Annotated in this window: 48 protein-coding genes and 1 rRNA gene (1 of these 49 running past the window's edge); 38 read left to right on the plus strand and 11 right to left on the minus strand. The window is 68.8% G+C overall.

Annotated features, from left to right (window positions below; all coding sequences use genetic code 11):
* The 38 genes from RN729_RS11965 to RN729_RS12150 all read left to right on the plus strand — a co-directional run.
* Positions 1–482: ribosomal RNA gene (locus RN729_RS11965) — 16S ribosomal RNA — on the plus strand; the annotation flags it as partial.
* Positions 483–596: 114 nt separating this feature from the next.
* Positions 597–1,493 (plus strand): GTPase Era, encoded by an 897-nt coding sequence (gene era / locus RN729_RS11970; protein WP_310785069.1) that lies wholly within the window; start codon positions 597–599, stop codon positions 1,491–1,493.
* The gene (locus RN729_RS11975; protein WP_310785071.1) at positions 1,493–1,666 is read left to right on the plus strand and encodes a Trm112 family protein; all 174 of its coding nucleotides are present in this window, start codon (positions 1,493–1,495) and stop codon (positions 1,664–1,666) included. The genes era and RN729_RS11975 overlap by 1 nt, the downstream gene beginning before the upstream one ends.
* Positions 1,597–3,663, plus strand: coding sequence for a ribonuclease R (gene rnr, locus RN729_RS11980; RefSeq protein WP_310785073.1), 2,067 nt, complete (start codon positions 1,597–1,599; stop codon positions 3,661–3,663). The genes RN729_RS11975 and rnr overlap by 70 nt, the downstream gene beginning before the upstream one ends.
* Before the next feature lie 106 nt (positions 3,664–3,769).
* Positions 3,770–4,883 (plus strand): peptide chain release factor 2 gene (gene prfB / locus RN729_RS11985; protein WP_343218929.1). Its coding sequence is split into 2 segments (ribosomal slippage): positions 3,770–3,844 and positions 3,846–4,883, totalling 1,113 coding nucleotides; the frame shifts between segments, so codons are not numbered across the junction.
* The gene (gene lysS / locus RN729_RS11990) at positions 4,880–6,511 is read left to right on the plus strand and encodes a lysine--tRNA ligase (protein ID WP_310785077.1); all 1,632 of its coding nucleotides are present in this window, start codon (positions 4,880–4,882) and stop codon (positions 6,509–6,511) included. The genes prfB and lysS overlap by 4 nt, the downstream gene beginning before the upstream one ends.
* Positions 6,508–7,860 (plus strand): ABC transporter permease, encoded by a 1,353-nt coding sequence (locus tag RN729_RS11995; protein ID WP_310785079.1) that lies wholly within the window; start codon positions 6,508–6,510, stop codon positions 7,858–7,860. Before lysS ends, RN729_RS11995 begins: the two co-directional genes overlap by 4 nt.
* The gene (locus RN729_RS12000) at positions 7,857–8,582 is read left to right on the plus strand and encodes an ABC transporter ATP-binding protein (protein WP_310785081.1); all 726 of its coding nucleotides are present in this window, start codon (positions 7,857–7,859) and stop codon (positions 8,580–8,582) included. The genes RN729_RS11995 and RN729_RS12000 overlap by 4 nt, the downstream gene beginning before the upstream one ends.
* Positions 8,583–8,594: 12 nt before the next feature.
* Positions 8,595–9,089, plus strand: a complete 495-nt coding sequence (locus tag RN729_RS12005; RefSeq protein ID WP_310785083.1) for a UvrB/UvrC motif-containing protein — start codon at positions 8,595–8,597, stop codon at positions 9,087–9,089.
* Positions 9,086–10,177 (plus strand): protein arginine kinase, encoded by a 1,092-nt coding sequence (locus tag RN729_RS12010; protein ID WP_310785085.1) that lies wholly within the window; start codon positions 9,086–9,088, stop codon positions 10,175–10,177. Before RN729_RS12005 ends, RN729_RS12010 begins: the two co-directional genes overlap by 4 nt.
* Before the next feature lie 42 nt (positions 10,178–10,219).
* Positions 10,220–12,709 carry an ATP-dependent Clp protease ATP-binding subunit gene (locus RN729_RS12015; RefSeq protein WP_310785087.1) on the plus strand — a complete coding sequence of 830 codons (2,490 nt, stop codon included), beginning with the start codon at positions 10,220–10,222 and terminating at the stop codon, positions 12,707–12,709.
* A 38-nt stretch (positions 12,710–12,747) separates the two neighbouring features.
* The gene (bamA, locus tag RN729_RS12020; protein WP_310785088.1) at positions 12,748–15,135 is read left to right on the plus strand and encodes an outer membrane protein assembly factor BamA; all 2,388 of its coding nucleotides are present in this window, start codon (positions 12,748–12,750) and stop codon (positions 15,133–15,135) included.
* Positions 15,136–15,152: 17 nt separating this feature from the next.
* Positions 15,153–15,761, plus strand: coding sequence for an OmpH family outer membrane protein (locus RN729_RS12025; RefSeq protein WP_310785089.1), 609 nt, complete (start codon positions 15,153–15,155; stop codon positions 15,759–15,761).
* Positions 15,762–15,798: 37 nt separating this feature from the next.
* Complete coding sequence (gene lpxD, locus RN729_RS12030) at positions 15,799–16,869, plus strand: UDP-3-O-(3-hydroxymyristoyl)glucosamine N-acyltransferase (protein WP_310785091.1); 1,071 nt, start codon at positions 15,799–15,801, stop codon at positions 16,867–16,869.
* On the plus strand, positions 16,866–17,717 hold the full coding sequence (lpxC, locus tag RN729_RS12035; protein WP_310785093.1) for a UDP-3-O-acyl-N-acetylglucosamine deacetylase: 852 nt from the start codon (positions 16,866–16,868) through the stop codon (positions 17,715–17,717). The genes lpxD and lpxC overlap by 4 nt, the downstream gene beginning before the upstream one ends.
* A gap of 29 nt (positions 17,718–17,746) precedes the next feature.
* Positions 17,747–18,175, plus strand: a complete 429-nt coding sequence (gene fabZ / locus RN729_RS12040) for a 3-hydroxyacyl-ACP dehydratase FabZ (RefSeq protein WP_310785094.1) — start codon at positions 17,747–17,749, stop codon at positions 18,173–18,175.
* The gene (gene lpxA / locus RN729_RS12045; RefSeq protein ID WP_310785096.1) at positions 18,172–19,026 is read left to right on the plus strand and encodes an acyl-ACP--UDP-N-acetylglucosamine O-acyltransferase; all 855 of its coding nucleotides are present in this window, start codon (positions 18,172–18,174) and stop codon (positions 19,024–19,026) included. The genes fabZ and lpxA overlap by 4 nt, the downstream gene beginning before the upstream one ends.
* A complete protein-coding gene (locus RN729_RS12050) occupies positions 19,023–19,997 on the plus strand; it encodes a Gfo/Idh/MocA family oxidoreductase (protein WP_310785097.1) in 975 nt (324 codons plus the stop codon). The genes lpxA and RN729_RS12050 overlap by 4 nt, the downstream gene beginning before the upstream one ends.
* A gap of 138 nt (positions 19,998–20,135) precedes the next feature.
* Positions 20,136–21,308, plus strand: coding sequence for a hypothetical protein (locus RN729_RS12055; protein ID WP_310785161.1), 1,173 nt, complete (start codon positions 20,136–20,138; stop codon positions 21,306–21,308).
* Positions 21,302–22,987, plus strand: coding sequence for a tetraacyldisaccharide 4'-kinase (locus RN729_RS12060; RefSeq protein ID WP_310785098.1), 1,686 nt, complete (start codon positions 21,302–21,304; stop codon positions 22,985–22,987). Before RN729_RS12055 ends, RN729_RS12060 begins: the two co-directional genes overlap by 7 nt.
* Positions 22,984–23,460, plus strand: coding sequence for a 23S rRNA (pseudouridine(1915)-N(3))-methyltransferase RlmH (locus RN729_RS12065; RefSeq protein WP_310785099.1), 477 nt, complete (start codon positions 22,984–22,986; stop codon positions 23,458–23,460). The genes RN729_RS12060 and RN729_RS12065 overlap by 4 nt, the downstream gene beginning before the upstream one ends.
* A 7-nt stretch (positions 23,461–23,467) precedes the next feature.
* Positions 23,468–24,220, plus strand: coding sequence for a class I SAM-dependent methyltransferase (locus RN729_RS12070; protein ID WP_310785101.1), 753 nt, complete (start codon positions 23,468–23,470; stop codon positions 24,218–24,220).
* The gene (gene bshC, locus RN729_RS12075) at positions 24,217–25,791 is read left to right on the plus strand and encodes a bacillithiol biosynthesis cysteine-adding enzyme BshC (protein ID WP_310785103.1); all 1,575 of its coding nucleotides are present in this window, start codon (positions 24,217–24,219) and stop codon (positions 25,789–25,791) included. The genes RN729_RS12070 and bshC overlap by 4 nt, the downstream gene beginning before the upstream one ends.
* A gap of 95 nt (positions 25,792–25,886) precedes the next feature.
* Positions 25,887–26,186, plus strand: a complete 300-nt coding sequence (locus tag RN729_RS12080; protein ID WP_310785105.1) for a hypothetical protein — start codon at positions 25,887–25,889, stop codon at positions 26,184–26,186.
* Complete coding sequence (gene murJ, locus RN729_RS12085; RefSeq protein WP_310785107.1) at positions 26,101–27,762, plus strand: murein biosynthesis integral membrane protein MurJ; 1,662 nt, start codon at positions 26,101–26,103, stop codon at positions 27,760–27,762. The genes RN729_RS12080 and murJ overlap by 86 nt, the downstream gene beginning before the upstream one ends.
* Positions 27,759–29,663: an excinuclease ABC subunit UvrC gene (uvrC, locus tag RN729_RS12090; protein ID WP_310785109.1), complete on the plus strand. Its 1,905-nt coding sequence runs from the start codon at positions 27,759–27,761 to the stop codon at positions 29,661–29,663. Before murJ ends, uvrC begins: the two co-directional genes overlap by 4 nt.
* A 181-nt stretch (positions 29,664–29,844) precedes the next feature.
* Positions 29,845–31,182 (plus strand): glutamate--tRNA ligase family protein, encoded by a 1,338-nt coding sequence (locus tag RN729_RS12095; protein ID WP_310785110.1) that lies wholly within the window; start codon positions 29,845–29,847, stop codon positions 31,180–31,182.
* Positions 31,179–32,318 (plus strand): threonine synthase, encoded by a 1,140-nt coding sequence (locus tag RN729_RS12100; protein WP_310785112.1) that lies wholly within the window; start codon positions 31,179–31,181, stop codon positions 32,316–32,318. Before RN729_RS12095 ends, RN729_RS12100 begins: the two co-directional genes overlap by 4 nt.
* Positions 32,319–32,411: 93 nt before the next feature.
* Positions 32,412–33,731, plus strand: a complete 1,320-nt coding sequence (locus RN729_RS12105) for a tetratricopeptide repeat protein (protein ID WP_310785114.1) — start codon at positions 32,412–32,414, stop codon at positions 33,729–33,731.
* A 93-nt stretch (positions 33,732–33,824) separates the two neighbouring features.
* Positions 33,825–35,102 (plus strand): DUF512 domain-containing protein, encoded by a 1,278-nt coding sequence (locus RN729_RS12110; protein WP_310785116.1) that lies wholly within the window; start codon positions 33,825–33,827, stop codon positions 35,100–35,102.
* Positions 35,103–35,113: 11 nt separating this feature from the next.
* Positions 35,114–36,433: a ribosome biogenesis GTPase Der gene (der, locus tag RN729_RS12115; protein ID WP_310785119.1), complete on the plus strand. Its 1,320-nt coding sequence runs from the start codon at positions 35,114–35,116 to the stop codon at positions 36,431–36,433.
* Positions 36,430–37,074 (plus strand): glycerol-3-phosphate 1-O-acyltransferase PlsY, encoded by a 645-nt coding sequence (gene plsY / locus RN729_RS12120; RefSeq protein WP_310785121.1) that lies wholly within the window; start codon positions 36,430–36,432, stop codon positions 37,072–37,074. The genes der and plsY overlap by 4 nt, the downstream gene beginning before the upstream one ends.
* Entirely contained in the window at positions 37,071–38,081 is a 1,011-nt protein-coding gene (locus tag RN729_RS12125; RefSeq protein ID WP_310785123.1) for an NAD(P)H-dependent glycerol-3-phosphate dehydrogenase, read from the plus strand. The genes plsY and RN729_RS12125 overlap by 4 nt, the downstream gene beginning before the upstream one ends.
* 41 nt (positions 38,082–38,122) lie before the next feature.
* Positions 38,123–38,485, plus strand: coding sequence for a MerR family transcriptional regulator (locus tag RN729_RS12130; RefSeq protein WP_310785125.1), 363 nt, complete (start codon positions 38,123–38,125; stop codon positions 38,483–38,485).
* Complete coding sequence (surE, locus tag RN729_RS12135; protein WP_310785127.1) at positions 38,482–39,249, plus strand: 5'/3'-nucleotidase SurE; 768 nt, start codon at positions 38,482–38,484, stop codon at positions 39,247–39,249. Before RN729_RS12130 ends, surE begins: the two co-directional genes overlap by 4 nt.
* Positions 39,231–39,911 carry a protein-L-isoaspartate(D-aspartate) O-methyltransferase gene (locus RN729_RS12140; protein WP_310785129.1) on the plus strand — a complete coding sequence of 227 codons (681 nt, stop codon included), beginning with the start codon at positions 39,231–39,233 and terminating at the stop codon, positions 39,909–39,911. The genes surE and RN729_RS12140 overlap by 19 nt, the downstream gene beginning before the upstream one ends.
* On the plus strand, positions 39,908–40,819 hold the full coding sequence (locus tag RN729_RS12145) for a DUF368 domain-containing protein (RefSeq protein ID WP_310785131.1): 912 nt from the start codon (positions 39,908–39,910) through the stop codon (positions 40,817–40,819). Before RN729_RS12140 ends, RN729_RS12145 begins: the two co-directional genes overlap by 4 nt.
* 90 nt (positions 40,820–40,909) lie before the next feature.
* Entirely contained in the window at positions 40,910–41,605 is a 696-nt protein-coding gene (locus tag RN729_RS12150) for a tetratricopeptide repeat protein (RefSeq protein WP_310785132.1), read from the plus strand.
* 176 nt (positions 41,606–41,781) lie between these two features.
* Here the strand turns inward: RN729_RS12150 and RN729_RS12155 are convergent, their stop codons facing one another.
* The 11 genes from RN729_RS12155 to RN729_RS12205 all read right to left on the minus strand — a co-directional run.
* Positions 41,782–44,046, minus strand: a complete 2,265-nt coding sequence (locus RN729_RS12155; RefSeq protein WP_310785133.1) for a DUF5916 domain-containing protein — start codon at positions 44,044–44,046, stop codon at positions 41,782–41,784.
* The gene (locus RN729_RS12160) at positions 44,040–46,280 is read right to left on the minus strand and encodes a DUF5916 domain-containing protein (RefSeq protein WP_310785135.1); all 2,241 of its coding nucleotides are present in this window, start codon (positions 46,278–46,280) and stop codon (positions 44,040–44,042) included. Before RN729_RS12160 ends, RN729_RS12155 begins: the two co-directional genes overlap by 7 nt.
* Before the next feature lie 50 nt (positions 46,281–46,330).
* The gene (locus tag RN729_RS12165; protein ID WP_310785137.1) at positions 46,331–48,643 is read right to left on the minus strand and encodes a DUF5916 domain-containing protein; all 2,313 of its coding nucleotides are present in this window, start codon (positions 48,641–48,643) and stop codon (positions 46,331–46,333) included.
* Between the two features lie 8 nt (positions 48,644–48,651).
* On the minus strand, positions 48,652–49,410 hold the full coding sequence (locus RN729_RS12170) for a class I SAM-dependent methyltransferase (RefSeq protein WP_310785139.1): 759 nt from the start codon (positions 49,408–49,410) through the stop codon (positions 48,652–48,654).
* Positions 49,407–50,321 (minus strand): ion transporter, encoded by a 915-nt coding sequence (locus RN729_RS12175; RefSeq protein WP_310785141.1) that lies wholly within the window; start codon positions 50,319–50,321, stop codon positions 49,407–49,409. The genes RN729_RS12170 and RN729_RS12175 overlap by 4 nt, the downstream gene beginning before the upstream one ends.
* Complete coding sequence (locus RN729_RS12180; protein WP_310785142.1) at positions 50,321–51,112, minus strand: polyprenol monophosphomannose synthase; 792 nt, start codon at positions 51,110–51,112, stop codon at positions 50,321–50,323. The genes RN729_RS12175 and RN729_RS12180 overlap by 1 nt, the downstream gene beginning before the upstream one ends.
* A 12-nt stretch (positions 51,113–51,124) precedes the next feature.
* Complete coding sequence (locus RN729_RS12185; RefSeq protein ID WP_310785144.1) at positions 51,125–52,129, minus strand: lysylphosphatidylglycerol synthase domain-containing protein; 1,005 nt, start codon at positions 52,127–52,129, stop codon at positions 51,125–51,127.
* Positions 52,126–54,528, minus strand: a complete 2,403-nt coding sequence (locus RN729_RS12190) for a hypothetical protein (RefSeq protein ID WP_310785146.1) — start codon at positions 54,526–54,528, stop codon at positions 52,126–52,128. The genes RN729_RS12185 and RN729_RS12190 overlap by 4 nt, the downstream gene beginning before the upstream one ends.
* A 356-nt stretch (positions 54,529–54,884) precedes the next feature.
* Positions 54,885–56,393 (minus strand): hypothetical protein, encoded by a 1,509-nt coding sequence (locus tag RN729_RS12195; RefSeq protein ID WP_310785148.1) that lies wholly within the window; start codon positions 56,391–56,393, stop codon positions 54,885–54,887.
* The gene (locus tag RN729_RS12200) at positions 56,390–57,637 is read right to left on the minus strand and encodes a glycosyltransferase family 4 protein (protein ID WP_310785150.1); all 1,248 of its coding nucleotides are present in this window, start codon (positions 57,635–57,637) and stop codon (positions 56,390–56,392) included. Before RN729_RS12200 ends, RN729_RS12195 begins: the two co-directional genes overlap by 4 nt.
* Positions 57,634–57,671 carry the end of a glycosyltransferase gene (locus RN729_RS12205; RefSeq protein ID WP_310785152.1) on the minus strand. 889 nt of this gene lie beyond the right edge of the window, so 38 of the gene's 927 nt are visible here — the last part of the coding sequence; the start codon falls outside the window, past its right edge; it ends in the stop codon at positions 57,634–57,636. Before RN729_RS12205 ends, RN729_RS12200 begins: the two co-directional genes overlap by 4 nt.

Below are 57,671 nucleotides of genomic sequence, written 5' to 3' on the forward strand. Positions count from 1 at the left end.
CGTCAGCTCGTGTCGTGAGATGTTGGGTTAAGTCCCGCAACGAGCGCAACCCTTGCCCTATGTTGCCAGCGGATAATGCCGGGGACTCATGGGGGACTGCCGGTGATAAACCGGAGGAAGGTGGGGATGACGTCAAGTCATCATGGCCCTTATGTCCAGGGCGACACACGTGCTACAATGGCCGACACAAAGGGCAGCAATACCGCGAGGTGGAGCGAATCCCAAAAAGTCGGTCCAAGTTCGGATTGGAGTCTGCAACCCGACTCCATGAAGCCGGAATCGCTAGTAATCGTAGGTCAGCCATACTACGGTGAATACGTTCCCGGGCCTTGTACACACCGCCCGTCAAGCGATGGAAGCTGGGGGTACCCGAAGCCGGTGGCCTAACCTTCGGGAGGGAGCCGTCGAAGGTAAACTCAGTGACTGGCGCTAAGTCGTAACAAGGTAGCCGTAGGGGAACCTGCGGCTGGATCACCTCCTTTCTAGGGAGATGTCCTTTCGATGAGAAAGGCACACCTGGACCTCCTGCAAGTCACTCACCTTCTTGTTCAACCTTCCGGCGCCAGCGCCGGCCTGCTCCAACCTGTGGTCCGTCCATGACGTTCAGGGCCGGTTTCGTCGCCATCGTCGGACTTCCGAATGTCGGAAAGTCCACGCTGCTCAACACCTTCCTGGGCGAGCGCCTCGCGGCCGTGACGCCGAGGGCCCAGACGACGCAGCGACGGCTGCTCGGGATCCATTCGGACGAAGCCTCCCAGGCCGTGTTCATCGACACGCCCGGCCTCCTCGAGCCTCGCTACACGCTGCATCGATCGATGAGGGAAGAGGCTCTCTCGGCGCTGGAAGACGCGGACCTCGTGCTCGCCGTGGCGGACGCGGGGTTCGAACCCAGCCTCGACTGGGCCGGCGAGTTCGCGCACTCGGTCCGTGTACCGAAGATCCTCTGCCTCAACAAGATCGACCGGGTGGAGATATCCGGTCGAGAGGCGCTTTGGGCCCGATTCGCAGGCGGCGGCTGGGACGGCGTATACGGGACGTTCGCGACGAAGGGCGAGGGGGTTCCCGAGTTGCTCGAAGCCCTGTCTGCGCGACTTCCGGAGTCGCCGCCGCTGTACCCCGTGGATGAACTGTCGGACGCGCCGGTCCGGCACTTCGTCGCCGAGATGATCCGGGAGACGTGCCTCGAGGAGCTGGCGGACGAGGTCCCCTACGCAGTGGCCATCCGGATCGAGGAGTTCCGGGTTCGGAAGGGAGGCAGGCCCACGTACATCGAGGCCCTGATCCACGTGGAGAAGGAATCCCAGAAGGGAATCGTCGTGGGAGCGGGCGGAAGGACCATCCGGAAGCTCGGAAGCCGCTCTCGCCGGAAGATCGAACGCTTCCTGGGCGGGCAGATCTACCTGCGGCTTCGCGTCAAGGTCCTCCCGAACTGGCGGAAGAAGACGCACCACCTTAGGGTGCTCGGATTCCGGGTTCCCGCGCGGGAGAGCTGATGCCCCTCGACGACCGACTGCTTGAGATCCTCGTCTGCCCGAAGTGCAAGGCGGAGCTGGAGTACCGCGTGGGGGAGGTAGAGGAAGCCCTGCTCTGTCACGCTTGCGGCCTGAAGTTCGAAGTCGACGAGGGGATCCCGATCATGCTCATCGACGAGGCGAAACCTCTCTGACCCGCGGCGGACGACCGCCGGGCCGCGGAGGGTCGCGGGGCCGGGGACGATCCCGGGGTCGCGGACGATCCCGGAGCCGACCCCGAGGTCGCCGGCCAATCAGCGGGCGGCTGCAACGGATCGAGAGCGGCGCGGCCTTCGTCATCCCCGACGAGGGCGATGAAGACATCTTCGTCCGCGCCCGCGATCTCGGCTCGGCCGTGGACGGCGACCGCGTCACCGTGCGGATCGACGACCGCGGGCGGCGCGGACCCAGGGGAATCGTCATCGAGATCCTCGAGCGGGCCCACTCTCGCGTCGTCGGCGTCTTCCACGGCGAGCGCGGGCACGGCTGGCTCGACGCGACCCGGCCGAAGCTCGGAATCGACGTGTTCATCCCCGCGCGCGGTCGCGGAGCGGCCGCGTCCGGCGACCTCGTCGTTGTCGAGGTCACGGACTGGGGGGAAGAGGGTCCGGGCCCGGCGGGCCGCGTCGAACGCGTGCTCGGGCCTTCCGGAGACTCCGCCGCGGCGGTGCTCGCGATACAGGTGGGATACGGGATCCCCGACGCGTTCCCGGAAGCCGTCGAGGAGGCGGCGACGGCCCTGGCCGCGCGGGGAATCCGGCCGGCGGACCTCCAAGGGCGCGAGGATTGTCGGCGTGACCGCGTGGTCACGATCGACCCCGCCGACGCCTGCGACCACGACGACGCGATCTCCATCGAACGGCTCTCGGGGGGCGCGGCACGGATCGGAATTCACATCGCGGACGTGTCGCACTACGTACGCGAGGGCGACCGGCTCGATGCGGAAGCCTGGGAGCGGGGCACGAGCGTGTACCTCGTCGACCGCGTGCTGCCGATGCTCCCGCACGCGCTGTCGAGCGACCTCTGCTCGCTCGTGCCCGGGGAAGACCGGCTGACGCTGGCCGCTTTCCTCACCGTCGATCGGCGGGGAACGCTTCGGGGGACGCGTTTCGCCCGCGCGGTCATCCGAAGCGCGCACCGCCTCTCCTATGAAGAGGCGCAGGAGGCGTTGGACGGCGAAACGACCCCGGCGACGGAGCGGGATCCGGGCCTGCGCGAGGACCTTCGGGCGCTGCTCGAGGTGAGCCGGGGGTTCTTTGATCGCCGCAGGGCTCGGGGCAGCCTGGACTTCGACCTGCCGGAGTCCAGGGTCGTGCTCGACGAAGAAGGGGCTCCCATCGACGTGCGGCGACGGGAGCGGCTCGATTCCCACCGGCTCATCGAGGACCTGATGATCGCCGCGAATGAAGCGGTGGCGAGCTGGGCGATCGAGGAGGGGGTGCCCGCGCTCTACCGGATCCACGAGGAGCCGAACCCCGAGAAGCTCGACACGCTGCGTCTCCTGGCGGGCGAATTCGGGCTCTCCTTCCCGCAACGGAACCCGCGCCCTCGCGACTTCCAGCGCCTGCTCGACGCGGTGAAGGGCAGGGTGGAGGAACCGATCATCTCCGTCCAGGTGCTGCGGAGCCTCGCCAAGGCCCGCTACGAGACGCGCAACGACGGCCATTTCGGGCTCGCATCGCCGGCGTACCTCCACTTCACGTCGCCCATCCGCCGGTACCCGGACCTCGTCGTCCACCGGCAACTCGCTCGCTGGCTGGCGGGGCCGGCCCGCTCTCGCGAGACCAGCGGGGAATGGCTCTCCGCGACAGCCCGGCACGCCTCGGCGCGCGAAGAGAACGCGGCCCGGGCCGAGCGCGATTCGGTGGAACTCAAGAAGGTCGAGTTCATGGAACGGCATGTCGGAGATCACTTCGACGGTACGATCAGCGCCACGACCCGCTTCGGCTTCTTCGTCCGACTCGACGCGGTCGACATCGAGGGGCTCGTCCATGTGAGCCGCCTCGCCGGGGACCATTATGTGCACGACCGGACGCAGCACGCGCTCCGGGGCCGTCGCACGCGGAGAAGCTACCGGCTCGGCGACGCCGTGGAGGTTCAGGTCGTCCGCGTGGATCGCGAGGCGCTGCGGGTCGATTTCGACCTGGTGTAGTGTCGTCCGGGAAAGTTCGCCTTCCGCGCGGTAACGTGGTCTATTTACGGTCGGCCAATACACCCCATGCGGACCCAACGCCTGCGCGGAGGGCCTGGAGCCGAGAATGACGGAGCTCGTGAGACAGAAAGAACGCGCCGAGGCGCTGCGCGGCCGGCTCGATGAGCTACGGGGGTATCTTTGAGATCTTCGAGAAGCTGACCCGCATCGACGAACTCGAGAAGAAAATGGCGGCCCCCGACTTCTGGAACGACCGCGAGGGCGCGAAAGAGGTCATCGGCGAGGCGAACCTTCTCAAGAGCTGGACCCGTCCATGGGCGGACTGCTCCGCCCGAGTGGACGATCTGTTCGAGATGACGCTTCTGTTGGAGGACGAGGACGACGCGGAGCTGGAGGCGGAACTCGAAGCGGGACTCGGGCGTACGGAGGCGGAGGCCGCCCGCCTGGAGTCGCGGAACATGCTGCGGGGCGAGGACGCCCACCGCAGCGCGCTCGTCACGATCAACCCGGGCGCCGGCGGCACGGAGTCGCAGGACTGGGCCCAGATGCTCATGCGCATGTACGTGCGCTGGGCGGAACAGCACGGCTACGACGTCGAGGTCATGGATCTCCTTCCGGCCGAGGAGGCGGGGATCAAGTCGGCCACGCTCGATGTGGATGGACAGTTCGCCTACGGGTATCTCTCGGCCGAACGGGGGGTCCACCGCCTCGTGCGCATCTCCCCCTTCGACTCGCAGCGACGCCGCCACACGTCGTTCGCGTCGGTCTTCGTCTATCCGGTCGTGGACGAGGACATTGAAGTCGCGGTCAACGAAGAGGAACTCCGGGTCGACACCTTCCGCGCATCCGGAGCGGGCGGCCAACACGTGAACAAGACGGACTCCGCCGTGCGGATCACGCATCTCCCGACGGGTATCGTCGTCTCGTGCCAACAGGAGCGCAGCCAGCACAAGAACAAGTCCAAGGCGATGAAGATGCTGCAGGCGGCCCTCTACCAGCGGGCCGTCGAAGAGCGGGAAGCGCGCCGGGCCGAACTGGAGGGGGCGAAGACGCGGATCGAATGGGGCCGGCAGATCCGGTCCTACGTCCTGCAGCCCTACAAGATGGTCAAGGACCACCGGACGAACCTCGAGGTCGGCAACGTCGACGCCGTGCTGGACGGCGAGATCGACGGTTTCATCCAGGCGTTTCTTCAGGAATCCGGCAAGACGAACGCATGAAGGGCCCTCCGCGCGACTCCGACTCCCCGGGATTCCGGGACGCCGCCCGCTGGTACGCGTCGAAGGATCGGCCGAAGCCCGTAAGGGACCGCTTCGCGAAGCTCGCCCGGCTGCGCGAACTCGGCGTGGAACCCTACGGCCACGCCTTCGACCGTTCCCACGACCTGCGCAGCGCCTTCGCGGCGTTCGAGGAGGCGGAGGCCGCGACCGACGGGGCGGCGGACGGGGCGACGGACGGGGCGACGGACGGTGGGGATCCCCGCGAACTCGGGGGCGTCCGCGTTGCGGGCCGCATCCTCTCCTATCGGGACCTGGGAGGGAGCGCCTTCGCGCATATCGGCGACCGCGACGGGCGGCTGCAGATCCACTTCCGGCGCAACGTCCTGGGCGATGAGGGCTCGGCGCTCATGGATCTGCTCGACCTCGGCGACTGGGTCGGCGTCGAGGGGACCGTCTTCCGCACCCGGCGCGGCGAAGTCACCGTTCGCGCGGAATCCCTCCACCTCCTGACGAAGACCCTCCGTCCGCTTCCGTTCGGGAAGGAGGAGGTCGCCGAGGATGGGCGGCGGGTCGTGCACAGCGGATTCAGGGATCCGGCTTCGCGCTACCGGCAGCGGTACGCGGACCTGGCGGTGAATCCGGAGGTCCGCGAGGTGTTCCGGATCCGGGCCAGGGTCGTCACGGAACTCCGCCGCTGGCTCGACGCGCGCGACTTCCTTGAGGTGGAGACGCCGATCCTGCAGCCGCTCTACGGGGGCGCGCTCGCCCGGCCGTTCTCCACGTACCACCATCGGCTCGACCGGAAGATGTTCCTGCGGATCGCGGACGAACTCTATCTGAAGCGGCTCATCGTCGGGAACCTCGACCGGGTGTACGAGATCGGGCACGACTTCCGGAACGAGGGGATCGACCGCACGCACAACCCCGAGTTCACGATGCTCGAGTTGTACTCCGCGTTCGCCGACTACGAGGACGTGATGGAGCTCACGGAGACGATGCTCGGCGACGTCGCCCGGGAGGTGATGGGGACGACGCGCTTCGAGTACGACGGGACGGTCGTCGACCTCGCCGCACCCTGGACCCGGGTCCGCTGGGATGAGGCGTTCTCGGAGGCCACGGGGCTCGATCCGCGGCGGGCCGAGGAGGAGGATCTCCGCGCCCTCGCGAAGGAGACCGGGCGCGCCGACGCGGACGACCTCTCGCGCGTCCAGCTCCTGGATACGCTGTTCTCGGACCGGGTCGAAGGCCGGATCACGGACCCGGTCTTCGTGTACGGTCACCCGATCGAGATGAGCCCGCTCGCGAAACCGATGCGGGGAGAGCCGGAGTTCGCGGAGCGGTTCGAGGTCATCGTGTGCGGTTTCGAGCTCGTGAACGCGTTCAGCGAACTCAACGACCCGGCGGATCAGTGGAACCGGTTCGCGGCGCAACAACGCCTGAGGGAAGCCGGCGACCAGGAGGCGATGGAGATCGACGAAGACTACGTGCGGGCGCTGGAATACGGGCTGCCGCCGACCGGCGGGTTCGGCCTCGGGGTCGACCGCCTCGTGATGCTGTTCACGGGGCAGACATCGATTCGCGACGTCGTTCTCTTCCCCATCCTGCGTCCCGAGGAAGGACGCTCATGAGCCGGGGACAGGGGCGTTTCGAGCGGTTCGTCGCCCGGCGTTATCTGCGCGGGACCGGGCGTCGCTCGTCGGTCTTCGGCGTATTCCGGGCCATCGGCCGCTTTCTCCGCCGGCCGTGGCGACCCCTCGCGGGGGCCGGCTCCGTGGACGAAAAAGACTCAAGGCTCGTCGCCTTCATCTCGAGTCTCGCCGTGGGGGGCGTCGCGGTCGGCGTGATGGCGCTCATCGTCGTGATCGGCGTCCTCAACGGCCTCCAGGAGAGCCTCAGGGACCGGATCCTGAGCGGCGGACCGCATGCGCACGTGATGGAACTCGACAACGGCTTCCAGATGGACGACTGGGAGACGGTGCTCGAGCGGGTCCGACAGGACGAGGATGTGATCGCGGCTTCCCCGTTCGCCTTCAACAAGGTCATCCTCACCCAGGAGGGCGACCGTTACAACGAATCCGTCGTGCTGCGCGGGATCCCGAACGACCCGGAGGGGATGCGGATCGCCGGGCTGATGGAGCACCTCATCATCGGGGAGCCGCCCTTCGGCCCGACGGAATCCGGAAACCCGGGCATCGTGGTGGGACGCGGCCTCGCGCAGAAGATGGGTCTTTACCAGGGGAAGGTCATCGTCGCGGCGTCCACCCGGGACGCGACGCTCTCGGCTGCGGGGCTCTCGGCCGCGCTCCGACGCTTCGAGGTCACGGGGATCTTCCAGACGGGGCTCTATCAGTACGACGACGAGCTCGCGATGGCCCCGCTCGCCGAGACGCAGACCCTGTTCGGACTCGGCGAGTCCGTGACCGGGATCGAGTTCGACGTCGGCGATCCGTGGGACGCGACGGAAGTATCCGCGCGGCTGGAGGAGGCGCTCGGCTGGCCCTACCGGGTGGAGGGCTGGCAGGAACTCAACCGGAGCCTCTTCTCCGCGCTGCGACTCGAGAAGCTCGGCATGGCCGTCGTCCTCATCCTCATCGTCCTCGTCGCTTCGTTCAACATCGTCTCGACGCTCGTGATGATGGTCGCCGACCGCACGCGCGAGATCGGCATCCTCCGCTCGATGGGGGTGACGTCGCGGGGCGTCGGCAAGGTCTTCACCAACATGGGGCTCTTCATCGGTGTCGTCGGCACCACGATCGGGGCCGGCCTCGGAGCCCTCCTCGCCTGGGCGCTGACCCGCTACGAGTTCATCACGCTCCCCAGCGATGTCTACTTCATCGACCGGCTGCCGATTTCGCTCGCGCCGCTCGATGTCACGCTGATCGTCCTCGGATCGCTGCTCATCTCCTACCTCGCCACGATCTACCCGGCGCGAAAGGCCGCGGCGCTCGCGCCGGTCGACGCCATCCGGCACGAATGACGGCGGATCGAGAGGTGGAGGCGCCGTCCGCGGTGCGGGCGACCGGGCTCGTCCGGACGTTTCCGAGTCCGGATGGCGGTCTCCTTCCGGTTCTGAAGGGGATCGATCTGACCGTGGACCCGGGAGACGCCCTCGCCATCGTGGGTCCGAGTGGGTCCGGGAAGTCCACGCTGCTACATTTGCTTGGCGCCCTCGACCGGCCGACGGCGGGAGACGTCTGGCTGGGGGGCGAACGGGTGTCGGAACTGGGGGGGGAACGGCTGGCCGAACTCAGGAACCGGTTCGTCGGCTTCGTCTTCCAGTTCCATCACCTGCTGCGCGACTTCACGGCGCTCGAGAACGTGATGCTGCCCCGGTTGATCGCCGGGGCCTCGCGGGAGGAGGCCCGGGACCGGGCCTCGGAACTGCTGGCTCAGGTCGGGCTGGCGGAACGCGCGAGCCACCGGCCGCGCCGGCTCTCCGGCGGCGAGCAGCAGCGGGTCGCGGTGGCGCGGGCGCTGGCGAACGCGCCGCCGCTCGTGCTGGCGGACGAGCCGTCCGGAAACCTGGACGCCGACGCGACGTTGCGCCTGCACGACCTCTTGTTCGAGCTCGTGGACGGGCACGGCGCGGCGCTGGTGGTCGTGACGCACAGCCGCGAACTGGCGGGACGCGCGAGTCGGGTGCTCCGCATCGAGAGCGGCGCACTCGTCACCGCGCCGGTGAACCGCCGGGCGACGTAACGGAGAGACGGGATGGACTGCGAGAACTGCGGGGAGCGCAAGGCGACGATCACGCTTACGGAGATCGAGAACAACGAGATGCGCACGCTCAATCTCTGTTCGACCTGCGCGACGTTGAAGGGCGTGGCGCCCGGCGGCGGATCCGCGCCCATGGCGGATCTGCTCGCGCACCTCGGCGGGAGCGCCGGGGAAAACCTGTTCGACGAGGCCGGCGAGGCCTGCGAGTACTGCGGCACCGGGGCCGGCGACTTCCGCAAATCGGGGAGGTTGGGCTGTCCGCAGTGCTACGCGCAGTTCCACCGCCAGCTCCGTGCGCTCCTCCGCCGGGTGCACGGCTCCTCGCAGCACATGGGCAAGGTGTACGTCAGCACGGCCCCGGACGCGGACCCCGAGCAGGTTCGCCTCTCCACCCTCAGGCGGCGGCTCGAGCGCGCCGTGGAGATCGAGGACTTCGAATCCGCGGCGGACCTCAGAGATGCGATCCACGCGCTGACGGAGGTCTCGTGACGGACGGGTCGGCGGCCGCACCGCTCATAGGAACGCACGGCCTCGACTGGCTGGATGAAGAGGGCCCCGACGGCGATATCGTCGTCTCGAGTCGCGTACGCCTCGCCCGCAACCTCCAGGGATATTCGTTCTCCGCGCACGCCACCGGAGAGGAGCGCGAAGCCCTGCTCGAGAAGGCGCGGGCCGCGACCGAGGCCGCGGGCGTGCTCGAAGAGGTCGATTTCTGGGAAATCTCCCGCCTCGACCCGGTGGACCGCCTCCTGCTGCTCGAACGGCGGCTCGTAAGCAAGGAACTCATCGGCGGACCCGAAACCGGGCCGCGCCGCGGCTCCGGTCTCGCCCTTTCCCGGACGCGCGCGCTCGGGATGATGGTGAACGAGGAGGATCACCTCCGGCTGCAGACGCTGCGCGGCGGCTTCCAGCTCGCGGCCGCCTGGCGCGACCTCGATCAGCTCGACGAGGAGATCGGCGCCCGTCTTCCGTACGCCTTCCACCAGGAGTTCGGCTTCCTGACCTCGTGTCCGACCAATGTCGGGACCGGGCTGCGGGCTTCCGTCTTCATCCACCTGCCCGGTCTCGTCCTCACCCGTCAGATCCGTAAGGTACTGGAAGGGATGGGGCAACTCGGCGTCACCTATCGGGGTCTATACGGAGAGGGTTCGAGGATCGTGGGGAACCTGTTCCAGATCTCGAACCAGACGACCCTGGGCAAGACCGAGGAGGATCTGATCGACCAGCTCGAACGCCTGGTCGGCCGCGTCATCGGATACGAGAAGCAGGCGCGCGCCGTCCTGCTGCGAGAGGCGCCGAACGTGCTCGAGGACAAGGTTTGGCGAGCCTACGGGATCCTGTGCCACGCAAGAAGCCTGCCCTTCGAGGAGATGATGAACCTCCTCTCCGGGGTCCGTCTCGGCATCTCGCTGAAACTTCTGAAAACACCCCGGGTAGATGTGATCAGCCGCATGATGATCCATGCCCAGACCGCACATCTCGCCCGCGCGGCGGGGCGCCGGCTCGACGAGGCGGATGCGGACGCGTTCCGCGCGAGCTACGTTCGAAGAGCCTTGAATGACGCGGGATCGCACTGAGTCGCGCTGCCGGCCGTTACGTCGACGCCACATGAGGCTCGGATGAACTACAACTTCACGGACCGTGTTCGAAAAGTGCTCGCCATGGCGCGTGAAGAGGCCATCCGCCTCAAGCACGACTACGTGGGCACGGAGCACATCCTTCTCGGCCTGATTCGTGAGGGCGAGGGCGTCGCCTCCGCGGTCCTGGCCAACCTGTCCGCCGACCTCGACGAGTTGAAGCGGCTGGTGGAGGGGAACATCCGGACGGGGAAGAGCAGTTCGTCGATCGGCGAGCTCCCCTACACGACGCAGGCGACGAACGTGCTCGAGCACGCGATGGCGGAGACGGAGGAACTCAACCACACCTACGTGGGGACGGAGCACCTGTTGCTCGGTCTCCTCCGCCAGGAGAAGGGGCTCGCGGCCAAGGTGCTCGGAGAGGCCGGAATCGGGCTCGACAGCGCGCGGGCCGAGACGCTGAAGCTGCTCGGGACGGACGTGCCCGCCGGCGGCACGCCCGCCGCGGCCTCCGTTTCCGATCCCGCAAGCGCATCGGGCACGAAGGGGGACAAGAAGTCGAAGACCCCGGCGCTGGACCATTTTTGCCGCGACCTCACGCAGCTCGCGAGCCAGGGGAAGCTCGATCCGACGATCGGACGGCTGGGCGAGATCGAGCGCATGATGGAGGTCCTCTCGCGCCGCAAGAAGAACAACCCCGTGCTCATCGGCGAGCCGGGCGTGGGCAAGACGGCGATCGTCGAGGGGCTCGCACAGGCTATCCAGCGGGGCGATGTGCCCGACAGCCTGAAGCGGCACCGCGTCCTCGCGCTCGACATGGCGGCGGTCATCGCCGGCACGAAGTACCGGGGCCAGTTCGAGGAGCGCCTCAAGGCGATCGTCAACGAGACCTCGCAGGCGAAAGGCGTCATCCTCTTCATCGATGAGCTGCACACGCTCGTCGGCGCGGGCGCGGCGGAAGGCGCGATCGACGCGTCGAACATGCTCAAGCCGGCCCTCTCCCGGGGGGAGCTGCAGTGCGTGGGAGCCTCCACGCTGAACGAGTACCGGAAGTACATCGAGAAGGATGGGGCGCTGGAACGTCGCTTCCAGACCGTGATCGTCGAAGCTCCGACCATCGATGAGACCGTCGAGATCCTCCAGGGTCTGCGGAAGTACTACGAGGATCATCACAACGTGGAGATCCCGGACACATCGCTCTCCGCCGCCGCCCGGCTGGCGGAACGATACATCACGGACCGCTTTCTCCCGGACAAAGCGATCGACGTGATCGACGAGGCCGGTGCGCGGTCGCGGCTCGCCGCGCAGGTGCCGCCCGCCGAGGTGCAGGAGTTCCACACGAAGCTCGAGGAACTCGCGGAGTGGAAGGACGCCGCGATCAGCGACCAGGACTTCGAGCGCGCGGCCTACCTGAGGGACCGCGAGAAGGAGGTCCAGGAGGAGATCAAGCGCCGCCGCGACGAATGGGAGCGGGCGCGGGCCGAGTTCCGCCCGACGGTCGACGAGGACGACATCGCCTTCATCGTGGGCCGCTGGACGGGGATTCCCGTCACGCGGCTGCGGGAGGCGGAAACGGACCGCCTGCTCCGCATGGAGGACGAACTGCACGAGAGCGTCGTCGGGCAGGACGAGGCGATCGAGGCGGTGAGCCGCGCGATCCGCCGCGGGCGGGCGGGCCTTAAGGATCCCGACCGCCCCATCGGGAGCTTCATCTTCTGTGGCCCGACCGGGGTGGGGAAGACCGAACTCGCGCGGGCCCTGGCGCGCTTCCTCTTCGCCGAGGAGAGCGCCCTCGTGCGCGTCGACATGTCGGAGTACATGGAGAAGTTCTCCGTGAGCCGTCTCATCGGCGCGCCGCCGGGCTACGTCGGCTACGAGGAGTCCGGCGCGCTCACGAAGGCCATCCGGCGAAGGCCGTACAGCGTCGTCCTGCTCGACGAGATCGAGAAGGCGCATCCCGACGTCTTCAACATCCTGCTCCAGGTCCTCGACGAAGGTCGGCTCACGGACAACTACGGTCGGGTCATCGACTTCAAGAACACCGTCGTCATCATGACATCGAACGTCGGGAGCCGTGACATCGGCAGCTCGACCCGCGTGGGCTTCACGGAAGAAGCGAGCGGGATCGATTACGACCGGATCCGGGAACGCGTCTCGGACGAGATCGACCGGGTGTTCACGCCCGAGTTCCTGAACCGGGTCGAGGAGACGATCGTCTTCCACCCGCTGTCGAAGGAGCAACTCGGCAAGATCGTGCACATCCAGCTCCGGGAGGTGCAGAAGCGGCTCGCGGAGGAGAGGCTCGAACTCGAGCTCACGGATGCGGCGATCCGTTTCCTGGTGGACCGCGGCTACGACGAGAAGTTCGGGGCGCGCCCGCTCAAGCGGACGATTCAGCGGCACGTCGAGGATGCGCTCTCCGAGCGGATCCTGATGGCCGATTTCGAGCCCGGCGATCAGATCCGAGTGGATATCGCCGAAGACGAGGACAGCCTGGTGTTCGCCACGCCCACGACTTCCTCGGCGAAATGAACCGCCGGCGGCCGCCTGCCGGCGCGGCGGGCGGACTGGTGCTGACGGGCCTGATCCTCGGGCTCGCCGCGGCGAAGCCTGCGGCGGCGCAGATCCAGCTCGACCAGTCATCCGTCCGCGTCGATTCGGTCGTGGTCGTAGGGAATCAGCGCCACTCCGCGAACATCATCATCACCCGCAGCGGCCTTCGCGCGGGCAACGTCGTGCGCCAGCCCCAGATCCAGGACGCGATCCGCCGCCTCTTCAGCTCCGGCGACTTCTCCGACGTCGAGATCGGCGTCGCGGAGTCGGACGATCCCGAGCGAGGCGTCTTCTACATCCGCGTGGAGGAACGGCCCTACATCACGCAGTACGCCTTCCGGGGCCTGGAACGGGTGGACGAAGACGTCATCCGCGACACCGTCGGCCTCGCAAACAACAGTCCGCTCGACCCCAACCGGATCGGGCGCGCGCGCGTCACGGTCCTCGAACTGCTGTCGAACGAAGGATTTCCGACCGCAAGCGTGGATACGCTCATCCGCCCGGACGCTGCGTTTCCCTCGGATTTTCTCGTCGTGTTCGACGTGGACGAAGGGCCGCGGCTCGGGGTTACGGCGATCACCTTCGACGGGAACGACGCGTTCTCGGACGCGGACCTCCGGGCGGCGATGGCGACGGACGAGGAGGGGTTCTTCTGGTTCGATTCGGGCGAACTCAAGAAGGATGAGTTCCGGCGCGACCTGACCGAGCGACTCCCGGACTTCTACCGCGCGAACGGCTTTCTGGACTTCGAGGTGCTCGGGGACACGGTCATATCGGACCGCCTCACGGGGAAGGGCCGGATCGAGATCCGCGTCGCGGAGGGCGACCAATACCTGCTCGAGGACCTTCGGATCACGGGGAACCGCGCCTTCCCGCTCGCGACGATCGAGCCGATCGTGCGCCGCGACCAGCACGAGCCCGAAGGGGACGAGGCGTATCCTCCCTTCAACTTCACCGCCTTCTACGCTTCGCCGGCGGAGCTCGGAGACCTCTACCGGAACAACGGATACCTCGCCTCCCGCGTCACGCCGGATGTGCGGCGCGTGGACGTCCCCGAGGGCGAGCCGCCCCGCGTCACGGCCCACCTCGTCATCCAGGAAGGCGTGCGGAGCTATATCCGCGAGATCGCGATCGAGGGGAACACGGCCACGCACGACCGCGTGATCCGGAACCGCCTGCTCATCTTCCCCGGAGACGTGTACTCGCAGGAACGCCTGATCCAGTCGTTCCAGAACATCCAGGGGCTGAACTTCTTCGAGCCGCTGCCGCCGGACGAGGCGATCGACATCCGCCCGCGCCCGGACGGGGACATCGACATTTCGTTGCGCGTGCAGGAGAAGCAGACGGGGACGATGAACTTCGGGATCACCGCGTCCGGCTATACCGGGCTCGCGGGGTTCATTGGCTATTCGCAGCCGAACCTCTTCGGACTCGCGAAGACGGGGAGCATCCGCTGGATCTTCGGCCGCCGGCAGCGGGACTTCGACCTCAGCTATTCCGATCCGGAACTCCTGGGAAGCCACTACTCCGCCAACGCCACGTTCCGGGCCTCGCGGGATCAGTTCACCGGCTTCAGCCTCGGGGACCGACGCCAGACGGGCGGGCTGACCGAGATCGGCATCCCCATCTTCGGGATACGAAACACGCGCGTCTTCCTGGGCTACTCGCTTTTCAACGACGACGTGCGGGGGCTGGACACGACGAACGCGATCGGGAGGCGGTTTTCGCTCTTCTCCGGTTTGCGGTCCACGCTCTCGGGGCGCCTGGTCCAGGACAGCCGGAACAATCCCCTGTTCGCGACGGCAGGCGCCCGGAACCAGCTTTCGTTCCGGCAGACCGGGGGCGTTCTCGCGGGCGACGGGAACTACCAGAAGCTCGATCTGACGAGCGAGTGGTTCGTACCGGTGGGCCGGCTCGGCGGGGGCCCCGGGAGCACGAGCCCGCCCATCGAACTCACCTTCGGACTCAGCTTCGAGGCGGGGCTCATCCTGGGCAGGAATCCGTTCTTCACCGAGCGCTACTACGCGGGGGGCACGCAGGCGGGAATCCAGCTGCGAGGATACGATGAAGCCTCGGTGACTCCGTCGGGGCACATCCCGGATGACGCCCCCTTCAGCGACCTCGACCGCGTGGGAGAATCGTTCTTCCGGACCGGGGTGACTTTCGGGATCAAGCTTACGAGCAGCATCTTCATGAGTGCCTTCATGGACGCCGGGAACGTCTGGCTGGACGCCAGCCAGCTCAACCCGACGGACCTTCTCGTGGGGGCGGGAATCGGCGCGAGTCTGGTGACGCCCTTCGGTCCACTGGGACTCGACTACGCATACGGATTCGATCGGCGGGATGTCCTGGGCAGGCCGGATCCGGGTTGGCAGTTGCACTTCAAGTTCGGACGTGTGTTCTGAACCGGAGAGATACCGACATGAACTGGATTCACGGGGGCGCAAGGCCGGCCGTGATGCGTCTGCTGGCGCTCGGCTCGCTGATCGCGGGCCCTCTGGCCGGTCAGGAGCTGCCGGGGGCGCCGGCGCCGCTGGAAGTGGTTCCGCTGCCCCCTGAGGGGACGCCGATCGTCTACGTTAACACGCAGGCCATCCTTCCCGTCGCACCCGGCGCGGATTCGGCGGGTGCCGCGTTTCAGCGCGTGTCCATCGAGTTCGAGGGCGAACTCGAGGCCTTCGCGGCGGAGATCGACTCTCTCATCGGGGCGTACCAGCAGCAGCAGTCGCTGCTCGACCCGGCGGGACGCCAGCAGAAGGAGCGGGAGATCCGCGACAAGCAGCAGGAGGCGGCGAACCGGCAGCAGGAATTGAACGTGGAACTCGATCGGCGTCGCGCGGAGTTGCTCGAACCGATCGTCGTGCGCGTGAACGAGGTGATCGAGGAGATCCGCGCGGAACGCAGCTACTCGATCGTGCTCGACATCGCCGCGGGCGTGGTGGCGGCGGACATCTCCCTCGACATCACCACCTCGGTGCTCGAGCGTCTCGGGGTGGACCTCGCCGACCTCTCGGCCCTGCCCGGCGGCTAGCGACCGACACGGGCACGGGGTCCGGCCCGTTCCGCGAATGACGACGTTCACGGTCTCCGATCTCGCTCGTCGCGTGGGCGCGGATGTACTGGGCGATCCCGACCGCCGATTGAGCGGAGTCGCCTCGCTCGACGTCGCCGGCCCCGGAGACCTCGCCTTCTTCGCCCGCGAAACGATGCGGGAGGCCGTCAGCGGGACGCGGGCGGGGGCCGTGCTGGCCCCGCGCAGCTTCGAACCGCGCGACGTCCGGTTCAGCGTCCTGAAGGTCGACGACCCTCATCTGTCCTTCGCCACGATCGTGCGGCTCTTTCATCCGGAGCCCCCGCCGCCGCCGGGCATCCACCCGGCCGCCCGGGTCGACGAGGGGGCGCGGATCGGGGAGACGGTGTCGCTGGGCCCGGGCGTAGTGGTGGAGGACGGTGCCCGGGTCGGGCGCGGGACGTGGGTGGGGCCGGGAACGCTGATCGGTCGTGGAGCGCGGATCGGCGTCGACTGCCGGCTCGGCCACGCCGTCTCCGTCCTCCACGGCGTCGAGCTGGGCGACCGGGTGCGGGTGCATGCCGGCGCCCGCATCGGGACGGACGGCTTCGGGTACGTGCCGGGGCCCGACGGTGCGCACAAGGTGCCGCAGATAGGCGGCTGCGTGATCGGAGCCGACGTCGAGATCGGAGCGAACTGCACGATCGACCGCGGCGCGCTCGACGACACTCGGATCGGGGACCGGACCAAGCTCGACAATCTCGTGCACGTGGGGCACAACGTGCGTATCGGGAGCGATTGCCTCATCGCGGCGCACGTCGGCATCGCGGGGAGCTGTGACATCGGGGCCGGAACACAGTTCGGTGGCCAGGCCGGCGTGGCCGGCCACCTGACGATCGGAGCCGGCGCGCGCATCGCGGGCCAGACGGGGGTGGTGCAGGATGTGCCCGCGGGAGCGGAGCTGGGAGGGACGCCGGCCCGGCCTCACCGGTCGTGGCTGAAGGAGGCCGCACAGCTGAGCAGGCTGCCGGACCTCTTCCATCGCGTCGCGCGCCTCGAGCGGGGATTGGGGGCCCACGAGGGCGATCGGCCCACCCGGCGGAACGAGTCGGACGAAGAAGGGGCTTGACGGCGAAACAGCGCACGATCGCGCGGGCCGTGGAGGTCCGCGGGTACGGGATACACACGGGCGAACCCTCCGTCGTCAGGCTTCGCCCCGCGCCCGAGGGCGGCGGTCTGCGCTTCCGCCGCACGGATCTTCCCGGCGCGCCGGAGATACCGGCCACGGTGGACTTCGTACATTCCACCGACCGCGAGACCGCGCTCCAACGGGGCGAAGCCGTGGTTCGCACCGCCGAACATGTGCTCGCCGCGGCGCACGGGTTGACGCTCGACAACCTCTGGATCGACGTCTCCGGGCCGGAACCTCCTGCCCTCGACGGGAGCGCCGGCGCGTGGTGCGAGCGGCTCCTGGAAGCCGGACCCGTCGCGCAGGAGGCAGAGGCGCCGTGCCTCCGGATCGACAACTCTCTGCGCCTCGCCATCGGAAGAACCCGGTACGATGTACTCCCCGCGGGATCCGGGCGGATCTCGGCGACGATCGATTTCGACCACCCGCTCATCGGGCGACAGTCCGCGAGCGCGCGGCTGGAACCCGTGGATTTCCTGCGGGAGATCGCGCCGGCCCGCACCTTCGGGCTGTCCGAATGGCGGGAGGCGCTGCGTGAACGGGGACTCGCCCTCGGAGCGACGCGGGACAACACGCTCGCCCTTTCCGCGGACGGGCTCGAAGCCGGGCAGAAGCTCCGCTTCCCGGACGAGTTCGTCCGGCACAAGATTCTCGACATCATCGGCGATCTCGCACTCGTGGGCGCGAGACTGCAATGTCATGTGGTCGCGGAACGACCGGGACATCACGGCAATCTGGAACTCGCCCGCCGGCTGGTGTCGTGCGGCACGACACGGGAAGCCGGATGACGGGAGAACGAGACGAACGAGGAAGGGTGATGGACGTCACCGAAATACTGAACATCCTCCCGCACCGGTATCCCATGCTTCTGGTGGACCGGGTGCTCGAGATCGAACCGGGGCAGCGGATCGTCGGCCTGAAGAACGTGAGCGCGAACGAACCGTTCTTCGCGGGGCACTTTCCGGGCCGTCCCGTGATGCCCGGGGTGCTCATCATCGAGGCGCTGGCCCAATGCGGGGGACTCCTGCTGATGGGCGGCCTCGAGAACTCCGAGGACAAGGTCATCTACTTCCTGTCGGTGGACGGCGTGAAGTTCCGGCGGCCCGTCATCCCCGGCGACCAGCTGATCCTCGAACTCGATCTCGTCCAGGGGCGGGCCAGGCGCGGGAAGCTGAAGGGCGTGGCCCGGGTCGACGGCAGGGTCGCGGCGGAGGCCACGATTCTGGGGCAGGTCATGGACCGGTGACGTCGGCGGGGGTTGCGCCGGGGCGGCATGCGACGGCCGTCGTCGATCCATCGGCGCGCATCGCAGCCAGCGCCTCCGTCGGCCCGTACACGGTGATCGGCCCCGACGTGGAGGTGGGCGAACGGGTACGCATCGGCCCGCACGTGCTCATCGAGAGGGATACGCGCGTGGCCGAGGACGTGCGCATCGCGAAGGGAGCCGTCCTGGGTTCGGACCCGCAGGACCTCAAATACGCGGGAGAACGCACCTTCCTCGAGATCGGGCCCCGAACCGTCGTGCGCGAGTTCACGACGCTGAACCGGGGGACGGCGGCGAACGGTCTGACGTCGGTCGGGGCGGACACGCTGGTGATGGCCTATGTGCACATCGCCCACGACTGCCTCATCGGGAATCACGTCGTACTCGCGAACGGCGTGACGATGGGGGGGCACGTCGAGATCGGAGACTGGGGCATCGTCGGAGGATTGACGGGCATCCACCAGTTCACGCGGATCGGCCGGCATGCGATGGTCGGAGGCGGCGCGCGCGTCTCGCGCGATGTCGCACCGTACACGCTCGTGGGGGGAGATCGGACCCGCACGTACGGCGTCAACCGCATCGGCCTCGAACGCCGGGGATTCGAGGCGGAGGCGATTCGCGCGCTGCAGGCCGCATACCGGACGATCTTCCGGTCGGGCGACCCGCTCCGGACAGGTCTCGACCGCGTCCGGCGGGGAGACATGACCTCCGAGGTGCGGGAACTCGTGGAGTTCATCCGCGATTCCCAACGCGGCGTGACCACGACCCGCGTCGGACCGGACGACGAGCTCCCGCCGGAGCCGCGCGAGGCGAAGACCCGGTCCGCCGTGTGAGCCGGATCCCGGCCGGCGTCGTCGGGGTCGGGAAGCTGGGCGCCGAGCACGCCCGACTCCTGGCGCAGAGCGACGCGTTCGAGTTGGAGGGGGTGCACGACCGGTCGACCGCGCGGGCGTGGGAGGTCGCGGACAGCTTGTCCGTGCCCGCCTTCGCGGAGGCGGAGGCGCTGCTCGACCGGGTCGAGGCCGTCGTCGTTGCGGTGCCCACCGAGGCGCACCGCGACGCTGCGGCCGCCGCGATCCGCGCGGGGTGCCACGCACTCGTCGAGAAACCGCTCGCGGCCAGCCTCGCGGAGGCGGACGACATCCTCGCGCTCGCGGAAGAGAAGGGCGTCGTTCTCGGGGTCGGACACGTCGAGCGCTTCAACGGCGTCCTCCTTGCCGCGGAACCGTGGCTCGATCGGCCGCGGTTCATCGAGTCTCTGCGGATGGCGCCGTTTCAGCCCCGCGGGGTGGACACGACCGTGATCCTGGATCTGATGATCCACGACATCGACCTCGTCCTTACGCTGACGGAGGCGCCGCTGGAGGATGTGCGCGCGGTGGGCGTACCCGTCATCTCCCCCCGGATCGACCTCGCCAACGCGCGCCTCTCCTTCGAGGACGGCACGGTGGCGAACATCACCGCGAGCCGTGTGGCGCTGAAAGCGCTGCGGAAGCTGAGGTTGTTCCAGCGCTCCGGGTACTTCAGCTTGGACCTGGCGGCCGGAACGGGACATCACTACAGACGGCGCGACCCGGGGACCGTGACCGAAATCACGGGAGTGGAAGCCCTGGTGGAGCATGTGCCGCTGGAGGCTCGTGGCGGCGAGGCGCTCGGCAGGGAACTCGAGGCCTTTGCCGATGCGATCGCGGGACGTCCGAGCCGCCTGGTATCGGGTCACGCGGGCAGGGACGCGCTGGAAGTCGCGATCCGGATCACCCGCGAAATCGAGGAGTTCGTACATGTCGTTGATCAAGATTCGTGAGGAGCGGAAGAAGCTCGGAGGCGCGGTCAAGAGGGGGCCCCGAACCCTGGTTCTCCTCATTCTCCTTGCACTTGTCCTCATGCTGATTGCCTACCTCGGCCGACTGTCCTGACCCCACGTCCACCGCCGGCGATTTTCATCTCCGCCGGCGAATCCTCGGGGGACCACCACGGCGCGGCGGTCGCAGGGGAGATCCGCCGGAAGCTGCCCGAGGCGAGGCTGTTCGGGATCGGGGGCCGCGAGATGGCGGCGGCCGGCGTGTCGAGGATCGCCGGGCTCGACGAGCTGTCGGTCATGGGGGGGACGGAGGTGCTGCGGCGTCTGCCGGGCTTCCTTCGACTCGAGCGCAGGATCCGGCGCCTCTTCGTGACGGAGGATGTCCGGCTGTTCCTTCCGATCGACTACCCGGGGCTGAACCTGCGGCTCGCCCGGAGCGCGCGGCGGCAGGGGCGGCGGGTCCTCTACTACATCGCGCCCCAGGTATGGGCCTGGCGGGAGGGCCGGGCCTCGAAACTGCGGCGCGATTGCGACCGCGTCCTCACCGTGCTCCCGTTCGAGGGGGCGCTGCTCGAACGACACGGCGTGCCAACGGACTTCGTCGGGCACCCTCTGCTCGACGCGACGCGCGCGACCGACGGCGGCGCGGGGGCTCGCCCGCCGACCGGGTCTCCCGCGGCGACCGGGACGCCCGGGACGGTGGAGGGCCGCACCTGCGGTGGAGGGAGGGTGATCGGCCTCTTTCCGGGATCGCGAGCGCAGGAGGTGCGGTGCATGCTTCCCGTCTTCGCGGAAGCCGCGCGGCAACTCGCGGGGCGGCACCCGGATCTCGACTTCATCATTGCGCGACCCCCGCATCTGCCGGAGTCGCTCTATGCGGGAGCGGGGTTCCCAACCGCGGGGGCGCGCGAGGCGACGGAGCGGTCCTGGGCCGCCCTCACGAAATCCGGCACGATCACGCTCGAACTCGCGCTCGCGGGGGTCCCGATGGTGGTGGGCTACCGCATGGGCACGGTGGAGTGGGCCATCGGTCGCCGGCTGGTGCGCGTTTCCTCCATCGTGCTCGTCAACCTCGTGGCGGAGGCCCCGGTCGTTCCGGAATTCCTCCAGGATCAGCTGACGGCCGAGCGCGCTGCGCAGGCGCTCGAGGCGCTCCTCCGTGATGAGGCGCCGGCGCGCCGGGAGATGCTCCGCGGCTTCGACATCGTTCGCGAGCGGCTCGGGAAGCCGGGCTGCGCGGCCCGCGTCGCGCGGCACGCGATCGAGCTCCTGGAGGGCCCCGACTCCGAGAGTCGTTCCGGCGCGCCGTGCTGAGCGCTCGCCGGGTCCCCCCGGGCCTCGCGGTCCGACTCGTGCGGGCCGCGCTTCCGGTCAGCCGGACGTGGCGCTTCCGGCACCCCGACGACCTCGACTGTCCGTACCGACCTCGACTGAAGCATGAAATCCATGCGTGCTGGCACGAACACCTCCTCCCGCTCACGTGCCTCTTCGCGGGGCAGGAACTCGCGACGCTCGCGAGCCGCGACCGCGACGGCGAGATCGTCTCGCGGGTCCTCCGACGCCTCGGCTATGACGTGGCCCGGGGCTCGAGCACCCGCGGGGGCTCGGCCGGCTTCCGCCAGTTGGCCCGCTCGTTCGCGTCGGGACGCGGCGTGATTCTCACGGGGGACGGACCGCGCGGCCCCCGGCGGTCGTTGAAGGAAGGCACGGCGCGCATCGGGGCGTTGGCGGAGGGCTCCGTGACCGTGGTGGGGGTCGCGGCCTCCTCTGGCCTGCGGCTCCCGAGCTGGGATCGCTTCCTTATCCCCGCCCCCGGAGCCACGGTGTTCGTGTCGCTCGCTCCGGTCGGGGAGGGCGCGGCGCCGGACACCGAACAGATCCAGGTCGCGCTTGAGCGCGAGGTGGCCCGCTGCGAGCAAGTGGCGCGGGAGGCGCGTCGGATTCCGGTGCGGCGCTCGCTCGAACTCCGCCTCCGCAGCCAGTGGCGCCGCCCGCGCGCGGCGCTTCCGCTGAGGGGGGTCGCCCGCATCTACGGCGGCATCCACGACGGCCGGCATCGCCTCTACGATCTCGGGATCCTCGCTGTACACACCGCGGGCATCCCCGTGATCTCGGTCGGCGGCGTGACGGCCGGGGGAAGCGGCAAGACGCCGCTCGCCGCCTGCATCGCCCGCACGCTTCGGGAGGCCGGGCACCGTCCGGCCATTCTCGCGCGGGGATACACCGACGAGCTCGAGTTGCTCACGCACGAGGCGCCGGGGGCGTCGATCCGCGGTCACCAGGACCGAGTCCGGTCCGGACGGCGGGCCGCGGCGGAGGGAGCGACCGTTGCCATCATCGACGATGGCTTTCAGCATCGCCGCCTCTTTCGCGACCTCGACCTCCTCGTTCTCGACCGGGACGCGCTTCGCCGCACGAACCGCGAGCGCCTCCCCGCCGGCCCTTTCCGCGAGCGCTGGGAACGCGCCGTCGTCCGCGCGGACGCGATCCTCATCACGGGGCGGGAGCCGTGGACGGCTCAACTCTCCGGCTTCGACGGCGAACTCCGGGTCCGTTGCGGGAGTCTGGCCCCCGGCATCCCGGTGGCGACGGGCGTGTTCGGGCACGGGCCCCTCGAAGCGGCGAGCGCGGGAGCACGCGCCTGGTCGGGGTCGCCGGCCCCCCGGCTCGCCTTGACCGGAATCATGAAGCCCAATCTCTTCTTCGCGCAGGCCGGCGCCGCGTGCGCGTCGGTTCGGGAGCGCCTCGCGCTGAGCGATCACGGGATCCCGTCGCCGCGGGAGCGTACGGGCGCGATCCGGGCCGCGGGGCGGGGGGGCGTGCTCACCACACGCAAGGACCTCTCCCGACTCCGCCCGCTCTTCGACCCGGGCCTGCCGATCTGGGTTCTCCCCGAGACTCTCACATGGAAGGCCGGCTGGGAAGACGTGAGACGCCTGATTCTCGATGCGGCATCGGGTCCGACCGACCGTGACTCGGCGGCCGGAGGGTGACGCGGATCGTTGTGGCCTCGGTCGCACGGAACCGGGCCACCGCCCTGCGAAGGGCGACGGAGGAGTATGAGAACCGCCTGCGGCGGTACGTCCGGTTCGAGGCCATCGCCGTCGACCCGGCCCGACTTCCGGATGCGCGCGCCGGAGAAGCGCGGGAGCAGGAGGCGGCGGCCCTCGAGCGGCGACTCCCCGACGAGCTGGACCTCATCGCCCTCACGCGCGAAGGCGAGCGCTGGACAACGCGGGCTCTCGCGGACTACCTCGACGACATGCGCACCTATGGACGGCCGGGAGCCGCGTTCGCGATCGGAGGGGCGCACGGACTCGCCTCGGGGCTGCTCGCCCGCGCGCGGACCCGGCTCGCGCTCTCGGCCATGACGCTCCCGCACGAGGTCGCCCGGCTCGTCCTCACGGAGCAGCTCTACCGGGCAGCCACGATTCTTCGTGGCGAACCGTACCACAAGGGACCGTGAGGGTCCTGTGAGCGAGCCGCTGAGCGCCCCGGCCGAATGGTTCAGGGACTGGTTCGGCCGAGCCTACCTCGAGCTGTATCCGCACCGGGATGAGGAGGAGGCCGCCCGGGCGGTCGGACTCTACCGGGAGCGCGCGGGACTCGCCGCGGGCGCCCGCGTCCTCGATCTCGCCTGCGGCGCGGGACGGCACCTGCAGCGTCTCCGGGCGGCGGGCCTGCGGGCGGTCGGGATCGATCTTTCCGCCCCGCTCCTCGATGCGGCGCGAGGGCGCCCGGGCGTGGACGGATCCCTCATCCGCGCGGACATGCGCGGGCTTCCCTTCGCCGCCGGGACGTTCGATGGTCTGGTAAACTTCTTCACCTCCTTCGGCTACTTTCTCACGCCGGAGGAAGACATCGAGGTCCTGCGGGAAATCCGGCGCGTGCTGCGGCCCGGCGCCCCCTTCCTGATGGACTATCTGCACGCGGCGTGGGTCATCGACCGCCTCGATCCGGAGTCCGTGGGCGAGATCAACGGAACTCCCGTGCGGCAGACGCGGTGGGTGGAGGGAGACCAGGTGTTCAAGCGAATCGAGATCGGAGGAACCGCGGACCGGGAGCCGGAGGTCTACCACGAGCGCGTGCGCCTCTATTCTCCCGACGCGCTACGCGGCCTGCTCCGCGAGCAGGGACTCGAGGCGACGAACGCCTTCGGCGGCTACGACGGAACGCCGTTCCGGAGCGACTCGGCTCGCCTGCTTCTGATGGGACGGACCCTTTGAGTCCGGCGGGGAGCCCGGAAATCCTCCCGCGGCCGCTGGGCGTCCCCGGCTCCATCGCGCACGCCGTCCTCGACGCCGGCGACGGCGGCTTTCTCCCTCTCGTCAGCGATCTTGCCGCGGCCGCCCCTCCGTCTCCTCGCCATTCCCGGCTTGCGCCCGACGCCTTCGGTGTTTCCGGTCCGGGTGTCCGAGCGCGCGTCGAGTCCGTCCTCCGGGGGGAGGGAGCCTTCGTCACGACGGGGCACCAGCCCGTCCTCCTCCTGGGGCCCCTCTACGTCCTCTACAAGGCCCTCACCGCCATCTCGCTCGCCGCCCGACTCGAGCAGCAGCTCGGTGCTACCGTCGTCCCCCTGTTCTGGATCGCCTCGGACGATCACGACTGGGACGAGGTGGGGAGCGCGACGATCCTCGACCGTTCGGACGCGCCGCGGACGCTCGCGCTCCCGGTCCCCGATGGCGGCGAGCGCCGTTCCGTGGGATCCCACATCCTCGACGGCTCCGGGATGGATGTGCTCGGCTATCTTCCTGAACTCGTGCCTGAATCAGAGTTTATGGTGCATTACCTGGAGTTGATCCGAGATGCCTACGTCGAGGGACAACCGGTCTCCGCCGCGTTCGCCCGCCTCCTTGCGGGGGTGCTCGGCGATCGGGGATACGCATGGATCGACTCCGCGCACCCGGAGCTCCGGCGCGCCGCCGCCCCGTTCCACGACCGGCTTCTTGCCGACTGGGACGGGATCCTCGAGGCGGAGGCGGCGGGTGTGCGCGCGTTGGAGGCGAAGGGCTTCGAGGCGCCGATCTCGCGCGTCGGAGATGCACTGCCGCTCTTCTTCGACGGGGGCGGCGGGAGGCATCGCGTCCGGCGAGGCGGCGAGACGTCTCCCAAAGGCTGGCGCGAACGGCTCGAGGCCGAGCCCCAGGGCTTTTCGCCGAACGTCGCATCCCGCCCCGCGCTCGAATCCTGGCTCCTCCCCGTGGCCGCGACCGTGCTGGGGCCCGGCGAGGTCGCCTACTGGAGCCAGTTGGGGCCGCTGTTCGGAGCCCTCGATGTCCCCCTGCCGTCCGTCCATCCGCGCGCGGCCTGGATGCTGGTCGAGGCGCGCACGCGACGGGTGCTCGATCGGACGGGCCTGTCGCCGGGGGATCTCGCCGGGGGCGCGGAGTCGGTCGTCGAACGGCTCACGCAGGAGGCGCGACCGCAGACGGTGAAGCGGGCGCTCGGTCGTTTCCGGGAGGAAGCCGAGACGGGCATGGCCGCGATCGAGGAGGCCGTGGCAGAGGACGTGCCGGGTCTGCGAGGGGCGGCGGGGAAGATGCGGAAGGGTATCCTCGATGCGGCCTCGGAACTGAGCCGTCAGGTGGACCGTGCGACCCGGGAACGACTCGACGTCCGGCTGGGCCAGGTGCGCCGCGCGGGGGCGAACCTCTTCCCGCGCCGGCGACCTCAGGAGAGGGTGCTGAATCCGCTCCCCTTCCTCTGCCGCTACGGACCCGGACTCGTGGAGCGGCTGGCCTGCGAGACCGATCGCCAGGTCGCCTCCTTCTTGGCGGGTCGCGCGGGAGATGGATAGCTTGCGGCGTTCGCGGGTACATCGTCCCGGTGGGCACTCGCGAGCGGACGTTCTTCCACGGGGGGCGCGACAATGAGCGGCACGGGAGATCCGAGATGACCTTCGCCTTCATGGTCGTTCTCGGGCTGATCGTCCTCATCCCGGTGCTCGCCATCGTGATCGACTCCCCCCTTTCCGAAGCCCTCGCGCGCCGGATCGGGAGCACCGAGTCCGGAACGAACCAGTCCGCCCGCATCGACGCGCTCGAGCAGGAAATCCAGTACCTGACGCAGGCGGTCGAGGGCATCCGGGAAGAGACCGCCTTCGTGCGTGCCCTCGTGGAAGGAGACGAAGCGCTCCCGGCACTCCCCACAGGGGAGGCGGGGCGACCGGCCGGAAACGACGGGGAGCGTTGATCTGACGGGGAAGGCGCCGGGGCAGGGCCGTTCCGCGACGCGCGTCGCCGCCGGCATTCTCGCCAGCCGCATCACCGGGTTTCTGCGGGACGTCATCATCGCCGCCACCTTCGGCGTCGGGCCGGTCACCGACGCCTATGCGGCCGCGCTCAAGATCCCGAACGCCTTTCGCAACCTCCTCAGCGAAGGCGCCCTCTCCGCCTCCTTCGTGCCGGTGTTCTCCTCGTTGATGGAGCGGGGCGACACGACCGCGGCGCGGAGGCTCGCGCAGGGCGTGCTCGGCGGCCTCCTCCTCCTCTCCCTCCTCGTCGTGGCGGCGGTCGTCGCCGGCGCACCCTGGCTCCTGGGCATCCTCGCGCCCGGCTACGACGCGGAGTTGAGCGAGCTTACGACGCGCCTGGTCCGCATCCTCTTCCCCATGTCCGGGGTCATGATCGTCGGTGCATGGTGCCTCGGCATCCTCACGAGCCACCGCCGTTTCTTCCTCCCCTTCGTCGCACCCGTCGTCTGGAACCTGTCCCAGATCGGCGGCCTCCTGCTGGGGGCGCGGATGGGCTGGGCGCCGCTCATCGTCGTGCTCACCTGGTCCACCCTCATCGGAAGTGTGCTGCAGGTCGCGATCCAGCTCCCCGTCGTGTACCGCCTGCTCGGCACGCTCCGCCCCCGCATCGACCTCCGCTTCGAGCCCACGCGCCGCGTCGCGCGCAACGCCATGCCGGTCGCGGCGGGGCAGGGGATCTTCCAGCTCTCGAGCCTGACCGATGTGTTCATCGCCAGCCTCCTCGCCGAGGGCGCGCTCACGGGGATCTACTTCGCGCAGCGCATCGCGATGGTGCCAATGGCCCTCTTCGGCGCCTCGGTGGCGGTGGCGGCGCTGCCGGAGATGTCCCGGGAGGAGGGGGCCGAAGCGCTGCGGTCGCATCTGTCGACCGGCGTGCGGCGCGTGTCCTACTTCATTCTTCCATCGGTCGCCGTGCTCCTCCTGCTCGGGGATCTCGTGACGTCGCTCATCTACGAACGGGGAGCCTTCGAGGCCGAACACGTCCCGGTCGTGCAGTGGGCCCTGGGCGCCTACGCGCTGGGACTCGTGGCGACGAGCCTCACGAAGCTGTTCGCGAGCGCGTTCCACGCCCTCCAGGACACGCGGACGCCGGTGAAGTACGCCCTGGCCGGCGTGGGGACCGGCATCCTGATCGGGGCCGCGACCGCGCTGTGGATGGAGGACCGCGGGTTCGGGCTGCGCGCGGCGGCGGGGCTCGTCTTCGGCAGCTCCGTCGGGGCCTGGGTCAACCTCGTCCTCCTCGTGCGCGGGCTGGGATGGCGGGGGGCGGGAGGGTGGTTCCTCCCGGTGCGGCGTTCTCTCGCCCGCATGGCCGCGGGCGCCGGCCTGGCGAGCGGCGCCTTCGTGGCGATTCGAGCGCTGCTCGCGGACCGCCTCCCGGACGGATTCCTCGGGGACGCCGCTCTCCTCGCGGCCGCGCTCATCGCGGGCGGGCTGTGCTATGCCGGCTGTGCCGGCCTTCCGACCGGGCTCCGAACCGTCGGGGAGGCCCCATCGGCGGAGGGGAGGGAATGAGCGGGGAGCGAGGCGCGCGGGGGCCGGATCTCGACGCGCTTCGCCAGCAGGCGCGGGGGCTGGATCACGAGCCGGGCGTGTACCTTTTCCGGGACGCCGCGGGGGAGGTCCTCTACGTGGGAAAGGCGAAATCGCTCCGCTCGCGCGTCGCCTCCTATTTCGGTGCCGAGGCGAGCCGTTCCGTGAAGCTCGTCCGCCTCGTCCGGGAGATCGACAGTATCGAGACCTTTCCCGTGCGCTCGGAAGCCGAGGCCCTCCTCCTCGAATGGAATCTCATCCGCGAGTTCGGCCCGCGCTTCAACATCCAGCTCCGCGACGACAAGAGCTATCCGTACATCAAGGTCACGATCGGGGAGCCCTTCCCGCGGATCTTCGTGACGCGCCGGCTGAGGGATGACGGTTCTCGGTATCTGGGCCCCTTCACGGACGTCGGGGCGATGCGGCGGGCGCTGCGCACGATCAAGAAGATGTACACCGTGCGGTCGTGCCATTACCGGATGCCGGCGGAGCTTCCGCCCCGGCCCTGTCTCGACTATCACATCGGGCGCTGTAAGGCCCCGTGCGCGGGCCTCCAGTCCGAAGGGGACTATCGGGCGATGATCGACGAGATCCTCGAGATCCTCGGAGGGCGGACGGGGACCGTGAGGCGCTCGGTGGAAGACCGGATGACGGAGGCCGCCGAAGCGCTGGACTACGAACGGGCGGGGGAGTTGCGGGACGTGCTGCGCGGCCTCGATCAACTCGAGAGCCGACAGGCGGCGATCGACCCCAGGGGCGGGAGTCACGACGCGATCGGCTTCGCGCGCCAGCCGGCGGGCGGGTCGGTGTGCGGGATCGTGCTCCGGGTGCGGGAGGGACGGCTCGTCGGCCGCCGGATCCACTATCTCGCGAACGTCGGGGACGAACCGGACGAAGCCGTGCTCGGGGCCCTGGTGAAGGGGTACTATCTGCGCCAGGCGGACGATGTCCCCTCGGAACTCCTCGTGCCGGAGCCGTTCGACGAGCAGGATCTCGTGGAGGAGTACCTTTCCGGCGTCGCCAGCCACCGCTTCCGCATCCGGGTGCCGGCGCGCGGGCCGACGCTGGAGCTCACGCGGGCCGCGAGCCGAAACGCGGCGCACGTGCTGGAGCGGGACCGGGTGGAGCAGGGAGATGAAGCGGGCGCCGGCGTCGAGGCCGCGGGACCGTCGCCCGCCGCGGCGCGGCTCGCGGAGGTGCTCGAGCTGGAGGCGCCGGCGCGGGACATCGTCTGCTTCGATGTGTCGACGCTCGCGGGCCGGGAGTCGGTCGGGAGTAGCGTGTGGCTCCGGGATGGACGGCCGCACAAGGACGAGTACCGCAAGTTCCGGATCCGGGATTCGGACGAGGGACAGACCGATGACTACGCCATGATGCAGGAGATCGTCTCACGCTATTTCGACCGCCGCGTCCGGGAGGGGGGCGCCCTGCCGGACCTCGTCGTCGTGGACGGGGGCAGGGGACAGCTCTCGGCCGCGCGGCAGGCCATGGACGGCGCGGGCGTCTCCGACCTGACCACCGTGGCCCTCGCGAAGCGCGAAGAGGAAGTGTTCCGGCCCGGGATCCCGACTCCGTTGCGGCTTCCGCGCGCCGACCCGGGGTTGCATTGGCTACAGCGGGCGCGCGACGAGGCTCATCGCTTTGCGCTCCGGTACAACCGGACGCTGCGCCGCCGACGCGCCCTCAGATCGCGGCTGAGCGAGATCCCGGGGGTGGGACCGGAGCGCGAGCAGCGCCTGCTGGAGCGGTTCGGCAGCCTCGACCTCATCCGTCGGGCCACCCCGGCGCAGCTCGCGCGCACGCCCGGGATCGGCGAGGCTACGGCAACGTCGATCCTTACCGCCCTCCACGAGGAGGATCCGGGCGGGGGAGCCGCCTCGTGATGCGCGGCGGACGTCCCCCGGCGGGCCTGTGCGCGCGCTGCCGTCACCGCCGCTGGATCCGGAGCGACCGCGGATCCGCTTTCCTCCTCTGCCGACTCTCGCGCCACGACGCGCGCTTTCGGCGCTATCCGACGCTGCCCGTACTGCGTTGCGCCGGCTTCCAGGCGGAAGAAGAGGCGTCATGACCCCTCCGACCGCTTCGACGGCGCGGGTCCGAACCCGGTTCGCCCCGAGCCCGACCGGAGCCCTCCACCTGGGCAACGCTCGCACTGCGATCCTGAACTGGCTTTTCGCCCGACGGCACGGGGGCGCCTTCGTGCTCCGGCTCGAGGACACGGACACCGAGCGCGCGGTACCGGGGGGAGAGGAGATGATCTACGAGGCGCTCGACTGGCTCGGCATCTCCCCGGACGAGGGACCGCGGGAGGGAGGGCCGTTCCCGCCATACCGCCAGTTGGCGCGCGCCGAACGCCATCGGGCCCGCGCGGAGGAGTTGCTGGAATCGGGGAAAGCGTTCCGCTCCGGAGGAGAGACCGCCATCCGGCTTCGCATCGAATCCGGGCCGGTCGAGTTCACGGACCTCCTGAAGGGCACGCTCGCGATCGACGGCGACGATCTGGGGGACCTCGTTCTCGTGCGGAGCGACGGGCGGCCCACCTACAACTTCGCGGTCGCGGTGGACGACATCGAGATGGAGATCAGCCACGTGATCCGGGGCGTGGGCCATCTCTCGAACACACCCAAGCAGGTGCTCCTGTACCGGGCCTTCGGGGTCGAGCCGCCCGCGTTCGTCCACATCCCGACCGTCCTGGCCCCCGGGGGAGGGAAACTCTCCAAGCGACGCGGGGCGGCCGGGGTCCTCGACTACCGGGAGCGGGGGTTCCATCCGGACGCGGTGCTCAACTACCTGTCGCTCCTCTCGTGGTCCTCGGAAGACGGGGAGGAGTTCCTGAGCCGGGAGGCGCTCGTGGAGCGGATCGACCTCGACCGGCTGGGAGCGGCCGATGCCGAGGTGGACGAGGAGAAGATGACCTGGCTCTCCGGACAGCACCTGCGGGCGGAACCCGCCGAGCGGCTGGCCCGCGATTGGGCGCCGCGGCTCGACGTGGAGGGGCTGGGGCTGAACGACGCCGATCTCCGCCGCGCCGCGGAGGTCTTCGCCAGGCGCACGCGTCTCCTCTCCGACGTCGCGTCCGAGGTCGAGCCGATCTACCGTGCGCCGGAGACCGGCGGATCCGCCGCCCGGGAGTTGCTCTCCGCCCCCGCGGCCGAGACCGCGCTTCGCCTCGCCCGCGCGGCGTGGGCCGACACGGCGTGGCGACCCGAACCCCTCGCCGCGGCGCTCCGCGGCGCGATGCGTGACGCCGGCCTCGCGGGGCGTACCTTCTTTCCGCCCGTCCGGGTCGCCCTGACCGGGCAGCTTCACGGACCCGACCTCGGCGAGGTCGCCTACGCGCTCGGGCGGGCGCGCACCCTCGCACGACTCGCGGCGGCGATAGAAAAGGAGCGAAGCGTATGAGCTGGCGCCTCGATTGCGGCCTCTGCGGGCGAACCGTTGCCCGGGGGCTGGCCACGGTGTGCCCGGACCCGGACTGCGGGAAGCCGCTGCTGGCGCGGTACGACCTCGGAGCCCTGGACGGCGAAGCGCTGCGGCGGGCATGGGCGGGGCGACAGGGTGGGATGTGGCGTTTTCGGGAGATCATGCCCATCGAGCCCGACGAGGACCCGGTGACCCTGGGCGAAGGCGGCACGCCCCTGTTCGAGATCGAGATCGGAGGGGAGTTCGAGGGTCTCACGCTTCTCGTGAAGGACGAGGGCCTCAACCCCACCGGAAGCTTCAAGGACCGCGGCCTGTGCGCGGCCGTCACCCGGGCGGTGCACGAGGGGGCGACGGACCTCGTCATCCCGAGCGCGGGCAACGCGGGAGCGGCCCTCGCGGCCTACGCGGCGCGCGCGGGAGTGCCCTGTCGCCTCTTCATCCCGGAGGACACTCCGGAGGGCGTCGCCCGGCGCTGCGAGCACTACGGCGCCGACATCGTCCGGGTCGACGGGCTCATCGACGAATGCGGCCGCCTCTCCGCCGAGTACGGCGCGGAAACGGGCGCGTTCAACATCTCCACGCTCAAGGAGCCCTACCGGATCGAGGGGAAGAAGACGATGATGCTTGAGATCGTCGAAGCTCTCGGCTGGCGGGCGCCCGACGCCATCGTCTACCCCACCGGCGGCGGCACCGGCCTTATCGGCAGCGCCAAGACGCTGGCGGAGCTGCGGGAGCTGGGGTTGATCGACGGGGGCACGCGCCTCTACGCCGTGCAGGGCACCGGCTGCGCGCCCATCGTGCGCGCGCACGCCGCGGGCGAGACCTACGCCGAGCCGTGGCGGAACGCCTCGACCGAGGCGTGGGGACTCCGGGTGCCGGGGGCGCTCGGCGATTTCCTGATGCTCGAAGCCATCCGCGAATCGGGCGGAGGGGGAGTCGCCGTTTCCGACGAGGCGATGAAGGAGGGGGCCCTCGAACTCGGCGCCGTCGGCGTGGGGGCCGCGATCGAAGGCGGCGCCACCCTCGCCGGGGCGCGGGAACTTCGCCGATCCGGAGAGCTGCGCGATGCGGAAACGGTCGTCCTCTTCAACACCGCGCATCTTCTCACATATTAGCGCCGCTGCGTTCGTGCGCGGGGGCAGCCTTCCGGCTATCTTGGCGCGGTCTACGACTGTAAACAGAAACAGGGGTTCAGAGCGATGTTGAACATGGTGCGTACTGGCGCGAGGGCGGCGACCGCCGCGACCCTGGCGTCGATCTTCACGTCTGCGGGACTCTTCGGGCAGGAATGCGAGTTCGACGCGAACAGCGCGGCCGCCACGGCTTCCGAAGCGATCCAGGGACTCACCGACGCGGCCACGGCCGCAGACAGCCTGGAGATCCTGATGGAGGCGTGGGAGGCGCTAAGCGCGGATCTGGAGAGCGAGAATCCGGTCGTCCCACTACTGGGCGCGCAGATCCAGATAGGCCTCGGCAACTTCCGGGATGCCGTGGAGTTTCTCGACCGCTACGACGCGACCTCGGCGCCCGAATGCATGATGCACGGCGAGGCACAGCGCTATAACGGCTGGGTCCGGCTCTACAACCAGGGGGTGACGGCCTACAGCGCATCCGACAACGAAGCGGCGCTCGACGCCTTCATGCTCGCGAACGACTTCAAGCCCGACCTCCGCACGTACAGCAATGCGGCGCTCCTGCAGTCACAGATGGGAGACAACGCGGGCGCGATCGAGACGTACCAGGCCGCGCTCGCCGCGGACATTCCCGATGCGGACGCGGAGTCGTTGCAGGGCGCCGTCCGAGGACTCGGCGACATGCTGGTGGTGGAAGGCCGGGGGGACGAGGCCATCCAGACCTACGCCGACTACCTCGCCAGGTACCCCGACGATGTCGTGATCCAGATCCAGTATGCGGGAGTCCTGGCCGATCAGGGGCAGACCGATGAGTCTTCGGCGATCTATGCCGAGACCCTCGAGCGCACCGACCTGACGTACCAGCAGTGGCTCGAAGTGGGGGTGGGGTTCTACAACGCGCAGAACTTCTCGGACGGGGCCACCGCCTTCGGGAGGGCTCGCGAGGGGAATCCCTACAACAAGGAAGCGATGGAGAACTACGTCAACGCTTCCATCCAGTCCGGCCGTCCCGGGCCCGTCATCGCACTCGCGGACACCCTTAAGCAGTGGTATCCGTACGACGCGCTGGCTCACCAGCTGCACTTCCAGGCTCTCGGCCGCGCCGACATGAACGAGCGGGCGATGGAGGTTATGGGGGAGGAGCAGCAGCTGCCGCTCTCCGTCACGTTCGCGCAGATGGCTGCCGCGCCCAACGGCCGGTACATCGTGCAGCTGTCCTTCACGAACCGCTCCGCCTCCGGCACGCTGCAGATCACGTTCGAGTTCGTCGATGCCGGCGGACAGGTCGTCAGGGAGGAGACGCAGACCTTCGAGGCCGACTCCGGCGGCTTCACCTTCGAGATCCAGTCCGACGTGCCCCTGGCCGGGTTCCGGTACGGGACGATCGAGGGCTGACCGCCCGCTCGCAGGCCGTGGCCCGGTAGCAGGCCGCCAGCCGCTCCCGAGAGGCGGGAGCGGCCCGCCTGCGGTAGCCCCACGCGCGAGACCATGATTCGAATCGCCAGCGTGAAGCCGGGGTCGATCGCCGCCGACCTCGAACTGCCGGCGGGCCTCGCCGTGCTTGAGATCAACGGCAAGCCCGTTCGAGACAGCCTCGACCTTCTGTTTCATCAGGCGGAACCCGAACTCCGGGTGCTCGCCGAGCGGCAGACCGGCGAGCGGCTTCTCTTCGAGATCGAGAAACCCGAGGACGAACCCCTCGGGATCGTCCCGGAGCCCGACAAGATCCGCCGCTGCACCAACGCGTGCCCGTTCTGCTTCGTGAAGGGAAACCCGAAACTCGACAAGCTTCGGGCGCCCCTCTATGTGAAGGATGACGACTACCGACTGTCCTTCCTCCACGGCCACTACATCACGCTGACGAACCTGCGTCCGGATGACTGGGACCGCATATTCGAACAGCGACTGTCCCCACTCTACGTGAGCGTCCACGCGACGGACCCGGCGGTGCGGCTCCGGATGCTGAAGAACCCCCGGAGCGCGAACATCGGGGAGGATCTCGACCGGCTGGCCGAGGGCCGCATCGTCGTCCACGCCCAGGTCGTCCTCTGTCCGGAGGTGAACGACGGCAAACACCTGACGCGCACGATCGAAGACCTCTATCGCCGCGGCGACGCGATCCGGTCGCTCTCCATCGTCCCGGTGGGCCTCACGTCGTGGAACGCGGCGCTGGGGGGACGGACCCTCACGCCCGGGGAATGTCGCGCGGCGCTCGACGACGTCGACGCGATCCGCGAACGGGCGCTGTCGGAGCGGGGACAGGGATGGTGCTACGCCGCCGACGAGATGTACCTGCAGGCGAGACTCGAACCGCCGGGCGCCGCGTACTTCGACGATCACGAACTCGAGAGCAACGGCGTCGGCGCGATCTCCACCCTGACGGACCGCGTGACCGGACAGTTGGAGGCGCTCGGCCCGTTGGAGGGGTGCAGGGTCGTTGCGGTCACGGGGACGTCAATGGGACCCACGATGACCCGACTCGCGGGCCGCATCGCGCTGCGCACCGGCGCCGAGGTCTCGACGGTCGCGGTCGAGAACACGCTGTACGGGCCGATGGTCACGACGGCCGGCCTGCTGCCGGGCGCGGATCACCGGAACGCGCTCCGCGATGCGGGGGACTTCGACGTGGCCCTCTTCTCCGCGCAGGCGCTGAACGACGGGGAAGTCTTCCTCGACGACGTGAGCCTCTCCGAGCTGCAGGCCGGCTTTCCCGGTCGCCGCGTCGAGCCTTCCGCGGACCTCGTCGATGTCCTTTCGCGGCTCTGACGGCGATGCCCATGCACACGGTGGCCATCGTGGGCCGCCCCAACGTCGGCAAATCGACCCTCTTCAACCGGATCCTGGGGCGGCGGGCCGCGATCGTCGCCGAGCAGCCGGGCGTGACGCGGGATCGGCAATTCGCCGAGGCGGAATGGGCGGGACGGCACTTCCTTCTCGTCGATACCGGAGGCCTCGTCGTGCGGCCGGATGAGCACATCGATCTCGAGGTGCGCCGGCAGGCCGAGACCGCAATCGGCCACGCGGACGTCGTCATCTTCGTCGTGGACGGCCGCGACGGCGTCCAGCCCGTGGACCGGCACGTCGCACAGCTCCTGCGCCGCTCCGCGTTGCCCGTGATCGTTGCGGCGAACAAGCTCGACGAACTCGCGGAGGCGATCGAGCACCTCGACTTCTACGAACTCGGCCTCGGCGACCCCACGCCGCTGGCAGCCCTCAGCGGCAAGGGATCGGGGGACCTCCTGGACCGTGTCGTCGCGGCCCTTCCCGAATCCGCGGAGACGGAAGAGGGCGACGCCGACATCCGCATCGCGGTCATCGGGCGCCCCAACGTGGGCAAATCCAGCTTCGTGAATCGTCTCCTCGGGGAAGATCGCGTCATCGTCCACGAGGAGGCGGGGACCACGCGCGACGCGATCGATACGGATCTCGTTCTGGAAGACCGCCGCATCCGTCTCATCGACACGGCCGGCCTCCGCCGCCGGGCGCGCATCGTGGACGACCTCGAATTCCTCGGACGGCTGCGGGCCGCCTCGGCGATCGGCCGGGCCGACGTCTGCCTTCTCCTGGTGGATACGCGGGACGGCGCGGCGAACCAGGATTTCCGGATCGGACACGAGGCGTGGGACGAGGGGAAGGGGCTCGTGTTCGTCGCCAACAAGTGGGACCTGATCGAGGACCGCGGGCCCACGGCGATGGCCGGCTTCGAGCGCGAACTCCGCGAGCGCGCGCACTATCTCCGCTGGGTGCCCATCATCACCTGCTCGGCGTTGACCGGGAAGCGGGTGCGGAAGGCCATCGACCTTGCGTTCGAGGTGCAGCAAGCGCGTGCGCAGCGCGTGCCCACCTCGGAGGTGAACGAGGTCCTTCGGCGACTCGTGGCGCGCCGGCAGCCTCCCCAGGGCGGGCGGGGAGACGTGCGGCTGCTGTACGGCAGTCAGGTGGCGGCGTCCCCGCCGCAGTTCGTACTCTGGTCCAACCGGCCACACGACCTCAAGGAGCACTATGTGAGATACCTCGTCGCCGGCTTTCGGGAGGCCTGGGGATTCGAGGGATCTCCCATTCGGATCAAGCTGAGGAAGCGTTCGGGGTGCGAATGACCGCGCCGCTTCTGACGATCGCCGCCTACCTCATCGGGGCCTTTCCCACGAGCTACCTCGTCGGGCGCGCCTACGGGTACGACCTCCGGCGGGAGGGAAGCGGCAACCTGGGGTCCACGAACGCCTACCGGGTGCTCGGGTTCTTTCCGGCCGTGGGCGTGCTCGTCGTGGACCTGCTGAAGGGGTTCGTGCCCGTGTGGTTCTTCCCGATGTGGGACGGGCGTACGGGCGGCTGGGTGCTCGTGTACGGGCTCGCCGCGATTTCCGGGCATGTATGGCCCGTGTACACGAGATTCAAGGGAGGGAAGGGGGTGGCGACCGCCGCCGGAACGATGGCCGCGCTGGTTCCGGTGGCCGTGATCGTCGCCTTCTTCGTGTGGGTCGTGACGGTGATCCTCACGCGGACGGCCTCCATGGCGTCCCTCCTCTCCGCCGCCCTCGTGCCCGTCATGGCGCGCGGCTCGGCGGCGCCGCGATCCGTCGTATCCTATGCGCTCCTCCTCGCCATCGCCGTGTGGTGGACGCACCGCTCGAACCTCGCGCGGATCGTGAGGCGCGAGGAGTTCCAGGTGGATTGGCGCCGCGGCCGGCTTCCGCGCCGGGAGAGGGCGGCGGAAGAGTCCCCGGAGGACGAGGGGTGAGCGGGCAGAGCGTCGCCGTGCTGGGCGCGGGCAGCTGGGGCACGGCGCTGGCGGATGTCCTCGTGCGGAACGGCCACGACGTGCGGCTGTGGGCGCGGGACGCCGCACACGCCGCTGCGATGCGCGAGACCGGGACGAACGAGCGCTACCTGCCCGGAATCGAACTCGGCCGCCCCCTCGCGGTGACAGCGGACCTGGCGGAAGCGACGGACGGCACGGGGTTCGTTCTCTCCGTGTGCCCATCACACGCGGTGCGGGAGGTGCTGCGACATGCCGCGCCCCACCTCGGAGATCAGATCCTGGTCTCGGCCTCGAAGGGGATCGAGCTCGGGACGCACCGGAGGATGTCGGAGGTCATCGTCGAGACGCTGGGCGAGGCCGCGGGATCGCGCACGGTGGTCCTCTCGGGACCCAGCTTCGCGGAGGAACTCCTGCGCGGGCTTCCGACGGCGGTCGTCGCCGCAAGCCGGAGCGAGGCCCACGCGCTCGCCGTGCAGAGCCTGTTCCGCAACGGGTATTTTCGAGTGTACACGCAGCCGGACGTGGATGGCGTGGAGCTGGGCGGCGCCCTCAAAAACGTGATCGCGCTCGCGGCCGGGATCTCCGACGGGCTGGAGCTGGGGTCGAACGCGCGCGCGGCGCTCATCAACCGCGGACTCGCGGAGATCGCGCGGCTCGCCCGGCACTTCGGGGCACGGGAAACGACGCTCGGCGGCCTCGCCGGACTCGGGGACCTCGTCCTCACCTGCACCGGGCGGCTGAGCCGGAATCGCTCGGCCGGACTCGCGATTGGGGCGGGTCGCCGGCCTTCGGAAGTGATCGGAGAGATGGATCAGGTCGTGGAAGGCTCGCGGACCGCACGCGCCGCATACGAACTGAGTCGGGAGCTGGACGTGGAGATGCCGATCACGAGCGGTGTATATTCGATCCTGTACGAAGATATGGCGCCCCGGGAGGCGCTGGCGCGGCTGATGGCCCGGGAGCCGAAACCCGAGCGGTGGGGTTAGCGAGGGCCTGCTCGCGACACCACACCAGGGAAGGGGAAAGCGTGTCCGACCGCATCGCCCCGAAGGAGTACTACTCGATCGGAGAAGTGTGCGAGATCGCGGATCTCAAGCCGCACGTCCTCCGCTACTGGGAAACGCAGTTCTCGGCGCTTCGCCCGACGAAGAACCGGGCGGGCAACCGGGTGTACCGTCCGAAGCAGATCCAGCTCGTGCAGCTCCTGCGGCACCTCCTCTACACCGAGCGGTACACGATCGAGGGCGCGAGGCGCAAGCTCGATCAGCTGCGCGCGGGCGGGGAACTCGCGGCGGAGGCGCGCGTGGCCTGGGATCGGGAAACGATCCGCGACCTCCGGACGGAGGCCGACGAACTGGTACAGCTCCTCGAGGACGGCGGGGTCGGGTGACCGAAGCGGGAACACCCATCCTCCTGTGCACGAACGACGACGGCGTGAAGTCGCCGGGGCTCGCGCTGCTCGCCCGTGTGGCCGACGCGTTCGGCGATGTGTGGACGGTGGCGCCGGATCGGGAACAGAGTGCGACGAGCCATGCGCTCTCCCTCTTCCGTCCCCTCCGCGTGACGCAGCTCGGGCCGCGACGTTACATGGTGGACGGGACGCCGACCGATTGCGTGCTCCTCGCCCTCAAGGAGATCCTCGAGACCCGGCCGCGCTTCGTCCTCTCAGGGGTCAACCACGGCGCCAACATGGGCGAAGACGTGCTCTACTCCGGCACGGTGGCGGCGGCGATGGAGGCGACGATCCTGGGCGTGCCGGCGATCGCCTTCTCGTTCACGGGGAGCGACGACCGCGTCCTCGAGAGCTACGAGGCGCTGCTCGGCCGCCTCATCGCCACCTGTCTCGATCGGGATTCCTTTCCGGACGAGACCTTCTTCAACATCAATCTTCCCGACCGGCCGGCGGGCGAGGTGGAGGGGATCACGGTGACCGCGCTCGGGCGCCGCGTGTACCACGACTCGCTCCGCCGGATTCACGATGAGGAAGGGACCGAGTACTTCAAGATCGGAGGCGGGCGTTCGGCCTGGAGCGGCCGGGGGGACTCGGATTTCCGTGCCGTGCGCGCGGGTTTCGTCTCGGTCACGCCGCTCCACCTCGACCTGACGAATTTCGAGCTGCTGAACGAGGTGAGGTCGTGGCGGCTTGGAAGTTGAGGGGGCGGGACCCGGCGGCGGATTACGGGCGCGACCGCCGTCGTCTCGTGGAACGGCTCCGGGAACGGGGCGTGAACGACCTGGCCGTCCTGCACGCGTTCGACAGCGTCCCGCGACACGCGTTCGTCCCTGACGTGATGCGGGCCCGTGCATACGAGGACGTGCCGCTCCCCATCGGCCGGGGACAAACGATTTCGAGCCCGACGATCCACGCGCTCAGCCTCGAATACGCCGAGATCCGTCCCGGGCATCGCGTCCTCGAGGTGGGGACGGGGGCGGGGTTCCAGACGGCGCTCCTCGCGGCGCTCGGGGCGGAGGTATACTCGATCGAACGGATCGCCCCCCTGTACGAAGCCGCCGCGCGCACGCTCGAGGGGCTCGGCGTGGAAGCGCGTCTCATGCACGGAGATGGGAGTCGGGGCTGGCCGGAATACGCTCCGTTCCAGGCGATCATCGTGGGTGCGGCCGCGGCCCGCCCGCCCGAAGCACTGTTCGGCCAGCTCGCCGATGGAGGCCGCCTCATCCTGCCCGTCGGCACCCGACGGCAGGAGCTGCGGCGCTACACGCGGCGCGGAGACGACTTCGTGAAGGAGACGATCACGGGCGCCCGTTTCGTCCCGCTCATCGAGGGGCGGGGCGGAGGCCGGGAGGCAAGCCGGTGAGAGCCTGGGCCGGGCTGTACGCGAAGGGCCTCGCCATGGGGCTGGCGGATCTCGTGCCCGGGGTTTCCGGAGGGACGATCGCCTTCATCTCGGGCATCTACGACGAGCTGGTCGCGACGATCGCGGGTCTCGACCGCCGCCTGCTCGGGGTGTTGCGGGAGGGGGGAGTGCGCGGCGTCTGGCAGGCGGGCAACCTGAGCTTCCTCGCCGTCCTGCTCGCCGGCATCGGCACGAGCGTGTTCGCCTTCGCCGGGTTGCTGCACTGGCTGCTCGCGAACCGGCCCGTGGAGCTGCGGGCCTTCTTCTTCGGCCTCGTGGCGGCGTCCGTGCTGCTCGTCGGGCGGCGCGTCGCGGATCGCCGGGCCGGCATCCGGATCCTTGCCGCCGCGGGGGCCGTCCTCGCCGCCGTCATCACATCGCTGCCCCCGCTCGTCCGGTCCGATGCGCCCCTCCTTCTCGCGGCGGCCGCGGCCGTGGCGGCCTGCGCCATGGTCCTGCCCGGCATTTCCGGCGCCTTCATCCTCCTCCTCCTGGGGGCGTACGCACCCGTGATCGCGGCCCTCCACAGCCTCGACCTCGTCCGGCTCGCGTTCGTGAGTCTCGGGATCGTCGCCGGCCTGCTCGCGTTCAGCCGCGTCCTGCGGCGCCTCCTCGCGCGTCACCGGACACCCACGCTGGCCGTGCTCACGGGGTTTCTCGTCGGTTCTCTCAACGCGCTGTGGCCGTGGAAGGTGCGAATCCGCGAGCTGTACACGCACAGCGACGGCCGCATCGAGTGGTTGCGGGCGAACCGCTGGCCCGAGGGCGCCGCGGAAATCTGGCCGGCGGTGGCTCTCGCGCTCCTCGGGGCCGTCGCCGTCCTCGCCATTGAGCGCATCGCCGGCCCGCGCGGCCCCGGCCGCCCGTGACGGAATGCTAGTGTAGTAGCGGCGATCCACCGGGTCCGGTAGCTTCCACGCCGTTCAACAACCGGGCAGGAAACGAGGAGGGAACGGGAGATGGCGGACGCGCTCGCCAGCGGCAAGACACCAGACGGAGGGGACGGTCGACAGGACGCTTTCGTCCGATCCACGTTCCGTCTGGCGACCTGGGTCAACAAGAACATGCGGGCGGTGCTGGTCGGGGCCGCCGGTATCGCGATGGTCGTCGTGGGCATCGTGTATTACACGAACTTCCAGGCTTCAGTGCGCGAGCAGGCGGCGAACGAACTCGCAACGCTGCGAATGACCGCGACCGACCCCGAAATGCTCATCGCCGACCTGGAAGCCTACGTCGACCGTTTCGACGGCGTGGCGGCGGCGAACGAAGGCCGGCTCCTCCTCGCCAGGACCTATCTCGACACGGAGCGGTCCGTGGAGGCCGCCCGGGTCGCGAGTACGATCACCGAGGCGCCGAACCGTCCCGTCGGACTCGCCGGCCGCACACTCCTCGCGGCGGCCCAGGAAGCGTCGGGAGACGCGGAGACCGCGCTCGCCACGTGGGAAGCCCTGGGAGAAACGGCGCGTTTCGCCTTCCAGCGCCGTGAGGCGCGCGCTTCCGCCGCGAGAATCCTCGCCTCGCTCGGCCGTCTCGAGGAAGCCGAAACGATCTTCGCCGCCATCGCCGAGGAAGCCGCCGGGGAGGACCCCGTGGAGGCAGGCGTCTACCGCCTCCGACTCGGGGAGATCAAGGCCCAACTCGCAGGGAGCGACTGACCTCAGCCCCTCCGCGGCGAATTCGGGAGCACCCCGACAGCATCTCCGCAATTCCGTATGATCGTGGGCACGAGCAAAGATGGCGCATAAGATATATTATGTAAACCTGCGTCCGGTACGGGTTGAGACCCGCAGGGCGAATCAGAGGGTCGTTCAGACGGCGAGTCCGACCGCGATCAGAAGGCGAGCGTGTGGGAGTACTTCACCATCAGCGCCCTGCCGGACGAGAACGGGAGCATGGGATCGCGGTTGTTCGCCCGGCCGTTCACGCGGTCCGTGTAGTAGCCCTCGTTGTAGACGACCCACAGGTCCACTCCCTCGCGGAAGTGATACCGGAAGCGGGCGTTCACGAGCGCCTGGTCCGCTGCCGAGTTGTACTGGGCGAGCACGCTCAGAGAGAGGTGCGTGTCCAGCGAGAAATCGACGCCCAGCTTGGCGAGGTGCGTGGTCAGGTAGTCGCCCCCCCGGAGTTCGAACCGGTTGAGGTCGTACCCGGGCCGGATCTCGACGTGCCGGGAGACGTTCAGCGCCGGACTCATTCGAAGGCCCACCCTGCGGCCGTCATAGAAGCTGCCGGCCGAACCCCCGAGTTCCCCGCGCACGAGACCGCCGCGCGAAAGCCGCAGCGACATGTCGGCTTCGTGGAACCAGTATTCCCCGGGGTTGATCCGGAGGCTCGCGACCCGGAACGGGTCACGGATGCTCTCGAAGCTCGATCGCGAGGTGAGGGTCATGAAGGTGCCCGACTTCAGCGCGATCCGCAGCATGGGGGCGTAGCTGCGTGACTCCGGCGTGAGATCCGAGTTCCGGTAGTAGTGTTCCGTGGTGCCCCCGACCGTCACGGCACGCAACTGGGAATCCGCGCCGAGGAACCAGGAGTATTCGCTCGACCCACCGAACAGGGTGAAGTCGTTCCGAAGCTGGAAGCCGAGCCGCGGCAGGTAATCCGGCCCCACCCGCCGGTACTGCGCGCTGTAGTTCAACCCCTCCTGCCTCCGTCGCTCGTACTGCGCGAAGAAGGTGCCGGCGTCGAGCGGATTCCGCTCGGCCACGTCGTCGTCGAACGACTGGGCCCACCGCAGCGTCAGGTACTCGTCCCCGAACACCCGCACCTCGCTGTCCGCGCCGTAGGCCACGTTCGTCTTGCCGTACGCATCGACGCGCGTCGTGACGATCCCGCCGACGGAGGAGTTCTGATTGAAGATCTGCTGCTTGAGCCGCAGCACACCCATGTTCTCCCCCGGCCGTCCCGCGCGCGGGGCCGTCTGCATGTTCAGCATCCCGAAATCAAGCCCGCCGGCCCGCCCCACCACGCGCGCCCCCCCGTAGATGCGCACCAGTTCGCCCTGGTCGAGCCCGATCCGGCGGCTGAAGAAGACCCGGTCCGTGACCCCGCCGGTCGCGAAGTCGAAGGTCGCCGAGCGTTCCTGGAAGAACTGCCGCTTTTCCGGGAAGAAGAGGGGGAACCGCGTGAGGTTGATCTGCTGGTCGTCCGCCTCCACCTGGGCGAAGTCCGTATTGGCGGTGAGATCGATCGACAGGTTCGACGACGGCGAATATCTGAAGTCGAGGCCGGGCTCCCCGGTGGGGTCGTCCGTCGTCGCCCAGTACGCCGCCTGCACGTCCGGCGGTTCGCGCAGGGTCGGGATCTGAGTCATGCCGCCGAGGAGGTACGGCGTCACGTAGATCGGATTCGCCCGATTCACGTCCCTCAGGGTGACCCGCTGCGCCAGCGATGGCTTGCCGAAGCCGAAGAACCCGTACTCGGGAGAGATGTCGGGATAGACGTGGCGCTCGTTCTTCCGCGAAATCGAGCGGTAGACGGAGAGTCCCATCGTCACTTCCCCGCCGGCGTTCTGGAACCCCAGCGTGGAGAACGGGATCCGCATCTCCGCGGACCACCCGTCGTTCGTCCGCTGGACGGCGGCATCCCAGTGCGCGTTCCAGTCGCTGTTGAAGGGTCGCGTGCCCGCGGTCCACTCGGCGTCGCCCCAAACCGCACGATCGGATCGCGCGCCGTTGGGGTTCACCACGAAGGCCACCGCCGTCTCGTGGTCGTTGTAGCTGTCGATCACAACCGAGAACTGGTCGTCGCCGCTGAACCCGTCGCGGACGAAGCTGTTCGCCCGGATCCCGCCGAGGTCGGAATCGAACAGCCGCCCCGAGACGTAGAGGTATCCGTCATCGTAGGCGATCCGGATCTCCGTCTCTTCGGTGAGGGTTCCGCCGTATGTGGGCGAGTACATCACGAGCGGAACCGGATCGATGTCCGCCCACGCCGGCTCGTCGACGAAGCCGTCGAGCTGGATGTGACCGTTGCCCGTCAGGCGATGGAGGGGCACGGAGGGCTTCCCTCGCCCGCCGTCCTGCGCGGCCGCGGCCCCGGGCGCCACCGCCGCGAGCGTCGCGCACAGCCACAGGGTCGTGCGCAGAGTCACCATATGAACGTGTGCGAGTACTTGATCATGATGTTTCGTCCCGCCGACCACGGCAGCCTCGGATCGAATCCCCGGTCCCGTTCCAGGTTGAACCCTTCATTATACACAATCCAGAGGTCCGTGCCCTCCCTGAAGTGGTAACGGAAGCGCGCGTTGATGCTCGTCCGGTCGTCGAGATTGTTGTACTGCGCGAAGGCGCTGAACGAGAGGTGCGTGTTCAGGGCGAAGTTCAGCCGCAGCCGGCCGAGGTGCGTCGTCGTCGCCTCGCCCCGGTCGGGAAACTCGATCCGGTTCACCTCGTAGCCGCCGACGACCTCCAGGTAGCGGGAGACGGTCCAGGTGGGGTTGAAGATGAGTCCCACGCGCCGCCCATCGTAGAAGCTCCCCGCCGTCGTCCTGATCTCGCCGCGGAAGATCGTCGTGCGCGGCAGCATCCAGTCGATGCCGGCCTCCGTGAAGCTGTATTCGCCGGACGGAAGCGACACATCCCCGATCCCGAACGGGGTCCGGAGGTCCTCGAGCTGCACGTTCGCGTAGGCGGTGATGTTCGCGGTCGACTTGAAGTCGAGCGACACGGAGGGGCGGATCGAGCGGGATTCGACCGTGAGGTCCACGTTGCGCTGATAGTTCTCGCCCGTCACGTGCAGCGTGATCGCGTTCAGCGTCGCGTCGGCCCCTCTCAGCCAGGTGTGGGCCAACTGGCCGCCGAACAGCGTGAAGTTGTTCCGCAGTTGAAAGCCGAGGCGCGGCAGGTAGTCCGGGCCCACGCGCCGATAGTAGAGGTTGTACCAGACCCCACGGTCCGTCCGCCGCTCCCAGCGCGCCCGCACGAGGCTCGCGTCGAGTGCGTTGCGTTCCCTGACCACCTCGTCCTGCGTTTGCGCCCAGGTGACCGTGAGGTACTCGTCTCCGAACAGGCGTAGCTGCGAGTCCAGGCCATAGGCCACGTTGTTCTGGCCGTTCGAGCCGTAGCGGGTCGTGAGGATCCCCCCTACGAACGAATACGGATTGAGCACCTGCTGCTTGAGGCGCATGACCCCCATGTTCTCGCCCGATCGGCCCGCGGCCGGCGCCGTCTGCATGTTGAGGATCCCGAAGTCCAGGCCGGCGAGCCGGCCGACCAGCCTCGCCCCGCCGTAGATGCGAACGAGTTCGCCCCCCTGGAGTCCAATGCGGCGACTGAAAAACACGCGGTCGGTGAACCCTCCCGTCCCGAAGTCGAAGGTCGAAGAGCGCTCCTGGAAGAACTGCCGTTTCTCGGGAAAGAAGAGCGAGAACCGGGTGAGGTTCACCTGCTGGTCGTCCGCCTCGACCTGCGCGAAGTCGGTGTTGACGGTGAGATCGATCGCCAGGTTCGAGGAGGGGGAGTACTTGAGGTCGAGTCCCGGCTCCGCGACCTGGTCGCGCTCCGTCCCCCAGAAGGAGGCCGCGTCGGACGGCTCCCGGAGGAGCGGGGTCCGGCTCAGGCCTCCGAGCAGGTACGGGGTGACGTAGGCCGGCGTCGTCGGCCGCACCCCGCGCAGCGTCATCCGCTGGCCCTGGGAGGGCTTAAGGAAGCCCCCCTGCCCCCATTCGCGGCCAATGAACGGGAAGACGTGGCGCTCGTTCTTCCGGGCGATGAAGCGGTAGACGATGATCCCCATCGTCACTTCGTCTCCCTGCGCCTGGAATCCAAGCGTGGAGAACGGGATCCGGTACTCCGCGGACCACCCCTCGTCGTCTGTCGAGGTGACAACCTGCCAATGAGCGTTCCAGTCCGCGTTGAACGGCATCACATCGCCGGAGAAGTCGCCGTCGTTGGAGAGCGAGCGATCCTGGCGGACGCCGGCGGGCGTGGTCCCGAACCACAATCCGGTCTCGTAGTCGTTGTAGCTGTCGACCACGAAGGAGAGAAGGTCGTCGCCGCTGAACGCATCCCGGTAGAAGGTGTTCGCGCGGATGCCGCCGGGGTTCGAGTCGTACATCCGTCCGGAGAGGTAGAGGAACTCGTCGTCGTGCGCGATCCGGACCTCCGTCCGCTCCGTCATCTCGCCGCCGTGATCGGGGGCCCACATGAACATCGGGAGCGGCTCGACCGCGCTCCATGCCGGCTCGTCGACGACGCCGTCGACTTCTATCTCCCCGCTGAGCCGCGAGATGGGAATCGGGACCGGCGACCGGAACGCCGCCGCATCGACCTCGTCCGGGCTTCCGGTCTGCGCGGAGACCCCCGACGCCGCGAGGAGGCAGAGGGGCACAATCCACGCGCACGAAGCCGCAAGTCGCTGACAGGTGCGCAGGTCCGCGCCTACCAGCTGAAGGTGTGCGAGTACTTGACCATGATATTCCGGCCGGCGGACCACGGGAGCCTCGGCTCGAACCCCCGGTCTCGTTCGAAGTTCAGCCCCTCGTTGTACACGACCCAGAGATCCGTGCCTTCCCTGAAGTGGTAGCGAAAGCGGGCGTTGATGCTCGTCCGCTTGTCGAGGTTGTTGTACTGCGCGAACGTGCTCAGCGAGATGCTCCGATTCAGGGCGAAAGAAAGCTTCACGCGCCCGAGTTGGGTCGTGCGGGCCTCGCCCCGGTCGGGAAATTCGATCCGGTTGATTTCGTACCCGCCGCCCAACTCCAGGTATCGGGACGCGCTCCAGGTCGGGTTGAAGATCAGTCCGACGCGCCGCCCGTCGTAGAAGCGCCCCACGCTCGCCCGGATATCGCCCCGGAAGATCGCGGCTCGGGGCAGCATCCAGTCGATGCCCGCCTCCTGGAACCAGTATCCGCCAGTCGGAATCGACAGGCCGGTGATGCGGAACGGGACCTGGATGTCCTCGAACTGCGTGTTCGAATAGACCGTGATGCTCGAACCCGACTTGAAAGCGAACTCCACTTCCGGGCGGATCGATCTCGACTCCGGCGTGATGTCCGCGTTGCGATAGTAGTTCTCGCCCAGCACCGCGAGGGTGACCGTGTTCAGCGAAGCGCTCGGCCCCTGGAGCCAGGTGTGCCCGACCTCGCCGCCGAAAAGCGTGAAGTCTCTGCGCAACTGGAAGCCGAGCCGCGGCGTGTAGTCCGGCCCGACCCGCCGGTAATAGAGGTTGTACGACAGGCCGCGGTCCGTCCGCCGTTCCCAGCGGGCGCGGAACAGGCCCGCGTCGAGCGGATTCCTCTCGTTCACCGCTTCGTCGAAGGTTTGCGCCCACGTCAGCGTCACCCACTCGTTGCCGAGGGGACGGATCTGCGCATCCACGCCGTACGCGACGTTGTCCTCCCCGTTCGCCCCAATGCGCGTCGCGACGATCCCCCCCAGGAACGAATACGGATTGAAGACCCGCTGCTTCACCCGCATCACACCCACGTTCTCGCCCGAGCGGCTGCCGGTGGGAGCCGTCTGCATGTTCAGAAGACCGTAGTCCAGCCCTCCGAGGCGGCCGACGACGCGGGCGCCCCCGTAGATCCGAACGAGTTCCCCGCCCTCGAGACCGACCCTGCGGCTGAAGAACACGCGGTCGGTGAAGCCGCCGGTTCCGAAATCGAACGTCGAGGACCGTTCCTGGAAGAACTGGCGTTTCTCCGGGAAGAAGAGTGAGAACCGGGTGAGGTTGATCTGCTGGTCGTCCGCCTCCACCTGCGCGAAGTCCGTGTTGACCGTCACGTCGATGGCCAGGTTGGATGAAGGCGAATACTTGAGATCGGCCCCGGGTTCCGCCGTCCGATTCCGTTCCGACGCCCAGTAGGCCGCCGCGTCCGCCGGCTCGCGCAGGATGGGCGTCTGCCGGAGGCCTCCCAGCACGTACGGCGTCACGTGGACCGGCGATGTGGGACGCACCTCCCGCAACGTCATCCGCTGCGTCTGCGACGGCTTCATGAACGCCAGCCGGCCCCATTCCCGTCCGATCGGCGGGTACACCTGGCGCTCGTTCTTCCGGCTGATGTAGCGATAGGTGGTGATGCCCATCGTCACTTCATCGCCCTGCGCCTGGAAGCCCAGGGTCGAGAACGGAATACGAAACTCCGCGAACCATCCCTCGCCGTTTCGCATCGTGACGACGTCCCAGTGCGCGTTCCAGTCCTGGTTGAACGGAGGGAGGTCGCCCGTGAACTCGGCGTCGTTGGAGACGGAGCGGTCGTAACGGACGCCCGCAGGGTTGACGCCGAACCAGAGGGCGGTCTCGTAGTCGTTGTAGCTGTCGACCACGAACGACAACAGGTCGTCTCCGCTGTAGATGTCGCGGTAGAACGTGTTGACCCGGATCCCCTCCGGGTTCGAGTCGTACATTCGCCCGGACACGTAGAGGTACCGGTCATCGTGCGCGAGACGAATCTCGGTGCGCTCGGTCTGCTCCCCGCCGTGGGTGGGCGACATGATGAAGAGCGGGACCGGGTCGATCGAGTCCCACACGGGCTCGTTCACGATCCCGTCCACCTCGATCGCTTCGGCGATGCGGGTGATGGGTACCGGGGCGCCGGGCCGGAGCGCCTCCACGTCCACGGCCTCCGCGCCGCCGGCCTGGGCCGCGAGCCCCGGGACCGCGCACACCGCCGCCACCGCACCGCCGAACACGGCCCGCGCGAGCCGGCCGGCACGCCCCGCCCGCCCACGCGGCATGCGCAGCGACGTCATGCGATGCCTCACCGATCCCGCCGCGTGAGGAGAAAGAACCACTGCGGTCCGCAGCGCAGGATCCGGCGCCGCAGCCCGGCGGGGAGCACGGAGAGGATCCGCCACACCGACCGCCACGTCCCTCCCCCGCCTCCGCTCAGCACGGATCGTATCGCGTGTTCCGTCATGTCCGCGCTCAGCAGATCGGGGACAGCCATCGCGCGCTGCAGCGAACGGTATCCCAGGAACCGGATTCCGCGGTAGTCCCTTGCGCGCCCCGTCCAGCGAACGTAGCGGTCGGCCATCCCCCGGGGCAGCCAACTGAGAAAGGGCAGCCGGTAGTGCGGCTCGAGGACAGCCCAACGGCTTCCGGCGCTGACGTAGGCGGAACCGCCGGGTTTGAGCACCCGGGAAACCTCCGCGAACAGCCTTCTCGGGTCGGCGACGTGTTCATAGAGGTGGTTCACGATGAGGAAGTCGAAGCACGCGTCGGAGGTCGGGAGCCGGGTCCCATCGGCCACGCAGGTGCGGCCGCGTTCGATGACGACCCGCGGATCCACCTCGAAACCGATAATCGGTTGCCCGCTGAGCTTCTCGAGTTCGCGCTTGAGGAGACCCGTGCCGCTCCCGACATCGCCGATCGTGCCCCCCGCGCGGATCCTGTCTCCCACGATCCTGTCGAGGACCGCCGCCTTGCGGAGCCGGCTCTCCCTGTACTCGCGGCTCGCCAGGAAGTCCTCGTAGTAGTCGCGCTCGACGAGGTCGGTCTGCGATGACAAGCTGGTCATTCCAGCAGTTCGGAACCGCAGTGCTTGCAGTGGCTGGCATCCTCGTCATGGCCGGGCGAGGCGCAACGCAGGCACAACCGGTCCATGGTGGCGCGAGCGGAGCGCACCTTGAATTCACGGCCTGCGAGCTCGGCCGTCACGATCCCCGTCGGGACGGCGATCACGCCGTACCCCAGGATCATGAGGAGCGCGGCAAGCATCTGCCCCACCGTGGTCTGGGGCGTGATGTCGCCGAACCCCACCGTCGTCACAGTCACGATGGCCCAGTAGACCCCGCGGGGGATGCTGTCGAAGCCCGCGTCCGCTCCCTCGATCACGTACATCGCGGCGCCCACGAGCGTCACGACGACGAGCACAGCCACGATGAAGACGGCGATCTTGTAGGAACTTGAGCGCAGGGCGTTGATCAGCAGTCGCTCGCCCCCCACGAACTGGGCGAGCTTCAGCACCCGGAACACCCGCAGCACCCGCAACACGCGGATGACGGCGAGCGCCTGTCCTCCCGGGATCAGCAACCCCACGAAGTTCGGCAGGACGGCGAGGAGATCGACAATCCCGAAGAAGGAACGGGCGTATCCGCTGGCCCGTTCCGCGGAGATGAGGCGGAGCACGTACTCGACCGTGAACAGCGCCGTGAACACCCATTCGAGCGTCCACAGCAGACCTCGCGCGCGGACGTCGAAATTCTGCACGCTCTCCAGCATCACGACGACGACGCTGGCGAGGATGACGCCGATGAGGACGACGTCGAAGAGCCGGCCGGCGGGGGTCAGGTTGCCGAAGATGATGCGGTGGGCCTCGCACCTCCACCGCGGCCGCTGCGAGAAGACCGGATGCGCCTCGTAGTCGATCGCCGGGCGCGGGGGGTCTCGCCGGGATGGGAAGTACGACATCGTCCGGTTCTTCGCCATCACAGCCTCCCGATGAGGGACCGCAGACGCAGCGCCCACACCCGCCACACCGCCTCACGCACGATGGCCCCCGACATCTTGCTCTGCCCGACGCGACGGTCGGTGAACACGATGGGGACTTCCCCGACGCGGAACCCCTTCTTCCATGCGCGGAAGTTCATTTCGATCTGGAATGTGTACCCGGTCGACCCCACGCGGTCGAGGTCGATCGTCTCCAACACGCGGCGCGCGAAGCACTTGAAGCCGCTCGTGGAATCGGCGAGGCGCAGGCCCGTGGCGATGCGCGCGTACTTGTTCGCGTAGTAGCTGAGGAGCAGGCGCGACATGGGCCAGTTGATGACGTTCACCCCGGCAGTATAACGGGATCCGACGACGACATCGAAGCGGTCGGCCGCGGCGATCATGTCGGAAATATATCGCGCGTCGTGCGATCCGTCGGCGTCCATCTCGAAGATCCACTCGAAATCCCGCTTGAGCGCCCAGCGGAACCCCGCGATGTAGGCGGTCCCGAGCCCCAACTTCCCTTCCCTGTGCAGCACGTTCACGCGCGGCTCCGCCGCGGCGAGCGAGTCGACGAGAGCGCCCGTGCCATCGGGAGATGCGTCATCGACGACGAGGACCGAGAGCCGGGAGTCCTGCGCGAGAACGCGCTCGACGATCCCGGCGATCGAATCGACCTCGTTGTACGTAGGCAGGATGACCAGGCCGCGCCCACCGTCTGCGGGAGCGGAAGCGGGACTGCGGCCGCGGCCGGAATCGGCGAGCGGGGCGATGGGTCGTTCGGGGTTCATCAGGCCGGGAACCTATCGACCCTCGGGCGGATCCCGCATCCAGGGATCCTCATTTCGTGTGCCTCCCGCGGAGCGCAGGAGGGCGAGGGCCAGACCGAAGGACACCAACTCCGCGGCGGTCGTCCAGAGGCGGGCCGCCAGCGCAAGCGCCGCGGCGGGCCCTGCCGGAATGGCAGTCGTCGCGGCCAGGAGGCCGACGATCGCGCCCTCGCGGACGACCAGCCCTCCGGGCGCCACCAGAGCCAGGTAGCCCACCACGTAGGATCCCGCGAAGACGCCGAGCGCGGCCCCGAAGCCGACGGCGTTTTCGAGGACCAGACCTTCGAGCAACGCCAGGAATCCGAGTCCGTGGAGGGGCCAGATCAGGAGGCTTCCGACGACGGCGCGGCACAGCATTTTCCCATCCGGTTCGGCATCGCCATGCTCCTTCGTCTCGCGTAGCAGGCGACGCCCCAGCCGTATGACGAAGCGGAGCACGGGCGGCGTGAGCGCGGCGGCGAGGACGATGCCGCCCGCGACCAGCGGCCAGCGGCCCACGCCCTCGAACGCCCGGGTGCCGAGCAACGCGACGGCCAGCGCGATGCCCGTGACGAGAATCGCGGACTGGAAGGCGATCAGCGTGGCAAAGGCCGTCGCACCGGAATCGCCTCGACCCCGCACGTAGGCCACCAACCCGGTGACCTGCCAGATCTTTCCCGGGATGTAGCGGCCGAGATTGGAACCGAGCCACGCCGCGGTGGCTTCCGGAACCCCTGCCCTGCCGCCCGCGGCCCGGAACAGCCACGCCCAGACCACCCCGCTCGCACAGAGGGCAGCGGCCTCGCATCCAACCGCCACGGCCAGCCAAGGGGGCCGCACGTGCCAGGCGGAGAGGCCCGAGGCCCGGAGATCCTCCCACGCCGCCCACCTGCCCGACAGCGCCAGGCTGACCGTGGCCAGGGCGGCGAGGAGAAAGACGGCACTCCCAAGCGCGACCCACCGGCGACCCGGCGCGGCGCCAGCGCGGTCCGCGGTCACGCCGCCGATCCTCGGGGTCGACGCCGCCGGGAGATCAGGATGCCCCCGGTCAGCCCGACAATGGTCAGGAGACTGATCCAGGTGCTGAGACTGAAGGGAGCGCTCCGGTACTCGAAGGTCAGCTCATGCGTCCCGGCAGGGACTTCGACGCCGCGGAACGCCGTATTCACCCGCCACACCACGGCCTCTTCCCCGTCGAGAAAGGCCTTCCAGCGCTCGTGATGAATCTCGCTGACCGCAAGAAGGCCCGCGCGATCCGCCACGACCTCCAGTACCACGCGATCCGGCTCGTGGCGAACGAGCGATGCGCTCCCCTGCCCCGCCGCCGGAGCTTGGCCGCCCGCCCGGCTTTCGACGATCGTCAACCCCGCCGGGTCCGAAATCTCGAGCGTCCGCGCGACGGCCGCGGCGGTATCGTCGACCATCTCCAGGCCGGCCGGGAAGTAGGCGTAGGGAAGCTCCGGCGACAGTTCATAGAGATGGCGCCCGCCCGCCTCCGCGATCGATTCGACACCTTCCTGCGCGCCGGGCGTGATGAGATAGCCGACGTTCAGCAACTGGCGAACAACCGGATTCCAGAGCAGCCCCTCATCCGGCGTGATGCCGCCCACGAGTCTCGCGTACGGGCGGAGGAGGAACTTCTGAAGCCCACTCGCCGACGACACGCCGTAGTAGGCGAGCTGGTTCGGACGATAGTTGGGGGTGGGGCCGGCCAGACTCGGCGCCCAGACGCGTTCTCCGGGCTCCGCGTCCTCGTAGAGGGCTTCGATGACGGGATCGGTGGCGAGCGCGGCGTCGGCCTCCTGCACTCTCAGGTAGCGCGCGTCCACGCGCCACAGGTCCATGATCCCGAAGGCGAGCACGACGACCAGCGTCCAGGTGGCGAAGCTGTGGCGGGCCACGCCCCGGGCGGCGCCCCAGGCGAGACCGAATCCCGCCAGGAGGAACAGACCGTTGAGACGCAGCGCGTCGATCGAAACCGTCGACGGTTGACGCGGCCATCCATCGGGATACCACGAGAGCAGCACGAAGTTGGCCAACCCCTGCGGGCTGAGCACCGCCCAGGCGCCAAGCAGAAGAATCGGCCCCCCGAGCAGAAGCACGGGCCAGGACCACCGGCCCGTTGCGGCATTCCGTCCGGTCTCATCGTCCGGCGTACCTCCGCCGGCGGCCCGGCGGTTCAGTGCCGCCTCCCAGCCGTAGGCGGCGAGCAGCGCGACGAATACGGTCACCGGACCCAGCATCATCGACGGGGCCCGCAGGCTCGACATCATGGGCAGCAGCGTATACGCGATCCGGTGCACGGGTGTCGCGGCCCCGAGCGCGAACAGAACGCCGAGCACGCTGGCGCCGGCGAGGAACCACACGACCCGTCTCCGATCGCGATCCAGCGCACGGCCGAAGGCGGCCGAGATGCCGAGAATCGCGAGCGCGAGCGGGACGGCGCCGAGGTATTCCGTATGCAGCTTGATCGGGTTCTGCCCCCAATAGGACCCCGGGAGCGACCCGATGAGATCCGGCAGGAAGAATGCCGTAAGCTCCTGTGGCGGCAGCGCCCAGGAGGCGGCGAATTCGTAGCCGCGCTCGCCGGCCGCGCGGGTGACGTGTTCGAGTGCCGTCAGGGTCGGAAAGAACTGGGGGGCGGCGACCAGAACCGCCGCCACATTGGCGAGGGTGAACCACGCGACAGGGCGAACGTACACCCTCCAAGGCGCCGCGGCCGACACCGGTCGCGGGAGCCGGAACGCCACGTGGTACACAAAGAAGGCCGCCAGCGCGAGGCTGGAGAAGTACATCATCTGCACGTGCGCCGAGAACGTCTGCGCCGCGATTACGAAGGCCAGACCGGCGAACCAGCGGAACTCGTTCCTCTCCAACCCGCGGTTGAGCAGGCCGAGCGCCAGCGGAATGAGCGTCATCGTGAACATTCGCCCATCCTGTCCTCCGAACAGGTGCGACGTGACATAGCCCGCGAGGAGGAACGAAGCTCCGCACACCGCGGCCGATGCCGGCCGAAGTCGGAAGGAACGTCCGAGGAAGTAGCCGAACGCGCCGCTCAAGAACGTGTGCAGAACGAAGGTCCAGCCGATGGCCCGATGCAGCGGCAGCAGGAAATAGAGGATCGTCGACGGATAGAAGATGGGCCCCGGCAGGATCGCGACGAACGGCATGCCGCCGTAGACGTGCGGGACCCAGAGCGGCACGCCGCGCCCCGCGAGGATCTCGTCCACGTAGAACCGGCGCAGCGAGATCCCCTCGAACAGCATGTCCGACCCGAAGAGAAGCCGTTCCGGATGGAAGATGAAGTCGCGGTAGAAGAGCACCGTGACGAGCGCCGCTCCGGCGAGGAACCACCAGACCGTATAGTCCCGGTCTCTTGCGGGCGTCGCCGAGTCCATCAAGGCCTACGGGCGATCGCCATCAGGTTCTTGCCCAGCGGCGGATTCAACCAGCGCGCTCAAACGCCCGTGACCGGCATCACAACCCGGTCGTGCAGGCTCACCTTTCCCGGACTCAACTCCTGGCGCAGGACGCGGCAGACCGCGAAACACGCGGAGCATTCCGACGATGTCCCGGTACGCGAGCCGGACCGAAACAAAGCCGGCCAGGTTCGGTGCGAAGATGCGGAGAATATCGGGATGGTACCGGACGGCGGAGGACATCGCCTCAAGATCTCTGCCCGGGTAGTCATGAATTCCCGACGCGGCCCTGTCCGGCGCTTCCCATGCGCGCGAGCTTCGACTCCCATGCTGCTTCATTCGATTTCCGCCGTTGCCGGCAGGAGTCGCAGGATCACGGTAACCGGTTCCCCGCTCTCATAGACCACTTCAAAGCGGCTCGAAAAGGCGCGAATGGCGGGGATCAGGTATCGTCCCGTTGTCCCGCTCACCTGGTCCACAACTACGTAGCTCGCGCCCATCGCCTCGAGACCCTCCATAACGGTCGCCGGATCGGCCGAGAAGGGATACACGTCCCCTCGACGGCGTGAATACCGGAAGAAGAGACGCGGCTTACGGTTCGCGATCACGGCTTCCGGCGGTGTGTTGTCTCGGGCCCACTGGGCGGCGGCGTACAGACTTGACGAGGCCGGCGGGTCGCATGGGCGCCCAACACGGTGGGACGCCGCACAGGCCAACCGACCTGGCGTTACCTCAACGACCCATGCGAACCCGAGGATCGCAATCAGCGCCGGGCCGGCCCACCGGAGCCAGCGGCTGAACGATGGTAGCGGGACTCTCCAGACCGCCGCGAGCGCCAATAGCAGGAGGACCGGAAAAAGCGGCAGGAGGAAGCGTTGGTCCGTCCAGACGGACGGCCAGAGGGCGATCAGGCCGGCATAGAGGATTGTATAGATCTCCGGAGCTCCAAGGCATTCGCGCGCCGCCTGCGCCCACCCAACCAGCGCGGCCAACGACACCACGATTCCCACAAGAATCCGACCGCCCCCCACGTCGCTGGCGGGACCGAACAACATGGCCGGGAGGACGCTGCTTACGTAGGCCCAGCTGTTGGCGGCCCCACGCTCGATGAGCCCTTGGAGACTTACCGTTCCCTCACCGGGTGTGTAGGGGTCGCTGAGCAACAATTCGGCCAGGTATCCGGGCTGATCCGCCGCGGCCCAGCCCTGATAGAGCGCCCAGGCTGCCAGCGTACCAACAGCCACGCAGGCTGCCCACGCGGCCCGCCGGTAACGCCCCGACAGAAGCCACGCCAGCGGCAATGCGAGGAGAATCGCCATGCCTGCGGTGCGTGTCGCGAACGCTCCGACGCTGGCCGCCATGGCGAAGGCCGCACTGCGCCCATCCTCTTTCGTCGACAGCCAGAGAACCGTGACGGTTAGCAGCACCATCGGCCCTTCGCTGAGGATGTAGTGTCCGTACTCAAGCAGCGTGGGATTGGCGGCCAACAGTGCGGCGGCGGCGATCCCCGGTCCGGCACCCACCCACACTCGACCGAAGTGCGCCGTGGCCCAAACTGTGGTGGCCGTGAACAGCAGCATGGCGATCTTCGCCAGACCGACGCCACCGATCCAACCGAGCCCTGCAAGAAGAAGCGGAAGAAACGGCGGATAGCGCGCGTGCAGCGGCGTCCCGGGCAGGTGCAGGTCCCGATAGCCTTCTCCGCTCCGCAGCGCATCGCCGAGGATGAGGTAGCCCGCGTTGTCTCCCCCCGGAAACAGCGTGGGTTCGAATACAAGGAACCCCAGGATGAGATGAAAAAACGCGAGCCCGAGCGCAGCCAGGCCAAAAGAATCGCGCATCATTGAGGGGCGGCCGTGGCCGGTTTCGTCCCGCGCCGGGCAGCCACCGCACCCTCGTAGCGGTGCACGAGCCGGTCCACGACCCGGGGCAGTCCGAAGTGTTCGCGCATGTGGGCCCTTCCCTTCTCGACCCGGTCCCGTGCCGCGGCGGCGTCCTCGATGACCCGCATGATGGTGTCCGCCAGCGCGCCGGCGTCGCCGGGCGGCACGAGGAGTCCCGTCTCTCCGTGTCTCACGATGTCCGGGATTCCGCCGGCATCGGACGCGATCAAGGGCAGCCCGAACTCGAGCGCTTCCAGGAGAACCACGCCGAGTCCCTCCGTGTCGCCCTTGCCGTCCACGACCGCCGGCAGGACGAAGAGATCGCTCGTTCGGTACGCCTCGCCTAGCGCTTCCTCATCGACGCGGCCCGCGAAGTACACGGAGGGGTCGACGCCGACGCGGCGGGCCTCCGCCTCCAGCGGGCCGGCTTCGGGCCCCTCTCCGACCACCGTGAGGGTCGCGTCGACGCGCTCCCGGACGCGAGCCAGCGCCCGTATCAGGATATGCACGCCCTTCCGCTCCACAAGACGGCCCACGAAGAGGAGGCGCACGGGTCCCTCGCCCTCCAGCGGCTGCGCCTCGGCACCGGCACCGTCGGGCAGCGGTCGGTCGGAGATCGCCGAGCTGAAGGGGATCACGGGCACCTCGCGCGACGTGTACCGGGCCACGGCCGCGGCCGTCGCGGTCGAAATCGCCGTCACGGCGTCGGCGCTCTCGATCGACCAGCGCAGGAACGGCAGAGCCCAGCGGAGACGGCGTTCGATCCAGCGGATCTCGACGGAATAGAAGCTCGAGACCAGCGCCGTCCGCTCGGATGACGCCCGCGCGAGGGCGCCGAACCAGGCGTGCGGGACCGGCCAGTGCACATGGACAACGTCGGGGGGCGATGATGTGCCGAGAGCAATCGATGCCAGGCTCCCGCCGATCATGTACCCCGGCAGGAGCGCGGCGTAGGCCGGACGGCGGCGGATGCGGTCCGGCGCGGTCTCCTCGTGGGTGAGGGTTTCGAGCGCGGCCGGGGCGTACCGGAAGCGGCGCACGGGGATGCCCCGCCACTCCGTCGCGCCCCCGCCCCGGTACGCGGGCGCGAGCACCTCCACCTCCAGGCCCCGGTCGCGCAGGCCGAGCAGCAGTCTTCCGAGCCAGGGGGTGATCACGTCGTCGTCGTCGCGCGGGAAGGCCGTGACGACATGGACCACCTTCACTGCGGTCCGCTGCGCTTCAAGTCCTCGATCTCGT

Origin of the sequence: Candidatus Palauibacter polyketidifaciens (genome assembly GCF_947581785.1) — a bacterium.
In the GTDB taxonomy this organism is placed as follows: domain Bacteria; phylum Gemmatimonadota; class Gemmatimonadetes; order Palauibacterales; family Palauibacteraceae; genus Palauibacter; species Palauibacter polyketidifaciens.

Excerpts from the sequence above, each read along its gene's own strand:
- era (WP_310785069.1), top strand. The coding sequence starts at position 597 with ATGACGTTCAGGGCCGGTTTCGTCGCCATCGTCGGACTTCCGAATGTC.
- RN729_RS11975 (WP_310785071.1), top strand. The coding sequence starts at position 1,493 with ATGCCCCTCGACGACCGACTGCTTGAGATCCTCGTCTGCCCGAAGTGC.
- lysS (WP_310785077.1), top strand. The coding sequence starts at position 4,880 with ATGAAGGGCCCTCCGCGCGACTCCGACTCCCCGGGATTCCGGGACGCC.
- RN729_RS11995 (WP_310785079.1), top strand. The coding sequence starts at position 6,508 with ATGAGCCGGGGACAGGGGCGTTTCGAGCGGTTCGTCGCCCGGCGTTAT.
- RN729_RS12000 (WP_310785081.1), top strand. The coding sequence starts at position 7,857 with ATGACGGCGGATCGAGAGGTGGAGGCGCCGTCCGCGGTGCGGGCGACC.
- RN729_RS12005 (WP_310785083.1), top strand. The coding sequence starts at position 8,595 with ATGGACTGCGAGAACTGCGGGGAGCGCAAGGCGACGATCACGCTTACG.
- RN729_RS12015 (WP_310785087.1), top strand. The coding sequence starts at position 10,220 with ATGAACTACAACTTCACGGACCGTGTTCGAAAAGTGCTCGCCATGGCG.
- RN729_RS12025 (WP_310785089.1), top strand. The coding sequence starts at position 15,153 with ATGAACTGGATTCACGGGGGCGCAAGGCCGGCCGTGATGCGTCTGCTG.
- lpxD (WP_310785091.1), top strand. The coding sequence starts at position 15,799 with ATGACGACGTTCACGGTCTCCGATCTCGCTCGTCGCGTGGGCGCGGAT.
- fabZ (WP_310785094.1), top strand. The coding sequence starts at position 17,747 with ATGGACGTCACCGAAATACTGAACATCCTCCCGCACCGGTATCCCATG.
- RN729_RS12080 (WP_310785105.1), top strand. The coding sequence starts at position 25,887 with ATGACCTTCGCCTTCATGGTCGTTCTCGGGCTGATCGTCCTCATCCCG.
- uvrC (WP_310785109.1), top strand. The coding sequence starts at position 27,759 with ATGAGCGGGGAGCGAGGCGCGCGGGGGCCGGATCTCGACGCGCTTCGC.
- RN729_RS12095 (WP_310785110.1), top strand. The coding sequence starts at position 29,845 with ATGACCCCTCCGACCGCTTCGACGGCGCGGGTCCGAACCCGGTTCGCC.
- RN729_RS12100 (WP_310785112.1), top strand. The coding sequence starts at position 31,179 with ATGAGCTGGCGCCTCGATTGCGGCCTCTGCGGGCGAACCGTTGCCCGG.
- RN729_RS12105 (WP_310785114.1), top strand. The coding sequence starts at position 32,412 with ATGGTGCGTACTGGCGCGAGGGCGGCGACCGCCGCGACCCTGGCGTCG.
- RN729_RS12110 (WP_310785116.1), top strand. The coding sequence starts at position 33,825 with ATGATTCGAATCGCCAGCGTGAAGCCGGGGTCGATCGCCGCCGACCTC.
- der (WP_310785119.1), top strand. The coding sequence starts at position 35,114 with ATGCACACGGTGGCCATCGTGGGCCGCCCCAACGTCGGCAAATCGACC.
- plsY (WP_310785121.1), top strand. The coding sequence starts at position 36,430 with ATGACCGCGCCGCTTCTGACGATCGCCGCCTACCTCATCGGGGCCTTT.
- RN729_RS12150 (WP_310785132.1), top strand. The coding sequence starts at position 40,910 with ATGGCGGACGCGCTCGCCAGCGGCAAGACACCAGACGGAGGGGACGGT.
- RN729_RS12155 (WP_310785133.1), bottom strand. The coding sequence starts at position 44,046 with ATGGTGACTCTGCGCACGACCCTGTGGCTGTGCGCGACGCTCGCGGCG.
- RN729_RS12165 (WP_310785137.1), bottom strand. The coding sequence starts at position 48,643 with ATGACGTCGCTGCGCATGCCGCGTGGGCGGGCGGGGCGTGCCGGCCGG.
- RN729_RS12170 (WP_310785139.1), bottom strand. The coding sequence starts at position 49,410 with ATGACCAGCTTGTCATCGCAGACCGACCTCGTCGAGCGCGACTACTAC.
- RN729_RS12175 (WP_310785141.1), bottom strand. The coding sequence starts at position 50,321 with ATGGCGAAGAACCGGACGATGTCGTACTTCCCATCCCGGCGAGACCCC.
- RN729_RS12180 (WP_310785142.1), bottom strand. The coding sequence starts at position 51,112 with ATGAACCCCGAACGACCCATCGCCCCGCTCGCCGATTCCGGCCGCGGC.
- RN729_RS12190 (WP_310785146.1), bottom strand. The coding sequence starts at position 54,528 with ATGGACTCGGCGACGCCCGCAAGAGACCGGGACTATACGGTCTGGTGG.
- RN729_RS12195 (WP_310785148.1), bottom strand. The coding sequence starts at position 56,393 with ATGATGCGCGATTCTTTTGGCCTGGCTGCGCTCGGGCTCGCGTTTTTT.